General features: G+C 65.1%; 58 protein-coding genes and 1 tRNA gene (2 of these 59 running past the window's edge). 29 read left to right on the top strand and 30 right to left on the bottom strand.

Translation table 11 applies throughout. The annotated features are described in order from the left end of the window. Positions 1–369, bottom strand: the 5' portion of a protein-coding gene (locus WHZ77_RS27625; RefSeq protein WP_375310846.1) for a VOC family protein. The gene continues 267 nt to the left of window position 1, outside the view; 369 of the gene's 636 nt are visible here — the first part of the coding sequence; it begins with the start codon at positions 367–369; its stop codon lies beyond the left edge, outside the window. A 110-nt stretch (positions 370–479) separates the two neighbouring features. Between WHZ77_RS27625 and WHZ77_RS27620 the strand changes: the two genes are divergently transcribed. Next, positions 480–1607, top strand: a complete 1128-nt coding sequence (locus WHZ77_RS27620; RefSeq protein ID WP_375310845.1) for a pyridoxal-phosphate dependent enzyme — start codon at positions 480–482, stop codon at positions 1605–1607. 31 nt (positions 1608–1638) lie between these two features. On the opposite strand, the gene WHZ77_RS27615 is transcribed toward WHZ77_RS27620, so the two are convergent. Further along, complete coding sequence (locus WHZ77_RS27615; protein ID WP_375310844.1) at positions 1639–2475, bottom strand: DUF2927 domain-containing protein; 837 nt, start codon at positions 2473–2475, stop codon at positions 1639–1641. 69 nt (positions 2476–2544) lie between these two features. Continuing rightward, positions 2545–3123 (bottom strand): L,D-transpeptidase, encoded by a 579-nt coding sequence (locus tag WHZ77_RS27610; RefSeq protein ID WP_375310843.1) that lies wholly within the window; start codon positions 3121–3123, stop codon positions 2545–2547. A gap of 109 nt (positions 3124–3232) precedes the next feature. Here WHZ77_RS27610 and WHZ77_RS27605 point away from each other — a divergent pair, with 109 nt between their 5' ends. From WHZ77_RS27605 to WHZ77_RS27590, 4 genes are all read left to right on the top strand, one after another. Then, positions 3233–3358, top strand: a complete 126-nt coding sequence (locus WHZ77_RS27605) for a hypothetical protein (RefSeq protein WP_375310842.1) — start codon at positions 3233–3235, stop codon at positions 3356–3358. A 46-nt stretch (positions 3359–3404) separates the two neighbouring features. Further along, positions 3405–4952 (top strand): acetolactate synthase large subunit, encoded by a 1548-nt coding sequence (locus tag WHZ77_RS27600; RefSeq protein WP_375310841.1) that lies wholly within the window; start codon positions 3405–3407, stop codon positions 4950–4952. Between the two features lie 41 nt (positions 4953–4993). Then, complete coding sequence (locus WHZ77_RS27595; protein ID WP_375310840.1) at positions 4994–5512, top strand: hypothetical protein; 519 nt, start codon at positions 4994–4996, stop codon at positions 5510–5512. A gap of 126 nt (positions 5513–5638) precedes the next feature. Then, the gene (locus WHZ77_RS27590) at positions 5639–6523 is read left to right on the top strand and encodes a L,D-transpeptidase (protein WP_375310839.1); all 885 of its coding nucleotides are present in this window, start codon (positions 5639–5641) and stop codon (positions 6521–6523) included. A 60-nt stretch (positions 6524–6583) separates the two neighbouring features. On the opposite strand, the gene WHZ77_RS27585 is transcribed toward WHZ77_RS27590, so the two are convergent. The 3 genes from WHZ77_RS27585 to WHZ77_RS27575 all read right to left on the bottom strand — a co-directional run bounded on the left by WHZ77_RS27585 (position 6584) and on the right by WHZ77_RS27575 (position 8599). Continuing rightward, entirely contained in the window at positions 6584–7111 is a 528-nt protein-coding gene (locus WHZ77_RS27585; protein WP_375310838.1) for a hypothetical protein, read from the bottom strand. Between the two features lie 46 nt (positions 7112–7157). Further along, the gene (locus WHZ77_RS27580; protein WP_375310837.1) at positions 7158–7652 is read right to left on the bottom strand and encodes a DUF302 domain-containing protein; all 495 of its coding nucleotides are present in this window, start codon (positions 7650–7652) and stop codon (positions 7158–7160) included. Between the two features lie 176 nt (positions 7653–7828). Continuing rightward, positions 7829–8599, bottom strand: a complete 771-nt coding sequence (locus tag WHZ77_RS27575) for an alpha/beta fold hydrolase (protein WP_375310836.1) — start codon at positions 8597–8599, stop codon at positions 7829–7831. Between the two features lie 213 nt (positions 8600–8812). Between WHZ77_RS27575 and WHZ77_RS27570 the strand changes: the two genes are divergently transcribed. After that, positions 8813–9775, top strand: coding sequence for a cupin domain-containing protein (locus tag WHZ77_RS27570; RefSeq protein ID WP_375310835.1), 963 nt, complete (start codon positions 8813–8815; stop codon positions 9773–9775). A 99-nt stretch (positions 9776–9874) separates the two neighbouring features. Here WHZ77_RS27570 and WHZ77_RS27565 read toward each other — a convergent pair whose 3' ends face one another. Both WHZ77_RS27565 and WHZ77_RS27560 read right to left on the bottom strand, forming a co-directional pair. After that, complete coding sequence (locus WHZ77_RS27565; RefSeq protein WP_375310834.1) at positions 9875–11413, bottom strand: heme peroxidase family protein; 1539 nt, start codon at positions 11411–11413, stop codon at positions 9875–9877. 325 nt (positions 11414–11738) lie between these two features. Beyond that, positions 11739–11972 (bottom strand): DUF3551 domain-containing protein, encoded by a 234-nt coding sequence (locus tag WHZ77_RS27560; protein WP_375310833.1) that lies wholly within the window; start codon positions 11970–11972, stop codon positions 11739–11741. Positions 11973–12252: 280 nt separating this feature from the next. On the opposite strand from WHZ77_RS27560, the gene WHZ77_RS27555 reads away from it, so the two are divergent. The 4 genes from WHZ77_RS27555 (at position 12253) to WHZ77_RS27540 (ending at position 14489) form a co-directional block, all read left to right on the top strand. Then, positions 12253–12603, top strand: a complete 351-nt coding sequence (locus WHZ77_RS27555; protein ID WP_375310832.1) for a hypothetical protein — start codon at positions 12253–12255, stop codon at positions 12601–12603. Between the two features lie 150 nt (positions 12604–12753). After that, positions 12754–13266 (top strand): hypothetical protein, encoded by a 513-nt coding sequence (locus WHZ77_RS27550; RefSeq protein WP_375310831.1) that lies wholly within the window; start codon positions 12754–12756, stop codon positions 13264–13266. 36 nt (positions 13267–13302) lie between these two features. Further along, complete coding sequence (gene greA, locus WHZ77_RS27545; protein ID WP_375310830.1) at positions 13303–13815, top strand: transcription elongation factor GreA; 513 nt, start codon at positions 13303–13305, stop codon at positions 13813–13815. Continuing rightward, positions 13812–14489 (top strand): membrane protein, encoded by a 678-nt coding sequence (locus tag WHZ77_RS27540; RefSeq protein ID WP_015688298.1) that lies wholly within the window; start codon positions 13812–13814, stop codon positions 14487–14489. The genes greA and WHZ77_RS27540 overlap by 4 nt, the downstream gene beginning before the upstream one ends. 295 nt (positions 14490–14784) lie before the next feature. Here WHZ77_RS27540 and WHZ77_RS27535 read toward each other — a convergent pair whose 3' ends face one another. From WHZ77_RS27535 to WHZ77_RS27520, 4 genes are all read right to left on the bottom strand, one after another. Beyond that, positions 14785–15117: a hypothetical protein gene (locus WHZ77_RS27535; RefSeq protein ID WP_375310829.1), complete on the bottom strand. Its 333-nt coding sequence runs from the start codon at positions 15115–15117 to the stop codon at positions 14785–14787. Positions 15118–15387: 270 nt separating this feature from the next. Then, a tRNA-Val gene (locus WHZ77_RS27530) sits at positions 15388–15462 on the bottom strand. A 156-nt stretch (positions 15463–15618) separates the two neighbouring features. Further along, entirely contained in the window at positions 15619–16917 is a 1299-nt protein-coding gene (locus WHZ77_RS27525; RefSeq protein WP_375310828.1) for a hypothetical protein, read from the bottom strand. 118 nt (positions 16918–17035) lie between these two features. Further along, entirely contained in the window at positions 17036–17644 is a 609-nt protein-coding gene (locus WHZ77_RS27520) for a DUF1134 domain-containing protein (RefSeq protein WP_375310827.1), read from the bottom strand. Positions 17645–17782: 138 nt separating this feature from the next. Between WHZ77_RS27520 and WHZ77_RS27515 the strand changes: the two genes are divergently transcribed. Beyond that, positions 17783–18268 carry a YHS domain-containing (seleno)protein gene (locus WHZ77_RS27515; RefSeq protein WP_375310826.1) on the top strand — a complete coding sequence of 162 codons (486 nt, stop codon included), beginning with the start codon at positions 17783–17785 and terminating at the stop codon, positions 18266–18268. On the opposite strand, the gene WHZ77_RS27510 is transcribed toward WHZ77_RS27515, so the two are convergent. Then, the gene (locus WHZ77_RS27510) at positions 18262–19092 is read right to left on the bottom strand and encodes a 3'(2'),5'-bisphosphate nucleotidase CysQ (protein WP_375310825.1); all 831 of its coding nucleotides are present in this window, start codon (positions 19090–19092) and stop codon (positions 18262–18264) included. The genes WHZ77_RS27515 and WHZ77_RS27510 overlap by 7 nt on opposite strands. 172 nt (positions 19093–19264) lie before the next feature. Between WHZ77_RS27510 and chpT the strand changes: the two genes are divergently transcribed. From chpT to WHZ77_RS27480, 6 genes are all read left to right on the top strand, one after another. Continuing rightward, a complete protein-coding gene (gene chpT, locus WHZ77_RS27505) occupies positions 19265–19918 on the top strand; it encodes a histidine phosphotransferase ChpT (protein WP_375310824.1) in 654 nt (217 codons plus the stop codon). Between the two features lie 197 nt (positions 19919–20115). Beyond that, positions 20116–22989 (top strand): chemotaxis protein CheW, encoded by a 2874-nt coding sequence (locus tag WHZ77_RS27500; protein ID WP_375310823.1) that lies wholly within the window; start codon positions 20116–20118, stop codon positions 22987–22989. Positions 22990–23070: 81 nt separating this feature from the next. Further along, complete coding sequence (locus WHZ77_RS27495; protein ID WP_375310822.1) at positions 23071–23541, top strand: chemotaxis protein CheW; 471 nt, start codon at positions 23071–23073, stop codon at positions 23539–23541. A 71-nt stretch (positions 23542–23612) separates the two neighbouring features. Further along, positions 23613–23978, top strand: coding sequence for a PleD family two-component system response regulator (locus WHZ77_RS27490; RefSeq protein ID WP_007600538.1), 366 nt, complete (start codon positions 23613–23615; stop codon positions 23976–23978). A 75-nt stretch (positions 23979–24053) separates the two neighbouring features. Then, complete coding sequence (locus WHZ77_RS27485; protein WP_375310821.1) at positions 24054–25250, top strand: chemotaxis response regulator protein-glutamate methylesterase; 1197 nt, start codon at positions 24054–24056, stop codon at positions 25248–25250. Further along, positions 25247–26119: a CheR family methyltransferase gene (locus tag WHZ77_RS27480; RefSeq protein WP_375310820.1), complete on the top strand. Its 873-nt coding sequence runs from the start codon at positions 25247–25249 to the stop codon at positions 26117–26119. The genes WHZ77_RS27485 and WHZ77_RS27480 overlap by 4 nt, the downstream gene beginning before the upstream one ends. A gap of 56 nt (positions 26120–26175) precedes the next feature. Here the strand turns inward: WHZ77_RS27480 and WHZ77_RS27475 are convergent, their stop codons facing one another. Beyond that, the gene (locus WHZ77_RS27475; protein WP_375310819.1) at positions 26176–27336 is read right to left on the bottom strand and encodes a glutathionylspermidine synthase family protein; all 1161 of its coding nucleotides are present in this window, start codon (positions 27334–27336) and stop codon (positions 26176–26178) included. Positions 27337–27339: 3 nt separating this feature from the next. Further along, positions 27340–27507 carry a hypothetical protein gene (locus tag WHZ77_RS27470; RefSeq protein ID WP_375310818.1) on the bottom strand — a complete coding sequence of 56 codons (168 nt, stop codon included), beginning with the start codon at positions 27505–27507 and terminating at the stop codon, positions 27340–27342. Positions 27508–27821: 314 nt separating this feature from the next. Here WHZ77_RS27470 and WHZ77_RS27465 point away from each other — a divergent pair, with 314 nt between their 5' ends. Continuing rightward, positions 27822–30857: a hypothetical protein gene (locus tag WHZ77_RS27465; protein WP_375310817.1), complete on the top strand. Its 3036-nt coding sequence runs from the start codon at positions 27822–27824 to the stop codon at positions 30855–30857. A gap of 12 nt (positions 30858–30869) precedes the next feature. Next, the gene (locus tag WHZ77_RS27460) at positions 30870–31196 is read left to right on the top strand and encodes a hypothetical protein (protein WP_375310816.1); all 327 of its coding nucleotides are present in this window, start codon (positions 30870–30872) and stop codon (positions 31194–31196) included. Between the two features lie 193 nt (positions 31197–31389). Here the strand turns inward: WHZ77_RS27460 and WHZ77_RS27455 are convergent, their stop codons facing one another. From WHZ77_RS27455 to ctrA, 4 genes are all read right to left on the bottom strand, one after another. After that, positions 31390–31650 (bottom strand): hypothetical protein, encoded by a 261-nt coding sequence (locus tag WHZ77_RS27455; RefSeq protein ID WP_375310815.1) that lies wholly within the window; start codon positions 31648–31650, stop codon positions 31390–31392. A 98-nt stretch (positions 31651–31748) separates the two neighbouring features. Beyond that, positions 31749–32141, bottom strand: a complete 393-nt coding sequence (locus WHZ77_RS27450; RefSeq protein WP_375310814.1) for a hypothetical protein — start codon at positions 32139–32141, stop codon at positions 31749–31751. Positions 32142–32155: 14 nt separating this feature from the next. Then, complete coding sequence (locus WHZ77_RS27445; RefSeq protein ID WP_039146000.1) at positions 32156–32560, bottom strand: DUF350 domain-containing protein; 405 nt, start codon at positions 32558–32560, stop codon at positions 32156–32158. 170 nt (positions 32561–32730) lie between these two features. Then, the gene (gene ctrA / locus WHZ77_RS27440) at positions 32731–33432 is read right to left on the bottom strand and encodes a response regulator transcription factor CtrA (protein ID WP_015688285.1); all 702 of its coding nucleotides are present in this window, start codon (positions 33430–33432) and stop codon (positions 32731–32733) included. Between the two features lie 429 nt (positions 33433–33861). On the opposite strand from ctrA, the gene fliI reads away from it, so the two are divergent. The 4 genes from fliI to WHZ77_RS27420 all read left to right on the top strand — a co-directional run bounded on the left by fliI (position 33862) and on the right by WHZ77_RS27420 (position 37708). Further along, positions 33862–35187: a flagellar protein export ATPase FliI gene (fliI, locus tag WHZ77_RS27435; RefSeq protein WP_375310813.1), complete on the top strand. Its 1326-nt coding sequence runs from the start codon at positions 33862–33864 to the stop codon at positions 35185–35187. A 115-nt stretch (positions 35188–35302) separates the two neighbouring features. After that, positions 35303–35722 (top strand): flagellar export protein FliJ, encoded by a 420-nt coding sequence (gene fliJ / locus WHZ77_RS27430; protein WP_008138882.1) that lies wholly within the window; start codon positions 35303–35305, stop codon positions 35720–35722. Positions 35723–35900: 178 nt separating this feature from the next. After that, complete coding sequence (locus WHZ77_RS27425; RefSeq protein ID WP_375310812.1) at positions 35901–36446, top strand: sigma-70 family RNA polymerase sigma factor; 546 nt, start codon at positions 35901–35903, stop codon at positions 36444–36446. 206 nt (positions 36447–36652) lie between these two features. After that, complete coding sequence (locus tag WHZ77_RS27420) at positions 36653–37708, top strand: anti-sigma factor domain-containing protein (protein WP_375310811.1); 1056 nt, start codon at positions 36653–36655, stop codon at positions 37706–37708. 291 nt (positions 37709–37999) lie between these two features. Here the strand turns inward: WHZ77_RS27420 and WHZ77_RS27415 are convergent, their stop codons facing one another. Then, a complete protein-coding gene (locus WHZ77_RS27415) occupies positions 38000–39055 on the bottom strand; it encodes an IS110 family transposase (protein WP_375309069.1) in 1056 nt (351 codons plus the stop codon). A 318-nt stretch (positions 39056–39373) separates the two neighbouring features. Between WHZ77_RS27415 and WHZ77_RS27410 the strand changes: the two genes are divergently transcribed. Both WHZ77_RS27410 and WHZ77_RS27405 read left to right on the top strand, forming a co-directional pair. Further along, complete coding sequence (locus tag WHZ77_RS27410; RefSeq protein ID WP_375310810.1) at positions 39374–40333, top strand: AraC family transcriptional regulator; 960 nt, start codon at positions 39374–39376, stop codon at positions 40331–40333. Between the two features lie 117 nt (positions 40334–40450). Continuing rightward, positions 40451–41668 carry an NAD(P)/FAD-dependent oxidoreductase gene (locus tag WHZ77_RS27405; protein WP_375310809.1) on the top strand — a complete coding sequence of 406 codons (1218 nt, stop codon included), beginning with the start codon at positions 40451–40453 and terminating at the stop codon, positions 41666–41668. Between the two features lie 862 nt (positions 41669–42530). Here WHZ77_RS27405 and WHZ77_RS27400 read toward each other — a convergent pair. The 8 genes from WHZ77_RS27400 to WHZ77_RS27365 all read right to left on the bottom strand — a co-directional run bounded on the left by WHZ77_RS27400 (position 42531) and on the right by WHZ77_RS27365 (position 49792). After that, positions 42531–42731, bottom strand: coding sequence for a hypothetical protein (locus WHZ77_RS27400; protein WP_375310808.1), 201 nt, complete (start codon positions 42729–42731; stop codon positions 42531–42533). 294 nt (positions 42732–43025) lie between these two features. Next, the gene (flhA, locus tag WHZ77_RS27395) at positions 43026–45167 is read right to left on the bottom strand and encodes a flagellar biosynthesis protein FlhA (protein ID WP_375310807.1); all 2142 of its coding nucleotides are present in this window, start codon (positions 45165–45167) and stop codon (positions 43026–43028) included. A 242-nt stretch (positions 45168–45409) separates the two neighbouring features. Then, positions 45410–45712 (bottom strand): copper-binding protein, encoded by a 303-nt coding sequence (locus tag WHZ77_RS27390; protein WP_375310806.1) that lies wholly within the window; start codon positions 45710–45712, stop codon positions 45410–45412. A gap of 15 nt (positions 45713–45727) precedes the next feature. Then, positions 45728–46180 carry a cupredoxin domain-containing protein gene (locus WHZ77_RS27385; protein WP_375310805.1) on the bottom strand — a complete coding sequence of 151 codons (453 nt, stop codon included), beginning with the start codon at positions 46178–46180 and terminating at the stop codon, positions 45728–45730. Between the two features lie 32 nt (positions 46181–46212). Continuing rightward, on the bottom strand, positions 46213–47544 hold the full coding sequence (locus tag WHZ77_RS27380; RefSeq protein WP_375310804.1) for a copper oxidase: 1332 nt from the start codon (positions 47542–47544) through the stop codon (positions 46213–46215). 13 nt (positions 47545–47557) lie between these two features. Beyond that, positions 47558–48982, bottom strand: coding sequence for a TolC family protein (locus WHZ77_RS27375; RefSeq protein WP_375310803.1), 1425 nt, complete (start codon positions 48980–48982; stop codon positions 47558–47560). Between the two features lie 9 nt (positions 48983–48991). Then, entirely contained in the window at positions 48992–49273 is a 282-nt protein-coding gene (locus tag WHZ77_RS27370) for a hypothetical protein (protein WP_375310802.1), read from the bottom strand. Between the two features lie 75 nt (positions 49274–49348). Further along, positions 49349–49792, bottom strand: a complete 444-nt coding sequence (locus WHZ77_RS27365; RefSeq protein ID WP_375314823.1) for a hypothetical protein — start codon at positions 49790–49792, stop codon at positions 49349–49351. Positions 49793–49941: 149 nt separating this feature from the next. Here WHZ77_RS27365 and WHZ77_RS27360 point away from each other — a divergent pair, with 149 nt between their 5' ends. Continuing rightward, positions 49942–51207, top strand: coding sequence for an MFS transporter (locus tag WHZ77_RS27360; protein ID WP_375310801.1), 1266 nt, complete (start codon positions 49942–49944; stop codon positions 51205–51207). Here WHZ77_RS27360 and WHZ77_RS27355 read toward each other — a convergent pair. Continuing rightward, on the bottom strand, positions 51204–51611 hold the full coding sequence (locus WHZ77_RS27355; protein WP_375310800.1) for a DUF4864 domain-containing protein: 408 nt from the start codon (positions 51609–51611) through the stop codon (positions 51204–51206). The two genes, WHZ77_RS27360 and WHZ77_RS27355, sit on opposite strands and share 4 nt — an antisense overlap. A 66-nt stretch (positions 51612–51677) precedes the next feature. Further along, a complete protein-coding gene (locus WHZ77_RS27350) occupies positions 51678–52316 on the bottom strand; it encodes a TetR/AcrR family transcriptional regulator (protein ID WP_375314822.1) in 639 nt (212 codons plus the stop codon). Positions 52317–52555: 239 nt separating this feature from the next. On the opposite strand from WHZ77_RS27350, the gene WHZ77_RS27345 reads away from it, so the two are divergent. The 3 genes in view from WHZ77_RS27345 to WHZ77_RS27335 are tightly spaced (each overlapping or abutting the next) and all read left to right on the top strand, a layout consistent with a single transcriptional unit that may run on beyond the window. Further along, positions 52556–53053: a (2Fe-2S)-binding protein gene (locus WHZ77_RS27345; RefSeq protein WP_375310799.1), complete on the top strand. Its 498-nt coding sequence runs from the start codon at positions 52556–52558 to the stop codon at positions 53051–53053. Further along, positions 53050–54105, top strand: a complete 1056-nt coding sequence (locus tag WHZ77_RS27340) for an FAD binding domain-containing protein (protein WP_375310798.1) — start codon at positions 53050–53052, stop codon at positions 54103–54105. The genes WHZ77_RS27345 and WHZ77_RS27340 overlap by 4 nt, the downstream gene beginning before the upstream one ends. Beyond that, positions 54098–54276, top strand: partial view of a xanthine dehydrogenase family protein molybdopterin-binding subunit gene (locus tag WHZ77_RS27335; protein WP_375310797.1) — the start only. It continues 2083 nt past the right edge of the window; 179 of the gene's 2262 nt are visible here — the first part of the coding sequence; it begins with the start codon at positions 54098–54100; its stop codon lies off the right edge, out of view. Before WHZ77_RS27340 ends, WHZ77_RS27335 begins: the two co-directional genes overlap by 8 nt.

The following is a 54276-nucleotide window of genomic DNA, read 5'->3' as shown; positions in this document are numbered from 1 at the left end:
CAGCCATTCGAGATCGCCCCGCGTCACCGTGATCGCCGGTCTCGCGGCCTGCGGGGTTTTTGCAAGCGCCGATGTGATGTCGGACGTGCTCACGACCCAGGTCATGAGCTTCGGCGAGGATGCGAGCGCCGCATGCGTGTGCGCATCATCCAATGTGAACCAGCGCGGCCGTTTCGGCGTGGGGGCCTGTGGGTCCGGAGCGATGACTTCGAGGAAGCTCGTCTCGCTCAGCCGCAACAGATGATTGTGCGTCCCCATCAGCGGATGCGCGCCGCCGGCCGGCGGCGCAATGCCGAGCGCCTGTTCGACATAGGCGACGCCTTCGGCGAGGTTGTTCGCGGCGACGGTGATGTGGTCGAGATGAAGCATGGCCGGCATCTTGCACAAATTGGCCGCGTCCACACCCTCCAAACAGGTGACTGGATCAAACGTGCATATTCAGACATATCGACCGGATCGGCTCTGCCCCGGAGACCCCCATGCCCGCCGCCAGCTACATCGATCCCCGCAACGGACAGCTCTATCCGCTCGACCAGCCGCGCTGGTGCTCGGACCAGCGCACGCCGCTGCTGGTGACGCCGGGACCGGGCATCTCGCGCGAGGACATCGAGCCCCGCTCGCGCTCGCTCTGGCGCTACCGCGCGGCGCTGCCGGTCGAGATCGCAAAGCCGATCACGCTCGGCGAAGGCTGCACGCCGCTGGTCCAGCAGCAATGGGGTGACCTGCGGCCGTTGTTCAAGCTCGAATGGTTCAACCCGACCGGCAGCTTCAAGGACCGCGGCTCGGCGGTGATGCTGTCCTTCCTGCGGCAGATCGGCGTCGACGCCATTCTGGAGGACTCCTCCGGCAACGGCGGCTCGTCGATGGCCGGGTTAGGCGCCGCCGGCGGCCTCCGCGTGAAGATCCTGGCGCCGGCCTCGACGTCGCCGGCCAAGATCGCGCAGGTGCGCGCTTACGGCGCCGAGGTGCAGCTCGTCGAAGGCCCGCGCGAGGAGTCGGAAGCCGAGGCGATCCGCCAGTCGAGCCAGACCTTCTATGCCAGCCACAACTGGCAGCCTCTTTTTCTGGAGGGCACCAAGTCCCTCGCCTATGAAATCTGGGAAGACCTCGGTTTTCGCGCGCCCGACAATGTCATCATGCCCGTCGGCGCCGGTAGCAGCTTGCTCGGTTGTGCCTTCGGCTTCCGCGAGCTGTTGAAATCAGGCCAGATCGCGAAGCTGCCGCGCCTGTTCGCGGCGCAACCGCTGAACTGCTCGCCGATCGATGCGAGCTTTCAGGCTGGCGTCGACACGCCTGTCGCGCGCGAGGTGCAGAAGACCATCGCCGAAGGCACCGCCATCAAGGCTCCGCTGCGCCTGCGCGAGATCATCGCCGCTCTGCGCGAGAGCGGCGGCGGCACCGTTGCGCTCACCGAGGACGAGATCGTCGCCGCCTTGCGCCGCCTCGCGCGCCAGGGCCTGTTCGTCGAGCCGACCAGCGCCAGCGCTGCCGCCGCGCTGGAAAAGCTCTCCGCCACCGGTGCCATCAAGGCGAGCGAGACCACGGTCGCCGTCCTCACCGGCACCGGCCTGAAGGCCGCAACCACCGTCGCCGATCTGGTGCAGTAGGGCGCTGCTCTTACCCTCCAGGGGGGTAAGCTCACTCTCTCAAATCATTCACCCGCCTCACCCACGCCCGCACGTCCGCGAGCACCGGGGGCAGCACCGCCCTGACCTCGGCGACCGTCATGCCGGGCTTGATGCGGGGGTCGTAGAGCAGGTTCAGGATGTACTGGTCGTAGACGTCGAAATAACCCATCGAGACGTTGTCGTTGAACATCGTCCACGGCACGCTCGCGGTGTCGTTGATGGGCCCGAGCGATTGCAGCAGCTCCTCATAGGCGCAGTCGAGGAAGGTGAAGTCGCCGTTGTCGACGGTGAGGATGACGTCGGAATGCTCGATCTCGAAATTGTCGTTCTTGCGGAAGCCGGACAGGCATTGCGGATCGAGCGAGGTGCGGATCTCGCGCGCCTTCTCGGCGCCGTAGAAGCTCGAGATGGTGCGGAACAGGTCGCGGTCGCGCACCAGCTTCACCCGCACGTTCGCGGCCTCGTTGGTCTCGATCATGGCGATGTCGAGATGCTGCACGCGCTTGCCGATGTCGGCCACGACCTTGGCGAGCTGCGCCTTGCGGTCGGCGCGGTCGCTCTCGGCGAACACGCGCACCGGCGCGTCGAATTTGCGGATGCGGTCGACGCGGCCGGCGAGGTGGTATTCGGCGCCGAACGCGGTCTTCAGAAAACCTTCGACGATCTCGCCGTCGGTGAAGCTCTTCTTCTCGGACCGCTGGCGCGCGGCGATCGCGGCCACTTCGCCCGCGACAGCCACGGACGCGGTGTCAGGCACACATGTGAGGGTTGCGAGCGCCAGCAGGGCGGTGCGCAGGGAAGCCGAGGGCGAGTTCAATGCGCTCATCGTGTTGCGACGCTGCCGCATTCGCGCCTTGCGCACAAGTCCGCAAATTCACGCCCCGCGGGTTCCCACCCAACGGAAGCCTGCGTGGCTCTAGTTGTTCAGCACGACCACGGTGGTGCCGACCCCGACGCGGCTGTAGAGGTCGCTGACGTCTTCATTGGTCATGCGGAAGCAGCCCGAGGAGACGGCCTGGCCGATCGTCTCCGGCTCGTTGGAGCCGTGGATGCGGTAGAGCGTCGAGCCCAGATACATGGCGCGCGCGCCGAGCGGGTTTTCGACGCCGCCCTTCATGTGGCGCGGCAGGTCCGGCCGGCGGGCCAGCATCTGCGACGGCGGCGTCCAGTCCGGCCACTCCTTCTTGGCGGTGATCTTGTGCACCCCGCCCCAGCGGAAGCCGTCGCGGCCGACGCCGATGCCGTAGCGCAGCGCCTGGCCGTTCTGCAGCACCAGATAGAGCCGCCGTTCGGACGTGTTGACCACGATCGTTCCGGGCGCATAGGCGCCGCTGTAGTTGACGGTGGTGCGGGGAACCGGGTTGGCGCCGGAACGGAAGAAGTTCGGGCCGCCGCCCATGATGTCGCGCGAGTCGAACTCTTCGGCGAGCGCGCCGCCCGCAACGGCCGACAGCAATGCGATGGCGGCAATCGGCGCGGCAAAAAACCGGATCATTGTTTCCCCCAGCAAAAAATCGTTTCAACGACAGCCAGAGGCCATATTCGCGGGCTTTCCGCAAGCCACGGCCCCGTGAGGCAGGCCCTTTCCGAATGAGCCATCGTTAATGAATGCCGTTACCAAATCGGCAACCGCGCCAATTTGCCAAAAAGAATTAGCCAAAACGGCGCATCGCCGCGCGGGGCAGGGCGGCGATGCCTCCTATTGCTTTGACGGCACGAGCGAACAATGATTGATCGGACGGATCATTGGAAATTGCCGGTTGCAGGAGCTTTGGGATGAACGGTGCGGAAAGCCTGGTGCGGACGATGGTCAAGGGTGGGGTCGACATCTGCTTCTCCAACCCCGGCACCTCGGAGATGCATTTTGTCGCAGCGCTGGACCGGGTGCCGGGCATGCGCTGCGTGCTCGGCCTGTTCGAAGGCGTGGTGACCGGCGCCGCCGACGGCTATTACCGCATGAAGGGCACGCCGGCCTCGACCCTGCTGCATCTGGGCCCCGGCCTTGCCAATGGCCTCGCCAATCTGCACAACGCCAAGAAGGCGAATTCCGGCATCGTCAACATCGTCGGCCAGCATGCCGTCTACCACATCGGCTACAACGCCCCGCTCACCTCCGACATCGAGGGCCTTGCCCGGCCGATGTCGTCCTGGGTCCGTACCTCGCCGGATTCGAAATCGGTCGCCGCTGACGGTGCCGCGGCGATTGCTGCCGCGAAGAGTGCGCCCGGGCAGATCGCGACCCTGATCCTGCCCGCCGACACCGCCTGGAACGAGGCCGACGGCATCGCCGAGGTGCCCGCCGAGCAGCAGCGCGCGAGCTATTCGCCGCAGGCGGTCGAGCAGGCCGCAAAGATCCTGCACGGTGACGGCGAGGGTACGTTGCTGCTGATGACCGGCAGCGCGCTCTCCGAGCAGGGCCTGGCGCTGGCCGAGCGCATCGCAGCCAAGACCGGCTGCACGGTGATGGGCCCGACCTTCCGTCCCAGGATGGCGCGCGGCCGTGGCCGCTACGCGATCGACCGCATCCACTATGTCATCGATCAGGCGCTGCCGATGCTGGCGAAGTTCCGTCACATCGTACTGGTCGAGTCCGACGATCCCGTGGCGTTCTTCGCCTATCCGAACAAGCCGAGCGTGTTGCGGCCCGAAGGCTGCGACGTGCATCGCATGACGTCGTGGGGCGAGAATTCGGTCGCAGCGCTCGAAGCGCTCGCCGGCGCCGTGAAGGCCAGCGCCAAGGACGTCAAGCCGCAAGCGCTCGAGGCGCTGGTCAAGCCGACCGGCGCGCTGACCCATGCCTCGATTGCGCAGGCGATTGCTTACGCGATCCCCGAGAACGCGATCATGGTGGACGAATCCCTCACCACCGGCCGCGCCTTCTTCCCGCCGACCGCGGCCGCCGCGCCGCACGACTGGCTGCAGAACATGGGCGGCTCGATCGGCTTCTCCACGCCGCTGTCGATCGGCGCCGCGATCGCCTGTCCGGATCGCAAGGTGATCTGCATGGTCGGCGACGGCAGCGCGATGTACACGATCCAGTCGCTGTGGACGCAGGCGAGAGAAAACCTCAACATCGTCACCATCGTGTTCGCCAATCGCATCTACCAGATCCTGCGCGGCGAGTTCGACAATGTCGGCGCCGGCGAGCCCGGCCAGCGCGCCAACGACATGCTCCGCCTCGACCGTCCGACGCTGGATTTCGTCGCGCTGGCAAAGGGCATGGGCGTGCCAGGCCGCGCCGTCACCAATGCCGACGAGTTCAACAAGGCGCTGGCCGAAGCCGTCGCCGAGCCCGGTCCGCGGCTGATCGAAGTCCAGATGTAGGGCGCTCTTTCGAGGCGGAGCGCCAAAGGCCCGGAGGCGACATGCAGACCGAGCTGAACAAGGTGATCGCGGCGCTCCGGGAGTTCTACGCCCACGAAGGATTTTTGTTCGAGAAGGACATCGGCGAGCGCGCGATCACGCACCGTTTCGCCGTGCATCTCGAGCGGCAGTTTTCGGGCTGGGCGGTCGATTGCAATTACGACCGGCTCGGCGAGCGCACGCTGCATCTGCCGCACGGCACCATCATCTCGACCGACGATCATCTCGGCAAGTCGATCTACCCCGATGTCGTCGTGCATCAGCGCGAGATCCCGAACAATCTGCTCAGCGTCGAGATCCGCAAGGCGAGCAATCACACCTCGCTGGAGCACGACCAGCACAAGCTGCGGGCGCTGACTGACCCGAATGCCTGGTTCGCCTATTGGATCGGCGTGCTGCTGGTGCTGGACAAGCAGCATGTGACGACATCCGAAGTCTATGTCAGCGGCAGCCTCGATCAGCCGCTGTCGCTCTGGTTCGCGGCGCGGCTCGCGGAGAGCGGGCTCGCGGCCACGCGTTAGGGCGAAGCGGAAGTCGCCGCCACTTGGCGTTAACCATCGCCAACGGTTCCAGTCCGAACCCATTCGCTTCGAAGTTTCTTAAATGTTGCTGGTTACGTCTTCAGGCATGGTGACCTGGAGAAAGATATGAGCAAGCGGCCCAAGCGCGGAAAGGCAAAGGCAGAGACGTTCGCGCTCCCAATGGTCGCGAGAGTTGCGATCGGCGCCGTCGCCATCGCCGCATTGGGCTACGGTTTGCTGTCCGGACCGATGAACGTGCAAACGACACGAAAGCCGTCCGCGCGCGAAGCCCAGGCGTCGTCAACCCCGGTGTACGTGTCACCGCCTGTTCGTGTCGCAGCGCCAGTTCCGGCTTCGACTCCAGCCCCGGCTCCGGTTCCGGCCCCCGCGCCTCTGGTCGAACCGCCCAAAGCCGCTGATGGTCCCGGAGCATTGGTTCGGCAGGTGGTTGACTACGCCAGCCGCCAGACGCCGGGCACCGTGATCATCGATACCAAGAACACGTTTCTCTATTTCGTTCTGAACGACACGCAGGCCCTGCGCTACGGCATCGGTGTCGGCCGCGAAGGTTTCACATGGTCCGGCGAGCAGACCGTGGCCCGCAAGGCGGAATGGCCGGATTGGCATCCGCCCGTGGAGATGATCGGGCGTCAGCCTTATCTGCCGCGCTTCATGGCAGGTGGTCCCGGCAACCCGCTCGGCGCCCGGGCAATGTATCTCGGCGAGACCGAATATCGCATTCACGGCACCAACAACCCCGATACGATCGGGAAGAAGGTTTCGTCCGGCTGCATCCGGCTGACCAATGACGACGTCACGGACCTCTATGAGCGGGTGAAGGTCGGAGCCAAAGTGATCGTGCTTCCGGCAACTGCTGCCCGCCGGCCATTCCAGCCAGCGCCGGCCGATGCGGCTTTGCGATTGCCGGACCCGGCATCGCTGCCGAAACGGCTCTCTTCAGCTAACGCGCAGATGCCGTCATCCGGACCGAAGCTCGCCGAGGCGAGGTAACTCAGGCCTCCGTCCTCGGTGCAGCCGAGGCGTCGGTGCCGAACAGGTGAGGCCTCGCGCCTAGCCCTTCGCTGCGGGTACCGGCGGCACCGGCAGAATGATTTCGGAAGCGACCTTCCAGTCGTTCCCGACGCGAAGCCAGTTGATGATCATGAGAAACGGCCTCGCTGTTCCATCCTGCCCCGCATAAGAGACCGTGATGTTCATCGCGACGTAGGACTCGGCGACGTCGCGCGTCAGGCCGACAACCCTCAGCTTCGAATAATCCGGCTCGAGCACGACTGGACCGGAGCTGCCGATATCATGCAGCTTTTGATCGATCGCTTCGTTGCCCCAAAAGCCAGCCCAGTTTCCCTCGGACGGGATCGCGCTCTTGGCCACCAACAGGGCCGAGGGCGATTGCCAGAACATCTCATGCAGAGCCTTGAAATCGTGCTTGTTGGCCAATTCCATCAGCCTGCCGAACTTCGATTTGATCGCGCCGAGGGTCGCAGCATCCAGCGGCTCTTTGCCGGCGGCGGGAGCAGACGCCACAGACCCGGTGGAAAGAGCCGCAGCAGTCAGAGTGACAAGAAGTGTCTTGTACATGCAGGAATGTCCCTTCCGATGTCGGGCTCGCGTCATGGCAACGCTTTTAGCTTGCACATTCGCTCAGCAAGGTCGTGATTTTCGTGTCGAGATTTCGGGCGACGGCAAGCGCTTCCGGGCTGCCATAATGCAGCAGATAGCTCTCCATCTTGTCGTAGGAGACGTGCACGCCATCGGGACGCTCATCAATGAGCACCGTGACTGGAGCATAGGATCCAGCATCCGGCACGTGCTTGACCATCTCTTTCATGATGAGTGGATTGCCGACCACAAGCCGTATGATCCTGGGTGTCCTGGATCCTGTTTCGCGACGCAGAATGTCGCCCAGATCGAATTCCGCGAAGAGCATGAGGTCCGTCCGGCCAAGGCCGCGTCGTACGACGCGCTCCAAATCCGGGAAGGAACTCGTCGCCCGCGTCTCCTTGAAAAATTCGACCATGTTGGGTTGCCCGACCGCCGACTTCAACGCGGCGACAACAGCGTCGAATGGTTTCGAGCTCGTGAGGCTGAAACGCTCCACTTCGACTTTAGCGATTGTCATTTGTCCTCCGTAACAGCCGCCGGGCTCGCGATGTCGAGTTGAGTCATGTGATTCTCCGGATGCCTGGCATGAAATAATTGAGAGGGGAGACCGGTGTGGCGCAGCGACCGAGGCTTTGCTCTGCGCTCCTCTGCGAACGTACCGCTCCCGGCGCGAAGGCGGCGGGAGCGGTACCGTCACTTCGCGAGCGCTGCCCTCTCGATGACCTCGGCGACCTGCTTGGCATGGACGACGAGCGAGGCATGGCTGCCGGCGACTTCCGTCGTCTGAGCGTGGATCCTGGCTGCGAACGACTTCTGGGCCTCGGGCGCGAGGACCTTGTCCTTCGTGCTGATGACGTAGAACGTCGGCTTGTCATGCCAGGCCGCAATGTCGACCGGGGCTTCGAACGCAACGTGGTTCAGCGGAAGCTGCGAGTTGGCGAGGTGCGTGGCGATCTCCGGAGGAAGGTCAGCCGCGACGGCCGACGGAAATACCTTGGGGTCGATGTACAGATTGCCCTTCGCGTCGGGATGGATCGCGCTGCCGCCTTCGGTCGGCGGACCTGCCTTGGCCAGCGACGCCAGGGATTCTCCGACCTCCGGTGCGAAGGCGGAGACATAGACCAGCGCCGAAACCTTGGGATCGTTGCCGGCTTGCGTGATCACCACGCCGCCCCATGAATGGCCGACCAGCACCGTTTTGCCATCCTGCTTCGCGAGCGCCTGCTTGGTGGCATCGACGTCGGCGGCGAGCGAGGTGAGCGGATTTTCCACCAGCGTGACGCGGTAGCCTTTCTTCGTGAGAATATCGGCAACCGGCTGCCAGCTCGTCTGGTCCACGAAAGCGCCGTGCACGAGCACGATGTTGTGGGCTGCTCCCTTGGGCGGTTCGGCGGAATGAGCGGAGCCGACCAATGTCGTTCCGGCCAAGAGCACGCTGGCGGCTGAGAATAGGAGATTTCGCATTGATTGTTCCTGTGGCAGTCGGACGGAATAAGGTCCGGGGGAATGGACAGGCGTTTCCGGTCAGGTCGCGGTTTTTCCATCCGCCGTTGGCGAAATGGTTGCCGCACTGACGTCGGCCGGCCGCGACATCACCTAGTTCGCGGACTTTCCGGACGATAGGGATCGATCGTCCGGATGTTGTGTCCGATCGTCCACCGGATTAGCTTGGGCGGCATGGATATCCTCGCCCAAGTGCTCGATCGCGTTCGCCTCGGTGGGACCCTGCTTTTCCATTTCGAGCTCGGCCATCCCTGGAATCTGGCGCTGCCGGCGCGTCCCTATGCGCTGTTTCACTATCTCAGCCGGGGCTCCGCGACGCTCGCGCTCGAGCAGGGACAGGAAATCCAGATGACCGAGGGCGATTTTGTCGTGATCACACGCGGCGAGCCCCACGTGTTTTATTCGGATCGCCGGGCCAAGCCTTTGCAGATCATGGATATCGATCGATCGTCGCCACGTCTGGGCGTCGTTCGTCACGGCGGCCGTGCAAAGCCGCTCTCGACGATGATCTGCGGCAATTTCACGGTGTCACGGCCGCTGTTTGGCAGCGTGCTGGAGCTGCTTCCGCCCGTGCTCCTGCTGAGGCCGACGGCGGACAGTGGCTGGCTTGAAGCCATCCTGCGCCGCATGGTCAGCGAGTCAGCGCTCGAGCGTCCCGGCCAAAGCGTCGCGCTCTCACGACTGACGGAAGTGCTGTTTGTCGAGGTGCTCCGAAGCTGGATCGCGTCCCTCAGTCCCGGACAAGGCGGCTGGCTCGGGGCCATATCGGACCCGCATATCGGACCGGCGCTCAAGTTGATCCACGAAAACCCGGAACGGCCTTGGACTCTGAGCGACCTTGGCCACCGCGTGGGGCTTGGCCGCTCGGTATTTTCCGCCCGTTTTACAAGGCTCGTCGGCCAGTCCATGCATCGTTATGTGATCGAACGCCGGATGGCGGAAGCCGCGTTCCTGCTCGAAACCAGCGATGAGCCGATCGCACGGATTGCGAGCCAGGTCGGTTACGAGACGGCCGCGGCGTTTTCAAAACTGTTCCACCGGCATCACGGATTGTCGCCTGGCCGCTACCGGGCCGCGCGATACATTGATGCAAGCCACCTGCAACTGGACGGTTCGGCAGTAACAGTTTCCGATTGACCTCGACCCGGCGCGCTGCCGGCCCGCCGTCATGGCGAAGTGGGCCACAGGGCCGCTCGCACGACGCGAACGGCCCTTGTCTCATCTCACATTACCCGCTCAATGCAGCGGATCGCCCTGTCCCAGCGCGTAGGCCACAAGGTCCTTCAGCGCGAAGTTCGCCCCGGTCACCGGCGCCCATTGCGGGTCGAGCGACAGCACCGAGGAATTGTCGCCGAACATCATGCCGAGGAAGACTTCGGCGACGATGCGGCCGCCGACGGGGCCGAGCTGCGGTGTGTTGATTCCGCCGGCCGGCGCGCCGGTGGCCGGGATCGGCACCGCAACCTGGAACTGCCGCGCCTCCGCGAGGATGTAGGCCCAGAGCGGACAATTGCCGGCGAATACACCGTTCGCGATGGTTGCGACCTTGGTCTGCGGATCGCCCGCGCCGGGTTCGTCGACAGCCTTGCCGATGATGATCTGATCGTCGGTCAGCGGCGTCAGGTTCATCGCTCTCGCCACGGCCTGTCCGGACGGCAGGCCGAGCCGCCAGCTGCGTTCGAGGTTGCGCAGCGCCAGCGACGACGGATTGGACGCGACGTCCGGCGGCAGCTTGCGCAGCGGGTCGACCAGCGAGGCATCGATGCGATAGGCGAATTGCAGCCGCCGCTTGTTGTCGGGATTGGTGTCGTCGTCCTCGACGCCGTAGGCGCGCGTGTCGAGATCGATGAAGCGGCCCCAATCCATGGCGCGCCCCGGACCCATGGCGCGGAAGCCGGTCAGCGCGTTGTGATCGGGGTTGTTCGGATCGGGGAAGATCTGCAGCAGCATGTTGTCCGCATCGTTCAGCCGGTAGCCGGGGCGGATCATGGAGTGACCGAGCCGGTAGGCCGCGACCGAGAACTCGACCGGCATGAACGGAAAATTCTTCCAGTGGTAATAGGCGAGCTTGCCGCGGTCGTACTGGCCCGCGGTCTTCAACTCGTCCAGCACGCTGGCGTGGACGATGCGCGGCAGGAAGTCGTTCAGCACGACGTATTGATAGTGGAAGCGGACGCGCTGCTGCACCTCCTCGAACGACAGGCTGTCATTGTCGTCGACCATGCGATTGTGAAAGCGCAGCATCAGGGCCTGGAACTGCGACACGATGCTGTTCTCGTCGTTGCGGGGATCGCCGATCAGCGCGCGGCCCTTGAAGCGCGGTAGGTCGCTGGCATCGGGGACGCCCGCGCCGGTCAGCTTCTCGCCGAGCCGGAACTTGATGCCGTCATACATGTAGGGCTGGTCGTTCGGACCACGGCCGTAGAGATTGTCGAGGTCGAGCGACGGGGTGCGGAAGTCGACCAGCCCGTCGGGATCCTGCTGCTTGGTGAGCGAGCTGACCGGATCGAACGTGATGTCGTGGTCGATGAACTGGCCCAAATAAGTGTAGAGCGAAGGAATGCCGCTCTCCTCCGCGTCCGGTCCGTCCTTCGGCCCGTCGAAGCCGGCGACCATCTTGTCGGCCAGCGCCGAAAGGTTGGCGATGTTGTTGGCATCGTTCGAGCCGAATTTCGCCGGTGCGAGCTTGCGGAACATGCGGCCGAAGCGGCCTTGGGAAAGCGACGAACGCGTAGCGTTCAGACCGCGCGGAACAATGGCGTGGCGGCTGCTCATGAAAGAACCTCCCTGAAAAGTCGAGATGAAACAGATCGGGCCTGAGTTTCCTGCGCTGGAGTTTGCAGCCTAGGAGCGATCACGCCCGTCACGAGCGAGATGGATCACAATTGCCCGGGATCAACGACTTTTCGGAGGGAGGTGCTTGCAAACAAGCCACGGCGGCGCATCGTGAATTTGCTGCGCGGCGGCGACGGATAACATTCTCGTCATCGACGGACGCGGGCGGCCCGCGTGCCCGAGATGAGCCGATCGGACGGCGAAGCGCATCGTCCGAATGCAGAAGTTGTCGCGGCGCGCGCGTCGTGCGCGCGCCGCGACGTCGTCAGTAAACGCGCTGCTGCGAGAATGCGTAGCGCGGATTGACGCCGCAATAGGCCGACGTGCCCGAGGCCGTGGCCTGACACTGCTGGTAGCTCGCGAACTGGCAGTTGCCGGGATAACCCCACATGCGGCCTTGCAGGCAGTATTTGTCGTTGGCGGCGTGGGCCTGGGTTGCCGGGACGGTCGCGGCGATCAAGGCCGCGAACGATGCGAGGGTGAGGATGGTGCGACGCATGTCAATCTCCTTCGAGAACGAGTGCAAGAACGTTTGAATGTGGAACATCAGCTCAGTCGGCATGTTCCAGGGCGAGCCCGACACTTTGTCGTGCTTGTCTTGGTGTCCGCAGTGGGCGCGGCGTTCGACATGAGTCTATGATGGAGCAAGCCGCGGTGAGCTATGTGATCTCGGCCACAGTTCGCGGCCGGCTTCCGCCCTATCTTGCACGGACTTGAACAATTCGATCCCGGGGCTGACGTTTCGCCTCATTCGGGATCAGGTCATTTTGGAGGTTTTGATGCAAAAATCATACGTGCTGGCTGCGGCCGCAGCGCTGGCGCTTCTCATGCAAACACCGTTCGCGCTGGCGCAGACCGCCCCGGCCGCCGGAGCAACGGCAGCGCCCGCGGCGACAACCGCTGCGCCGGCCGCGACCTCCACGCCGACAAATGCGGCGCCGGCCGCAGCCACCGACACCTCGAGCCAGCCGACCGACTCCAAAAAGAGCGCGTCGAAGAAGCAGCCGAAGAAGAAGATGACCCGGCAGCAGGAGATCGATCATTCGGTCGACAGCGGCACCGTTCCGGCGCGCTACCGCAGCTCGGTGCCCAAGCAGTACCAGCAGTATATTCCGTTCGATAAGCAGTGACCGATCGCACGGCGGCGCGGCGTGACCAGGCGCCGCGCTGCCGATGCCATCGAGGACCTGAAGACGGCCTTGGCCAGGCGGGGCTTGGCCACACATCCGTTGTGGCGGCCCGCCAGAGGAGTGTAGAATAGCCCGAAGCCGGGGGGAGTAATGAGTGACGACGTGAAGGATGCTGGCCTTGTGGCCATGATCAGCAGCATCCTGGGTGGCAACAAGCGCGCAGATACCATTGCACCGCCGCCGCCGACCGTGGTTCCACCGACAGCGCCAACGGACGGATTTGAGCAGGTCGCGGCCGCCATCCCCGATGAGGCACGGGCCGAATCCGGGAATGCCCCCTCCGAGAACGCCCCCAGTGACACGCCGGCCGCCACGAGGCCGGTCGAGAAGCCGGTCGAGCCGCCGCCGAAAATCGCCACGACCCCGGATGGCAAGCAATTGCTGCCCGCGGACGCGATTGCCGATCTCGTGCTCGGCGAGCTGCGCAAGCTGGAGGATTTTCCGGCGACCGGCGCTTCCGTCACGGTCTACGGTTACCGGCACTGGAACGCGATGATCACCTTCGCGCCGTTCTCGACCAGTTTCTCCAACGCGACCCGGTTCCGTCAGGCCCTGCCGGATATCGTGTTCAAGCTGCGCCGCTTCGTCGAACTTGAGGTATAGTCCGCACCTCCGAAACTGTTCGACGGGATTTTCGAGTTGAGCGTCGCCTTTACCAAGGAAGAGAGCGCCGAGACTGCGTCCGAGACGCTGTTGCCGGACCGGCCGATCTCGCCGCATCCAAACCTCGTGACGGAAACGGGCCTGCAGGCATTGCAGGCGCAGCTCCAGGCGGCGCGCGAGGCTTATGAAGCCGCGCAAGCCATCGAGGACGTCAACGAAAAGCGCCGGCAGTCGGCCGTGCCGTTGCGCGACGCCCGCTATCTCACCGAGCGGCTGCGCACGGCGCAGCTCATGCCCACCCCAGCGTCGACCGATATCGTCGCCTTCGGCAGCATCGTCACCTTCAGCCGCGCCGACGGCCGCGTGCAGACCTATCGCATCGTCGGCGAGGATGAAGCCGATCCGAAGGAAGGATCGATCTCGTTCGTAGCGCCCGTCGCGAAGTCGCTGATGGGGAAGGCGGTCGGCGATGTCGTGGGGGCGGGCGCGCAGGAGATCGAGATTCTCTCGATCGGGCTGCCCGCGCAACAAAGCCCGATGGCTGAATGAGACGGTTTCTGTCGGGAGCGTTGCCGTTTTACGCGCTGGCCGGATTGGCCACCTGCATGTACCTCGTCCTGTACAGGACGAACCTGTTCGACCTGAACGCCATCGTCCAGGGTGCGACCGGGTCGTCGTGGTTTCTGGTCTTCATGTTCGTCTGCGTGCTGCTGGAGTCGGTCTTCCCGTATTTCGGCTATTTTCCCGGCACTGCCCTCATCCTGATGTCCGTGGCGCTCAATCCGAAGCCCGCGGATACCTCCGTTTTCATCGTGGCGTGGCTGGCCATCATCGCGGGAGCCATTCTCAGTTACGGACAGGCGCGTTTCTTCAGGCCGCTCCTGCAGCGGGTGGCCTCGAAAGCGGCACTGCACCGCTGCGAGTCTCTCCTCGACGCCTACGGTCGTTACGCGCGCGTCGCCCTGTTCGTTCATCCCAACGCCTGCGCGATGTATTTCACGGCACTCGGACTTCTCGGCCGCAGCCTGACGCGCGAGCTCGCCTATCTCAGCGTGGGCGCAGCGGCCGCCGTGGGCATCCTGTTCGTCGTCGTAACCAGACTGGTGTCGTCGGTCGGCACCACCGATGACGGCGAATTGCAGGTGCTGCTGGCAGCAGCGTTGGTCGCGATCGGAACGCTGGTCGGTCTCTACGCGGCCTTGCGGCCGCAGCGGGTTGGTTGAAGGTTTCGCCTCTTGCGTTGTCATTGCGAGCGCAGCGAAGCAATCCAGAATCCCTCTGCGGAAAGACTCTGGATTGCTTCGCTGCGCTTGCAATGACGAGGGGAGATCATCCGCAAAACAAAACGCGACTCCTTCAGTGGATCGCGTCTGAAGGCCCTTGCGGTGCGTCCCAACAGTTCGACAGGATTTTGCGGTAAGCTTCGCCTTTACCAGGAAGTGAGCGCTGAGATCGCCTTCGAGACGGTACAGGCTGAAGTTGTCCCACCGCGCACCAAAGTCGTCGGCACTTCTGACTTCAGTCTGAAAAGCGCTCGATAAGGCTCTTGCAATGGCCTTCGCCGAATCCGCGAGCCCAAGCTTCCTTTTGATCGATTTCCGGCTGAAGGGCGTCCAGCGCAGTCGCTTGCCAGTGCTTTCTCATCTCACCAAATGGAAGCGCGTCCGTCTCGGAAACAATGCCAACAAAAGGCAGTAGGTCGACGTCCCGCTCATCGATGCGTGCTTTCGTCCCGGCCGCCGTGATCTTCCGAGCGCCCTCGATGTACGAGAGCTTTCCAGCCAACATGCCTCGTGCGGTTTTGACGATCATGCGGCGAGCCGTAAGAATCTCAGCTTCGTTCCAGCTCATCGCTATCCCCACGAGCCGACTATGCGAGTTGAAACCTCGGATGCAGCCTGAATGTCTGTTGGCCAGCCTCTCCCCGACGATCCCATCATGCCCCTGTTTTGCCCGACGGCGCAAGCAAATTTCGGAAAATTAGTAACCTATTGATCCGACTGGAGTCGGCTACTGTGCATGGGGTTGTTTTCGACAAATGTTATTTGGACGGTCCCCGGCAGGCCTGGGTGAACGTTCGCAACCGGCAAGTGTTCAGGAGCAGGGGTTCAGGAGGATGGATGGTGGGCGCACAAGGGATCGAACCTTGGACCTCTCCCGTGTGAAGGGAACGCTCTCCCGCTGAGCTATGCGCCCGGGACCATCATGCAGGCGGCCGGACTTCGGCCCGGCCGGCGCATTGAGCCCGCGATTTAGAAGTGCGGGCCGAAGGTGTCAAGTTTCCAGGCCGTCCGAGGCCCGGAAAAGCTTCCGTCAATTGTGCAATCCGCGGGAAACCAGGTTTCGGCCGGCTCACGCGCCCTGCTGGCGGGCGCGGGAGGCATGGGCCTGTAGTGCGCGGATGCGGTCGGCCAGCGTTCCGCCGCCTTCGGGCAGGCTGGGGGTGGCCGCGCCATTCGTCGCGGTGCCGTTGGCCGGGCGGGCGGCCTGCTTCGGCGGCTGGCCGGCTTCGGCGGCGAGCAGCGCCTCGATCGGCGAGTTCGGGCCTTCGAGCTGCATCGCGAGCTTGGCCACTTCGGCGGCGATGTCGTTGATGCGCTCGCGCAGCAGCGCGTTCTCCATGCGCTCGGTCGCCCAGGAGCTTTCCGCCTGCTGCTGGATCGCATTGAGGTCGCGCTGAAGTTTTGCGCGCTCGTCGCGCGCGGTGCGGAGCTGTTCCTCCAGCGCGGCCTTTTCAGCGCGGAGCGTCTCGACGGCGGTCGAGGACCTGCCGCCGCTCAGGCCCGCGATCTCGACACGCAGCTCCTTGATGGTGCGCTCGGAGTTCTCGCCGGCCTGGCGGAGCTGGTTGTTCTCGTAGTCGCGCTCGGCGAGCAGCTTGCCCTGGGTGGCGAGGCGGCCCTCGAGGTCGGCGACGCGGCCCGACAGCATCTCCGCTTCCTTGACCTGCAGCATCAGCTGGCGGTCGAGCTCGGTGACGCGCTGGCTCAGATTCTCGACGCGGCCGCGGGCGTCGCCGAGCTCGCGCGAGGCGGTCTCGGATTCGGTCCGCTCCTGCGCGAGGCGCGCCTGCGTCGCGGTGAATTCCTTCTCGGCATCGCCGACGCGGTTCTTGAGCTCCTCGATCTGCGCGCGCACGGCGAGCAGCTCGACCTGGCGGGTCTCCGCCATCATCGAGCGGTCGGTCAGTTCGGAGTTGATCTTGGCGAGCTCGCTTTGCTTGTCGGTCAGCGCGATCTCGGCGGCGCGCAACGCTTCGGTCTTGGCGTTGAATTCTTCCTCGGTGGCGCGGAGCTGCTCCTTCACCGCCTTCTCGCGCGCCTCGAGCGCGAAGATCGTGGCGTTCTTCTCGCCGAGCTCGATCTTCATGCGGTTGATGGCGTCGCTCTTCTTGCCGAGCTCGGCAAGCTGGCTCGTGGTCTTGTTCTTGAGCTGGTCGACGCTCATCTCGAGCCGTCGCGCCGACATGGCGAATTCGGCGCGAAGCTGGTCCTTGTCGGCCTGGATCTCCGCCATCGACAGCGGCGTGGCGGCCTCGAGCCGCCGCGTGGTCAGGCGGACCGCGCGATTATGCACCAACGGCACGATGGCGAGCCCGCACAGCATCGAGAGCAGGAAACCGATCGCAAGGTACATGATCGGTTCGACCATGGGCCACAACTCCCAGACTTTAGGAAAAATTCACCAAGGACAATGCATGGCGGGCCGGCAAAAAGCCAGCCCCGCCCTGTTGTTAACGTGAATCCGGAACTTGAGCGGAGGAGGACGCCTAGAACGGGTTCCAGGTCGCGCGCGGGGTGAATTTCAAATAGCCGATATTGGCTCCCAGGCGCAGGCCGAGGCCCGAGCGGATCGGCACCAGCACGATGTTGTTGGCGGTGAGCGCCGTCATGCCGAAGCCGCCGATGATATAGGCGGAGCCGTCGAGGCCGGCGAAGCGCTGGTAGATCGCGTTGGTGGCGGGCAGGTTGTAGACCAGCGTCATGGTGCGCGCGCCGTCGCCGCCCCAGTCGAAGCCGAGCGAGGGGCCCTGCCAGTAGACGCGCAGGTCGCCGGCGTTCTTGGTGTAGAGCGTGCCTTCGCCGTAGCGCAGGCCGGCGACGAAGGCGCCGGAGCCTTCCTCACCCAGGATGTAGCCGTTCGGCAGGCCCCATTGGCTGACCGCCTTCTCGATGATCGAGGCGAGCCCGCGCGAGACGTTGCCGAAGAAGCGGTGGCCGGCGTTGACGAGTTCGTCCGGCCCGTAGGTGCTGGGCGTCGGGGTCCGCTGCGGCGGCGGCAGGTTGGGCGGCGGCTCGGCCGTCTGAGCGGAAGCCGGCACGATCCAGCCAGCCAGCGCTATGAGCGCCACTGCGGCAAGGCGTGATGCGAAAGTCATAAAAGAACCCCTGGTATCGAATCCCGTCGCTTCCTTAACCTGGCGCCAACAGGCACGCCCTAGGTTGCGTCGGATGTCCCCTCGACTCGGATGTTATCCGCAGCAACTATGACGGCACAACGGCAGGAAGATAGCCCTTTGCGCCCCGGAATTGCCTTGATCGGCTTCATGGTCTGCCTGCTGGCGGGCATTGGGCTCACCTGCGCGGGGTTGCCGGCTCAGGCCGCCACCACCGAACGGATCGTCGTCAACCGCTTCAGCGGCGTGGCCATCGAGGGCTTCGACCCGGTCGCCTATTTCGTCGACGGCGCGGCCGTGCAGGGGACGGCGGAGTTCGAGGCGAACCTCTGGGGCGCGGTCTGGCGCTTCCGGAACGAGGGCAACCGCGCCTCCTTCCTCGCCCATCCCGAGGTCTATGGGCCGCAGTTCGGCGGCTACGATCCGGCCGACATCGCCCGCGGCATCGCCATCGCGGCCAATCCCCGCTTCTACGTGATCTCGGCGCAGCGGCTCTATCTGTTTAGCCGGGAGGCCAATCGCGACGCCTTCGCCGCCGATCCGGAGCGCTTCCTCTATGAAGTGCGCAAGCGCTGGCCGGCGCTGCAGAAACAGCTCAGTCAGTAGCTGCCTGCCGCCTGCGGGTCGCCCCAGGCGATGAAGTCCGGGATGATGAAGCCGGTATCGCCGCGCTGGCCGAACCGGAGCTCGCCGCCCTTGCCGTCGGTGACCCGGCCGCCGGCGGCGGTGACCACCGCGCAGCCGGCCCCGACGTCCCATTCACAGGTGGGCCCGAAACGGGGGTAGATGTCCGCGCTGCCCTCCGCGATCCGTCCGAATTTCACGGCCGAGCCGACGGTCTTTCTGACCGCATTGGGCCGGCCATCGATGAACGCCTCGGTCTTCGGGTCGCCATGCGAGCGGCTCACCGCCGCGATCCAGGGCTGGCCCGGAATCGGCAGCCGGCGGGTATGGATCGGCTCGGCGGCACCGATGGTCGCGCCGTCGAACCTGACGCGCTCGGCGCCGCGGCCGACGATGCCGCGCCAGAGCAGCCCGAGCGCGGGCGCGCTGACGATACCGAGCAGCGGCACGCCCCGGGTGACGAGAGCGAGGTTGACCGTGAACTCGTCGCGGCCGGCGACGAACTCCTTGGTGCCGTCGAGCGGATCGATCAGGAAGAAGCTGTCCAGAAATGGCGGCGAGGCGAGGTGGGTTCGCTCTTCCGACAGCGTCGGCACGTCGCCCGCAAGCTGCGCCAGGCCGTCCGCGATGATGCGGTCGGCGGCAAGGTCGGCCTCGGTCACGGGCGAGCCATCCTGCTTGCCGTCGACCCGCATTGCGGAGCGGTTGACCGCGAGGATCGCTTCGCCCGCCTTCACCACCAGCGCGGTGAGCGGCTCCATCAGGCCGGATGCGGCTTGGCCGTCGATGATCCGTTTCACCTGCATGCCTCATTCATCGGCAATTCCATCCCCACGCAACCGATTCGCCCGCGGCTTTAGGGCCGCTTCGAACCGATCGCAAGCTAGCTGCCACGGGCTTGCGAATGTTAGAACCTGCGGCATTCGTCAAGCATGCGTGATTCGCCGCGTCCGCGCCGTGCAATTCCAGGAACCCTTTATGTCTGACGTTTCGTCACCCGCTACCGCTACCGCCCCAGATGCGCTCGAACTCGCGGCGCTGCTGTGCTCGCGGGTCTGCCACGATCTCATCAGCCCGGTTGGCGCCATCGTCAATGGGCTCGAAGTGCTCGACGACGATCCCAAGCCCGAGGATCGCGAGTTCGCGCTCGACCTGATTCGCAAGAGCGCCAAGACGGCGTCCGCCCGCCTCCAGTTCTGCCGCCTCGCCTTCGGCGCGGCCGGCTCGTCCGGCGCCCAGATCGACCTTGGCGATGCCCAGACCATGGCGCGCGGCCACATCGAGGACGGCAAGTGCACGATCACGTGGAATTTGCCGCGGCTGCTGCTGCCGAAGAATCGGGTCAAGCTGCTGCTCAACATGCTGGTCGTCTCCCAGCACACGATCCCGCGCGGCGGCATACTCAAGGTCGATCCGATCGGCGACGGCGAGACCATGAGCTTTCGCATCACCGCGACCGGACATAATGCGCGCCTGCCGCAGAACATCTCCGAGCTCCTGAGCGGCGAGCGTGGCCCGGCTGCGGATGCGCATGCGATCCAGCCTTATTATACGCGGCTGTTGGCACAGGCTTGCGGGGTCACCGTAAAGCTTGCGCATGAGGGCGAGGCCATCACCGTTACCGCTTCGTAAGCGCGCCCGTCGCGCGCAAATCGTTAACCCATCCTTTACAAGGCGCTGCGGCTTGTCCGGAGCGCCTTATCTCTTTGTTGGTTCCGTTCTTTTCCACATACTCAACCATTATTAAACGCTTTGCGGTGAAGCTGGCCTCATTCCGAAATGGCGCATCACAAATCGTGCGCGCCCTCCCTGTATGAAGGCCTGTTTTCATGGATGATCTGTTGCGGGAGTTTTTGACGGAGACCAGCGAGAGCCTGGACACCGTCGACAATCAACTGGTGAAGTTCGAACAGGAGCCGAACAACGCCAAGATCCTGGATAACATCTTCCGCCTGGTCCACACCATCAAGGGCACCTGCGGCTTCCTCGGACTGCCGCGGCTGGAAGCGCTGGCGCATGCCGGCGAGACCCTGATGAGCAAATTCCGCGACGGCATGCCGGTGACGGCGGACGCGGTGTCGCTGATTCTGGCTTCGATCGACCGCATCAAGGAGATCCTGGCCGGCCTCGAGGCGACCGAAGCCGAGCCCGAGGGCACCGACCGCGATCTCATCGACCAGCTGGAAGCGATGGTCGAGCAGGGCATGGCGGCGATGTCAGCGTCGGCTTCGCCGATCGCGTCAGGCTCGGCGCAGCCGATGCCGGCGGCTGCAGCCGCTGCTCCCGTGGCGGAAGCGCCGCCGCTGGTGCCGGAAGCGCCGGCCGCCGCTGCGCTTGCGCCCGCAAAGGAGATGACCTCGGGCGCGCTGATCGACCAGACGCTGGAGCGTCCGCTGCGTCCGGGCGAAGTGTCGCTCGACGAGCTCGAGCGCGCCTTCCGCGAGACCGCGATCGAAGCGCCCGTTGCCGAGGTCAGGGCCGAGCCCGCCGCTGAAGCGTCGGCGCCGGTTGCCAAGGAAGTCACCAAGGAAGTCGTCAAGGAAGTCAAGGCTTCCAACGAAAAGGGTTCCAACGAAAAGGCGCCCAAGGAAAAGGCCGCGAGGAAGCCGGCCGCCGACGAGGCCGCAGGCGAGGGCGACCGCGTCGCCAACCAGTCGATCCGCGTCAACGTGGATACGCTGGAGCATTTGATGACCATGGTCTCCGAGCTGGTATTGACCCGCAACCAGCTGCTGGAGATCTCCCGCCGCAACGAGGACACCGAGTTCAAGGTGCCGTTGCAGCGCCTGTCCAACGTCACCGCCGAGCTGCAGGAAGGCGTCATGAAGACGCGCATGCAGCCGATCGGCAATGCCTGGCAGAAGTTGCCCCGCATCGTCCGCGACCTCTCGAGCGAACTCGGCAAGCAGATCGATCTGGAGATGCACGGCGCCGACACCGAACTCGACCGCCAGGTGCTCGACCTGATCAAGGACCCGCTCACCCACATGGTGCGCAACTCCGCCGACCATGGCCTCGAGACCCCGGCCGAGCGGCTGGCGAGCGGCAAGGGCGAGCAGGGCACCATCCGCCTGTCCGCCTATCACGAGGGCGGCCACATCATCATCTGCATCGCCGACAACGGCCGCGGCCTCAACACCGACAAGATCAAGGCCAAGGCGATCTCTTCCGGTCTCGTCACCGAGGCCGAGCTCGAGAAGATGAGCGAAGCCCAGATCCACAAGTTCATCTTCGCGCCGGGCTTCTCGACCGCGGCCGCCATCACCTCGGTCTCCGGCCGCGGCGTCGGCATGGACGTGGTCCGCACCAATATCGACCAGATCGGCGGCACCATCGACATCAAGTCGGTGGCCGGCGAGGGCTCCTCGGTCACCATCAAGATCCCGCTGACGCTTGCCATCGTCTCCGCGCTGATCGTGGAAGCGGCCGGCGACCGCTTTGCGATCCCGCAGCTCTCGGTGGTCGAGCTCGTCCGTGCCCGCGCCAACAGCGAGCATCGCATCGAGCGCATCAAGGACACCGCGGTGCTTCGCCTGCGCAACAAGCTGCTGCCGCTGATCCACCTCAAGAAGCTGCTCAAGATCGACGACGGCGCGGCCAGCGATCCCGAGAACGGCTTCATCGTGGTGACGCAGGTCGGCAGCCAGACCTTCGGCATCGTCGTCGACGGCGTGTTCCACACCGAAGAAATCGTGGTCAAGCCGATGTCGACGAAACTGCGTCACATCGACATGTTCTCGGGCAACACCATTCTGGGCGACGGCGCCGTGATCATGATCATCGACCCCAACGGCATCGCCAAGGCGCTCGGCGCCGCCGGCTCCTCGGCTCACGAGATGGGCGACGACGCCTCGGCCCACCACGCCTCCTCGGGCGAGCAGACCACCTCGCTGCTGGTGTTCCGCGCCGGCTCCAGCCAGCCCAAGGCGGTCCCACTCGGGCTCGTCACCCGCCTGGAAGAGCTTCCCGCCGACAAGATCGAGTTCTCCAACGGCCGCTACATGGTGCAGTACCGCGACCAGCTGATGCCGCTCGTCGCCATGGAGAGCGTCACCATCGCCTCGCAGGGCGCCCAGCCGATCCTGGTGTTCTCCGATGACGGCCGCTCCATGGGCCTGGTCGTCGACGAGATCATCGACATCGTCGAGGAGCGGCTCAACATCGAGGTCGGCGGCGCCAGCCAGGGCATCCTGGGTTCGGCCGTGATCAAGGGCCAAGCGACCGAAGTGATCGACGTCGGCCACTTCCTGCCGATGGCGTTCTCCGACTGGTTCACCCGCAAGGAGATGAAGTCGTCGATGCACTCGCAGTCGGTGCTGCTGGTCGACGACAGCGCGTTCTTCCGCAACATGCTGGCACCGGTGCTCAAGGCCGCCGGCTACCGCGTCCGCACCGCGCCGACCGCGCAGGAGGGCTTAGCTGCGCTGCGTGCGCAGAGCTTCGACGTAGTCCTGACCGACATCGAGATGCCCGACATGAACGGGTTCGAGTTCGCCGAGACCATCCGCTCGGACAACAATCTGGGCTCGATGCCGATCATCGGCCTCTCCGCCCTGGTGTCGCCGGCGGCGATCGAGCGCGGCCGTCAGGCCGGCTTCCACGACTATGTCGCCAAGTTCGACCGTCCCGGTCTGATCGCGGCGCTGAAGGAACAGACCGCGGGCGCCGCCGGTGCCTCCGAGCTGAACCGGGCGGCGGCGTAACAGCATGATCCGGAAAAGTGTGAAGCGGTTTTCCGAAGAGATCATGCTCAAACAAGAGAGCCGGGATCAGGAGATACGCACATGACCAGCAAGACACAAATCGGCGAAGGCGCCATGGTCGAATACGTCACCGCGATGATCGGCGGGCAGCTGTTCGGGCTGCCGATCTCCCGCGTCCAGGACGTGTTCATGCCCGAGCGCGTCACCCGCGTTCCGTTGTCCTCGCGCGAGATCGCGGGCGTGCTGAACCTGCGCGGCCGCATCGTCACCGTGGTCGACATGCGCGCCCGGCTCGGCCTTCCCAAGCCGGAGGACGGCAAGACCCCGATGGCGGTCGGCGTCGACCTCCGTGGTGAATCCTATGGCCTGCTGATCGACCAGATCGGCGAAGTGCTGCGGCTCGCCGAAGACGGCAAGGAAGAGAACCCCGTCAACCTCGATCCCCGCATGGCGAAGCTTGCCGGCGGCGTCCACCGCCTCGACGGACAGCTCATGGTCGTCCTCGACGTCGATCGCGTCCTCGAGCTTGCACCCGAGATGATGGCGGCCTGATACGGCGGCGCCGCCGCCGACGTGCCAGTAATTGGAAGTGCCCCCGCAAAGGGGAGGAAGCAGAGGTTCACATGCGAACTTGTCTCGTCGTTGATGATTCCAGCGTCATCCGCAAGGTTGCGCGCCGGATTCTGGAGGGCCTCGACTTCCAGATCCTCGAAGCCGAGGACGGTGAGAAGGCGCTGGAGGCCTGCAAGCGGGGGCTTCCCGACGCGGTGCTGCTCGACTGGAACATGCCGGTCATGGACGGCTACGAATTCCTCGGCCATTTGCGCCGCATGCCGGGCGGTGACCAGCCCAAGGTGGTGTTCTGCACCACCGAGAACGACGTCGCGCATATCGCGCGTGCGCTGCATGCCGGCGCCAACGAATACATCATGAAGCCCTTCGACAAGGACATCGTGACGGCGAAATTTCAGGAAGTCGGACTAATCTGAGCGAACATCCGGAGGCTGAACGGATCCTTCGGCGATTGTTTTCAACTGACCCGTTTCAGTCTGAGTTGGTGAGTAATGAGTGTTTCGTTCGCAGGTAATTCGACCACGAGCCCGTCGCGCGAAGCGGGTCCGCTGCGGGTGATGATCGTCGACGACTCCGTCGTCATACGCGGCCTGATTTCGCGCTGGGTCGGCGCCGAGCACGACATGGAGGTCGCAGCTTCGCTGCGCACCGGGCTCGAGGCGGTCAACCAGATCGAACGCATCAACCCCGACGTCGCCGTGCTCGACATCGAAATGCCCGAGCTCGACGGCATCTCGGCGCTGCCGCAACTGCTGGCGAAGAAGCGCGATCTCGTCATCATCATGGCCTCGACGCTGACGCGCCGCAACGCGGAGATCAGCTTCAAGGCGCTGTCGCTCGGCGCGGCCGATTACATTCCGAAGCCGGAATCGACGCGCGAGGCGTCGGCCGCGGACATCTTTCATCACGACCTGATCCAGAAAATCCGTCACCTCGGTGCGCGGCTGCGCCGCAAGCCCGCGGTTGCGAGCCCGCCGCTGGCGCCCGCGAGCCCCAGCGCGGCTCCGGCCGTACGCGGACCAGTCGCGCGGCCCGCTGCGCCGGCTCCTGCCGTACCTGCGCCGTCGTCGGGGATACTGTCCACGCGCCCGTTCTCGAGCCAGGCACCGAAGGTGCTGCTGATCGGCTCCTCGACCGGCGGCCCGCAGGCGCTGATGGCGCTCGTCACCGAGCTCGGCCCGGTGATCGACCGCTTCCCGGTGCTGATCACGCAGCACATGCCGCCGACCTTCACCACCATTCTTGCCGAGCATCTGGCGCGCTCCAGCCGCAAGCCGGCAGCCGAGGCGGTCGACGGCGAGCTGGTCAAGCCGGGACGGATTTATCTGGCGCCCGGCGGCAAGCACATGCGCGTCGTACGCAACGGCGCGGACGCAGCGATCGCACTCGACGATGGCCCCGCCGTTAATTTCTGCAAGCCCGCGGTCGATCCGCTGTTCACTTCCGCCATCGACATCTGGCACGGCAACATCCTCTCCGTGATCCTGACGGGCATGGGCTCGGACGGCATGCGCGGCGGCAAGGATATCGTCGCAGCCGGCGGCAGCGTGATCGCGCAGGATGAAGCCTCCAGCGTCGTCTGGGGCATGCCGGGCGCGGCTGCCAATGCCGGCATCTGTTCGGCGATCCTGCCGCTCAACCAGATCGGTTCCAAGGTCAATCGCCTGTTCGCGGGGGACCGCACGTGACGCCTGCGGACTACGAATATCTGCGCAAGTTCCTGAAAGAGCGCTCCGGCCTCGATCTCTCCGCCGACAAGCAATATCTGGTCGAGAGCCGGCTCCTGCCGCTTGCCCGCAAGGCAAGCCTTCCCGGCATTCCCGATCTCGTGCTGAAGATCAGGAACGGCGATGGCCGGCTTGCGACCGACGTGGTCGAAGCGATGACCACCAACGAGACCTTCTTCTACCGCGACAAGATCCCGTTCGATCATATGCGCGAAACCATCCTGCCGGGCCTGCTCCAGGCCCGGGCGGCGCGCAAGTCGTTGCGGATCTGGTCGGCGGCGTCGTCGACGGGGCAGGAGCCTTATTCGATCGCAATGTGCGTGAAGGAGATGGGCGCTGCCTTCGCCGGCTGGCGCATCGAGATCGTCGCCACCGATCTGTCGCAGGAGGTGCTGGAGAAATCCAGGGCGGGCGTCTACAGCCAGTTCGAGGTGCAGCGCGGCCTGCCGATCCAGCACCTGGTGAAGTATTTCACGCAAGCTGGCGAAATCTGGCAGCTCAACGCCGATATCCGCGCGATGGTGCAGTTCCGCCAGCTCAATCTTCTGCAGGACTTCTCCCATCTCGGCACGTTCGACGTGATCTTCTGCCGCAACGTGCTGATCTATTTCGACCAGGACACCAAGGCGGTGATCTTCGAGCGCATGGCGAAGTGCATGGAGGCCGACGGCACGCTGCTGCTCGGGGCCGCCGAATCCGTCGTCGGTATCACCGATGCATTCCGTCCCATCTCCGACCGCCGCGGTCTCTATCAGCTCAACCCCGCGCGATCCGGCCGTCCCATGGGCGGATTGATGCCGCAATCGCTGAAGATTGCCGCCGCAAGGTGATCTCTATCTGTCATTCCGGGCTCCCTCGCTTTGCGAGCGCCCCGGAATGACAGGCCTCACAAAATCGCGTGCGGCAGAAACCGCGAGCGGTTGCCCGTGATCGGGCTCTCGTCTTCGCGGATCGACAGGCCGCACGGCTGGTGGTTCACCAGCCAGCTTCCCACCACGACATAGAAGCCAGAAAAATTCGGCAGCGGCGACAATGCCTGCCGCACGAACCCTTCTGCGCCATAGGGACCTTCCTGTTGTTCGAGCGGCATGCCGCCGGATACCAGCGTGACATTGGCGCCTTCGCGCGACAGCAGCGGCTTGCGCACGTAGGATGTCCCGAGTTCAGCGGCGCGCGGATCGTCCTCGAAGAAGGCCGGCAGCAGATTGGGATGGTTCGGAAACATCTCCCAGAGCAGTGGCAGGATGCCCTTGTTGGAGAGCACCGCCTTCCACGGTGGCTCGATCCAGCGCGTCGGCGCGCCCGCAAGCTTTGCGCCGAAGGCATCGTGGAACATCCATTCCCATGGATAGAGCTTGAAGGCGAACGCGATGTCGCGATCGACGAGATCGACGAAGCCGTCGGGCTCGTCGCGCCAGCCGATCGCCTCGATGTCGAGCAGCGTGGTCGAAAGCCCCGCCTGGCGCGCGGTGTCCTCGAGATAAGCGAGCGTACCGGCGTCCTCCTCGTTGCCGGTGGTGCCGGTGAGATGGACATGGCGGCCGGCGGCAATCTCCTTCCACGCCGCGATCAGCCGCTCGTGGATGGAGTTGAACTGGTCGGCTCGTGCCGGAATGATGCGGCGTTCGATCGCCTGCTCGAGCCAGGTCCATTGAAACACGGCGGCCTCGAAGATCGAGGTCGGTGTATCAGCATTGTATTCGAGCAGCTTAGCCGGTCCTTTGCCGTCGAACTTCAGGTCGAGCCGGCCGTAGAGGCTGCGGTCGTCGCGTTCCCAGCTTTCGGTGATCAAACTCCAGAACGCTTGCGGAATTTTCAAACGCCGCAGATGGCGCTCATCGCCGATCACGCGACCGGCGAGCTCAAGGCACATTGCGTCGATCTCGCCGGTCGGCGTCTCGACGCCGCGCTCGATCTCGTCGAGCGTGAAGCCGTAATAGGCGCTCTCATCCCAATAGCGCTCGCCGTCGATGGTATGGAAGGAGAAGCCGCATTGCGCGGCGGTCTGCCGCCAATCGTCGCGCTCGGGACAGACAATGCGCCGCATGGATCAGCCGCCGCCATGACCATGGCCGCGATGGCCATGACAGCGGTGCAACGCGCCGTCGAAGCCACGGTGGTGGACCGGGCGGCAATTGGCCTTGCGGTCGATGCCGGGGCCGGCGTGGATCGTGGCGCTCCCCGTCAAGGCGACTATGGCTCGTCGCGAACGTTTCATGAATCGTGGCCTCCGACTGGCTAGCTAGCGTACCCGGGTAGTTTCCAACACCTGCTGGTCCAAGGACAAGCGAAAGCCGCCAATTCGCGGCATTTTATTATTGCGAACTCCAAAGTCGGCGCGACCGCCGCTTTTGACGTGTGTCAACGTACTGATCTCTCTTCCCTGCCACTTTGATGCTTGGGTCATAGCCCGGCGTGAGGAAATGTCGGCCTGCCGCGGCTTCGTCTCGATCCCAAAAAAGTGGCGTCTGTTGATGCCGATAAAATCAATTCTGCTGGCCGGGTCTCATCGTGAGAATGAGGATAGTGCCCATGCAATCCGAGACGCTTCCTTCGACGTCGCGCAGGCAGAATGTTGATCGAGCTCATGGGACGCTGGGGCCCGGAGCGCTCAGGTTTGCGGTCGCGGCGTTCGTGCTGCTCGCCTTCTGCGGCCATCGCGATGCGGTCGTGGCACAGCCTGCCGGCATCCTTGCCAACGGCAATGCGGTTGTGACGGGATTTGCCGGCGCCCAGTTGCCGGCGACGATCGCGCCGGGTGTCGATCCGGCGGACAGGACCTTCATCGATCTCAACGGACCTTCCGCGCGCGTGGTCGACCTTCAGGCGCCGGGCGCACCGCCGCAGGCACAGTTGCTGACGACGCCCAAACCGTTTACCGCGACGGCGGGGCAAACGGGCCAGCTGTTTGGCGTCGCGCTCGACAATGCGACGCCGCCGAACGTGTTCGTCGCGGCGACATCGGTCTATGGCTTGCCTATCGTCACTCCTGGCAGTGGAGGCCAGCTCAATCGTGCCAAGCAAGGCGCGGCCAATGCGGCCTTCATGCCGGGGCTGTTCGGACCGGCGCAGCTTGGCGGCGGGCCCGGTTCGATCTGGCGCATTGACGGCGTCACCGGTGAAGTCCGGCTGTTCGCCAACGTCGCGCTCGCAGGTGCAACCAATCCCGGTCCGGCGCTCGGAGGCCTTGCCTTTGATGCCGCCTCGAAGACGCTGTTTGTTGCCGACCGCGCCACCGGTATGATCCATGCGCTTGACCCGGCCGGAAACGAGCGCGGCCGTTACGATCACGGCGTGCAGGGACGCGACGCGGCCGGCCTGCAGCCGGTTCCCTATGATCCCGCGGGGCGTCTCGACATTGCGAGTCCGAAATTTCGAACCGGCGATGCCGCGACCTGGGGCTATGCGAACCGGCAGCGCCTGATCTTCGGTCTCGGCGTCCGCAACGGACGCCTCTATTACGCGGTCGCTAAGGATCTGCAGATCTGGTCGGTGGCAATCGGTCCGACATTCGGGGCCGATCCGCGATTGGAGGTCAGCGTCGCGGCCGGTCCGGGCCCGAGCGAGATCTCCAAGATCGCTTTCGATGATCAGGGCCGCATGCTGCTCGCCGAGCGCGCTGCGCCGAGCGGAGCCTATGATTTCAACGTGCTGACGTCGGAGGCGACTGGCCGCGTGTTGCGCTATTTGCCGGTGCCGCCGGGGACCGCCGGGCCGCAATGGCAGTCGCAGGCCGACGAATATGCGATCGGTTTTGCGCGCCAGATGCGCAACGGCAATGGCGGCGTGGCGATCGGCTTCAATTACGACGAGCAGGGCCGCGTCGATCGTGCCTCCTGCGGCCAGTTCCTGTGGTCGACCGGCGAGCAGTTGCGCAGCGCGATCGATCCCGCCATCGCCGCGATGCTCGCAGCGGGCGGGCCGGCGGAAGTGAATGGCGTGCAGGGCAACGACACCACCGCCGTGGTGCCGGCCAACGCGCCGCCGTGGCAGAGCTACTTCATCGACTACGACGACCAGTTCCAGGATCCGGCCGCGCGCGGCCATCTCGGCGACATCGCGATCTTGCGCGTCTGCGGCCAGGCTGGATTCAATCTTCCGGGCTGGTACCGGCCACGCGTCGAACTATTCCCGGGATATCTCTGGTATCGCCTGCACGGCAAGAAGCCGCCTCTGCTCGATTGCCCGCCCGGTTCCGGCAATCAATGCGCCTGTCCGCCCGGCACCACGCAACAGCCTGGTTTCCAGTGCTGTCCGATCGGAACCTATGCGGGCCCCAACGGGCAGTGCATATCGCCGTGTCCGGATGGATCGACCGATCCCGGCAAGCTGGAGGCCTGCCTGCAAGGCTTTGATCCGAACTCGTTCGACCCCAATGATCTGTCGAAGCTGACATGCCTCGACGGCTCGAAGGCGGTGTATGACGGCAACGGCTATCACTGTCCCACGTTCAAGTCGCCGGTCTGTCCGGTGGGCTTCGAGCCCGATCCGTTGGGCAATTTCTTCGGCTGCAAGCCGACGGCTCAGGGAAAGGCGTGTCCGCCGACGCAATGGCCGACCATCCCTCAGCCCGGCCTCGACGGCAGTTGCCAGCAGCTGTGCCCGAGCGGGTCGTGGGCGTATGCGGCCTATCAGTGCTGCCCCAACGGCATGCTGCCCGGACCCGACGGCAAATGCGGCCAGCCGCTGCAGCCAGGCTGCCCGCCAGGCCAGTTGTCCTCGAAAGGCATCTGTTGTCCCGTCGGCAGCAAGCCGCAGCCGGACGGAAGCTGCTACCCGATGAAGAAGCCGTGTCCGCCCGAGCAATTGTCGTCGAGCGGTCAGTGCTGCCCGCCCGGCTCCAAGCCGCAACCGGATGGCAGCTGCGGTACGCAGCAGAACGCATGCCCCCCGGGTCAGCTCTCCTCCACGGGGCAATGCTGTCCGCTTGGGTCCAAGCCGCAACCCGACGGCGGCTGCAAACCGCAGCTCGACAAGGGCTGCAAGGTCGAGCAGCTGACGCCAAATGGCACCTGCTGTCCGGCCGGCACCAAGCCGCAGAACGACAACACGTGCGGCTCGTTGGCCGGCTGCCCGCCGGGAACGACCACCGATCCGTTGACCGGCGAGTGCTGTCCGGGTGCCAGTGCAGTGGCCGGCGTCAAGGCGGCATGCACTTGTCCGACTGGCCAATCGTTGGTCGAAGGAAAGTGCGTCGTGAATGCAGCGCCGAGCACGGGCGCCTGCTTCGCCGGCTATGTGCAGTTGCCGAACGGCTCGTGCTGTCGCGCAGGCCAGGCGACGGCCGGCGGCCAGTGCTGTCCGGCCGGCCAGAAGCCCGATGCCGAGAAGCGCAAATGCGTCCCCGCGGGAGGCACGACCTTCGTACCCGCCACGCCGCATCTGCCGGCGCCGATCATCGTTCCCGGCAAGCGCGGCAGGATCGTCACACCGCCGCCGCGGCGTCCGCCGGTCGTCGTCGTTCCGGCGCCGCCGAAGCGTGTCGTGCCACCGAAGCGCTTCACGCCGAGACCGGTCATCCGGCCGGCTCCGGTCCCGCCGCGCATCCGCCGGCAGATCGAACAATAGGAGAGACCTCTCATGATGCGTGGAAAGTTCATATTGGCGACACTCGCGATCGCAGGCTTCACCTGCGTTGCCGCCTTGAACGTCGCGAGCGCGGCGAGCCCTGCCGACGTCACGGCGCCGGCCGGCGCGCAGCAGCCGGTCAGGTTGGCGCAAGCGACGGTGACAACGCCGAAGCCTGCGAAGAAGACCAAGCGTTTGAAGGTCGAGCACCCCAGGACGAATTGGCTCAATCCGCAGCCCGAACCGCCGATGGCGGGCAAGAAGCCCGTGCAGGGCAACAACTGGCTGAATCCGCAGCCGGAGCCGCCGCGGCCCGACACGACGAAGAAACTGCAGTAGAGACGATGCGCGCGCGTCGTGAGGCGCGCCCGCCGCGATCGTGCAATCAAGAAATCGAGCGCGATGGCATCCCTGCCGTCGCGCTCCGGGAAAATTGGTGCGTTCGCGTCAGTCGCCCGGTCTTGCGGCCGGTCTTGCAGCCGGTCCTGGCGATTTGCCTTGGTTCACCGACGGCTTGTGCCCTGCTCCGCGCTCAATTGTTGGGGCCGGGCGATTTGTTCGGCTTCACAGTCGGCACGTTCTTCTTGTGAATCTCGGCCTTGCCGCCGCCACCCATGTTCCCACTGCCCGGCGCATTTTCACAACGGCACCGCTCCGGCGTGGCCGGCGGGCGGTTGCGCGCGCCCGGTTCGCAGACCTGCACCATGCCAGGCGGACAGGGCGCCGCTTGCACCGCGGCAGTCAGCGATGTCAGCGCGAGGAGAGCGAGTGCCGTCGTCACGATCGTACGCATCTTTGCACCTCGACTTTGCCGCCCATGCCGGGCGTCAACAAAGCCCAGGATACAGAGCCGCCACGTCTGCGATTTGACGTGTCTCAATCCCGCGCGGTTTAACTGTGCCCTGAAAATCCGAACGCATGCGCAAACGAGCCGAAGCCGCCGCGGGTGACGCTGCTATGGCCAGAATCGGACGACGTTCCCGACGAGGAGTGGCTCGAAGAGTCGCTGCTGAAGAAGCTCGATCGCGACGAGCCGCCGCCGCTCGATGAACTGCGGCTGCTGCTGCTGTTGCAAGCGGTGCTCGTCTGCACCGTTGCATCCGTTCCGGCAGGAGAGGGCTCGCAAGTCTGCCGCGGCATCAGCGTGTAGGCGGTGGTGCCGACCGCGATCGTGCCCATCACCAGCAGCGCGACATGGCCGGAGCGCTTCGCCGGAGGGCGCGGCGGCGGCTCGGCTGGCGGCCGGCGTTTGCCGAACTGTTTGCTGGAGGGTTTGTTCGCCATGTCAGTTGATCACGTCAGTAGATCATGCAGGCGGCGTTCAACAGGCCGGCGGCGAGCGAGGACAGTCCGAGCCAGATCGCCGGGGCAAGCTCGCCGGCGGCGATCCGCGCCGACAGGTTCGGCACCGGCACCTTCACCAGGAACAGGACGATGATCTGCACGATCAGGGCGATCACGGCCCAGATCAGGCAGTCCAGCACATTGGCCGAATGCGCGATCGCGCTGACCAGCGGCGCCACGAAGCCGAGCAGGCTGAGGCCGAGCGCGATCGCCGCGGCCGGCTCGTTGTCGCGGATGAGCTGAAACTCGTCGTGCGGGGTGATGCGGGTGTAGACGAACAGATACGCCACGATCGCGATCAGGCCGGTGCAGAAATAGACCAGGAAGGCGGGCAGGCCGGCGAGTGATTGCAGGATCATCGTTCCCCCATCGTGCAGCGACCATTCGTCGGCGGGAGGAGGATAGCGGTTCAATTCCGGGAGGACGACGGAGCCGCGCGCGCGTCCCCCAAAAAACAAAACCCCGCCATTTGCGGCGGGGTCCAGGCTGGGAGGAGCGAGCCCCGAGGGGCTCGCGGGTAAACCCAGGATCAGGCGGGAATGCGCTCTTCCTGCTCGTGCGGCTCGCGCAGCACGTAGCCGCGGCCCCACACGGTCTCGATGAAGTTGCGGCCTTCGGAGGCGTTGGCGAGCTTCTTGCGGAGCTTGCAGATGAAGACGTCGATGATCTTCAGCTCGGGCTCGTCCATGCCGCCATAGAGATGGTTGAGGAACATTTCCTTGGTGAGGGTCGTGCCCTTGCGGAGCGAGAGCAGCTCCAGCATCTGGTATTCCTTGCCGGTCAGGTGCACGCGCTGGCCGCCGACTTCGACCGTCTTGGTGTCGAGGTTGACGACCAGGTCGCCGGTCTGGATGACCGACTGGGCGTGACCCTTGGAACGGCGCACGATCGCGTGGATGCGGGCAACCAGCTCGTCCTTGTGGAAGGGCTTGGTCATGTAGTCGTCGGCGCCGACGCCGAGACCCTTGACCTTGTCCTCGATGCCGGCGAGGCCGGAGAGGATCAGAATCGGTGTCTTGATCTTGGAGACCCGAAGCTGCTTGAGCACGTCGTAGCCGGACATGTCGGGCAGATTGAGGTCGAGAAGAATAATGTCGTAATCGTATAACTTACCGAGATCGACGCCTTCTTCCCCCAAATCGGTCGTGTAGACGTTGAAGCTCTCAGACTTCAGCATCAGCTCGATCGACTGCGCGACGGCGCTGTCATCTTCAATCAGCAAAACGCGCATGCCAGTTCCCCATAGTCGCCGCTCCTGGGCGTCAGGTCGGCCGCATTCGCGGCACTCACAAAACGCCTTTGAACAACTGATTCGGATCCTGACAACAGATGGTTAACAAATCCTGATTCTGGAACGCAAGTCCCCCCGGTGCAATTTTTATCGAATCGCCCTAAGGTCTTGCGTGTGAAGCAGCTTTCGTCACCCGGTTCCGTTCAAGTTCCACTTTAAGAGACGGGCCTAACCGACTCCCGCGACTCAGCCTTCTTCTGAAGGGGAGCCACGCTCAGTCACAAAGACAGTGACGCAATGATTAACGATGCGGGTAAACACGAAGTTAAGCGCCGTTCAGAAATATGGCGAAACTTAAGGTTTCCGCCTCAAAGGCCCTTGGGATGAAGGCGCGCACCTTAATGAAGACCCTCTCATGAAGGCGGTCCGATGAAGGCTCTTGCCGAACAGATCGGCGATATCGACGGCATCAACATTTACGGCCGCGTGGTCGGCGTTCGCGGCCTGATGGTCGAGGTGGCCGGCCCGATCCACGCGATGTCGGTCGGTGCGCGGCTGGTGATCGAGACCGGCGCCGGCCGCGACATTCCCTGCGAGGTGATCGGCTTCTCCGGCAACAACGCCGTCGTGATGCCGTTCGCCGGCCTCGATGGCGTGCGCCGCGGCTGCAAGGCGGTGATCGCCAACGCCGCCAACCAGGTGCGGCCCTGCGCGGCCTGGCTCGGCCGCGTCGTCAACGCGCTGGGCGAACCGATCGACGGCAAGGGGCCGTTGCCGCAGGGTCCGGCGCCGATGCCGTACCGCAATTCGCCGCCGCCGGCGCATTCGCGCAAGCGCGTCGGCGCGCCGCTCGATCTCGGCGTGCGCGCGATGAACACCTTCCTCACCTGCTGCCGCGGCCAGCGCATGGGCATCTTCGCAGGGTCCGGCGTCGGCAAATCGGTGCTGCTGTCGATGCTGGCGCGCAACGTCGATGCCGCGGTCAGCGTGATCGGGCTGATCGGCGAACGCGGTCGCGAGGTGCAGGAGTTCCTGCAGGACGACCTCGGCGACGAGGGCCTGGCGCGCTCCGTCGTCGTCGTCGCGACCTCGGACGAGCCGGCGCTGATGCGCCGCCAGGCCGCGTATCTCACGCTCGCGATCGCCGAGTATTTCCGCGACGAGGAGAAGGACGTCCTCTGCCTGATGGACTCGGTGACGCGCTTTGCCATGGCGCAGCGCGAGATCGGCCTGTCCGCTGGCGAGCCGCCGACGGCCAAGGGCTATACGCCGACCGTCTTCACCGAACTGCCGAAGCTGCTGGAGCGTGCCGGGCCGGGTCTGGGGGAGGGCGCGATCACCGCGATCTTCACCGTGCTGGTCGACGGCGACGATCACAACGAGCCGATCGCGGACGCGGTCCGCGGCATCCTCGACGGCCATATCGTGATGCAGCGCTCGATCGCCGAGCGCGGCCGCTACCCCGCCATCAACATCCTCAAATCCGTCTCCCGCACCATGCCGAAATCGGCCGATCCGCAGTTCTGGCCGGTCATCCAGCGGGCTCGCCAGGTGATGGCGACCTATGCCGACATGGAGGAATTGATCCGGCTCGGTGCCTACCGCGCCGGCTCCAGCGCCGAGGTCGACGAGGCGATCCGCCTGCATGAGCCGCTCGAGGCCTTCCTGCGCCAGCGCAAGGACGAAAATGCCTCGCTCGCGGACGGCTACCGGCAATTGGCGCAAATCCTGGGCAATTTGGAAACGGAACGCTAACTTTGTCAGGTCATCATCCCCAGAGTAGCAGAGCCGGTCTTGGCCCTATCGGGGCCTGTGGGGAGACCGGTGACGTCCCACGTGCAGCCAAGGGACTTCTGGGGAGTATGAGTCGATGAAGTCACGTGATACCCTCATCCGCCTGAAGAAATTTCAGGTCGACGAGAAGCGCCGCCGGGTCACTCAGATCGAGACCATGATCGCGGACTTCCAGCGGATGTCGACCGATCTTGAACGCGAGATCACGACCGAGCAGGAGCGCGCCGGGATCAACGATCCCTCGCATTTCGCCTATCCGACCTATGCCAAGGCCGCGATCCAGCGCCGCGAGAACCTGACCCGCTCGGCCGACGAGCTGAAGGGCCAGCTCGATGAAGCCAAGGCCGCGCTGGCCGAGGCCTTCGAGGAGTTGAAGAAGGTCGAGCTCCTCGACGAGCGCGACCAGGCCCGCGAACGCGCCGAGGAGAACGCCCGCGAGCAGGCCGACCTCGACAGCATCGGCCTGATGCGCGCCCGGATCGGCGCCGTCGCCTGAGGTGCTGGCCGCCTGAACCTGCAAGAATCTGCAAAACCCGGACCCGCAAGGTCCGGGTTTTCGCATCTGCTATCCACAGCGTGGCGCCCGGCCGCTTGGTGACGGGCTTTGCCGCGCGCTATGGTAGCGAAGTGCCAGGGTCTGCGCGGAACGCGACGGGCCGTGCGTGGGGGGCTGAATGCTGACGCCAGCAGAGCTGGTCGGGCTGATAGAGTCGGTGGCGAAGGGCGATCAGGCCGCGTTCGAGCGCCTTTACGTCGCCACGCGCGCGAAACTCTATGGCGTCGTGCTCCGTATCTTGCGCCGGCAGGATCTCTCGGAGGAGGTCATTCAGGAGACCTACGTCAAGATCTGGAACAGCGCCGGCCAGTTCAATCCGGCTTTGTCGTCGCCGATCACATGGATGGCGTCGATCGCGCGCAACCGCGCCATCGACATCGTCCGCAAGAAGACGGAAGTCTCCATCGAGGAGGAGCCGCAGGCGATGGATGTCGCAAGCGACAGCCCCGATCCGCTGGCGCGAAGAGAGATGACCGAGGAGTTGAAGCGGCTGCTGGAATGCATCGGCCGGCTCGAGCCGGACCGTCAGAGGCTGGTGCTTCTCGCCTATTACAACGGCTGGAGCCGCGAGCAACTGGCGGAGAAATTTTCAGCGCCCGTCAACACGGTGAAGACGTGGCTGCGGCGCAGCATGTTGGATATTCGCGAGTGCCTTGGACTCTAGAGGATGACGAGAGTGTCGATGCTGGCGCAGCGTTCTCGCTTCACCTCTCCCGTAGGGAGAGGTCGGATTGCATCGCAAGATGCAATCCGGGTGAGGGGCTGTGCTCTCTCATGGGACCTGGACCCCTCACCCGATTTGGTCTCGACGATGCTACGCATCGCGAGGTGCAAATCGACCTCTCCCTATGGGAGAGGTGAAGGACACTGATGGCCTACACGGAGGACCATATCGCGCTCGCCGCGGAATATGCGCTCGGTACGCTCGACGCCGGCGAGCGCGCGCAGGTCGAGACCATGATGGCGGTGGACAAGGCGTTCGCCGACATCGTGCAGGGGTGGGCCTACCGGCTCAGCGTCCTCAACCAGATGGTCGGCTCGATCGAGCCGCGTCCGATCGTGTGGGAGAACATCAAGCTGGAGCTTGCGCGGACGGCCTTCGCGCAGGAGCCGCCTGCGCTGTCGGAAGCATCGCCATCGCCGCCACCCGCACCGGAGTTTTCCTCGCTCGAAGCTGCGCCGCCGCAATCGTCATCGGACGGCACGCAGCAACCGGAGCCGCAGCCTCCCGAACCGGATCAGATAACGCGACCGGCGTCCGACGCGCTTTCCGACGTCACGCCGATATTCATGCCGCAGGTCCACGCGCCTGATCCTGAAGTCGTGCGTACGCCGCAGGCGCCGGCCGCCGACAACACCAACGTGATCTATCTCGAGAGCCGGGTGAAGCGCTGGCGAACGATCGCATCCGCCGTCGGTGCGCTCGCGGCCGCGCTGCTGGTGACGCTGTCGCTTCAGATCTTCCAGCCCGACGCGCTGCCGGGCGGCTTGCGGCCTGCGCCGCGCGTCCAGAGGGTCGAGGTGAAGACGCCGGCGCCGCTCACGGCGTCGTCGCAATATGTCGCGCTGTTGCAGGGCCAGGGCGGCGGCCCCGCCTTCATTCTCACCATCGACGGCACGACCAGGAACTTTACCGTGCGCAAGGTCGGCGCGACGCCGGAGCCCGGCAAGAGCTTCGAGCTCTGGCTGATCTCCGACAAGCTGGCGCGTCCGCGTTCGCTCGGCGTGATCGGGTCGGGCGATTTCACCGCGCGTCCGGTGCTCGGCTCCTACGATGCCGACGTCGTCAACGGCGCAACCTACGCCGTCACCGTCGAGCAGGCCGGCGGCTCGCCCAATGGCCAGCCGACCTCGGCGCCGGTGTTTTCCGGCAAGCTGATCGAGACCGTGCCGCCGTCTCAGCCGCAGGCGCCCGCTAAAAAATAGGTGTCCTGATGTCGTAGCCCGGTGCTCCATCCGGGCTTCTGTAACGGGCCCTGGTTAGTCAATCCCTTTTTGCGCGATCCTGTTGCCGGGCACTTGCTTCTGTACGGGATCGGCGCGAAGGCCGTCGCCTGATGGGGTGCATTTGAGGAGCCGGCCGGCCAATCTACGGAAGCGTGGTTATGACCCACTTCCCGGATGGCGGCCTGACCGGATCCATCGTCCCGGCTAGGGACCTCGCTCAGGGAGAGCCTGATGTCGTGACTCCCCCAGAACCGATTGATGCTTCCTTGTTTAAGTTGCGGCCATGGCGATGACCTTGGCCTTGTTTTTGACCTCGGGGTTGAAGGGTTTGGCATCGGCGAGCATGCGATGCAGGATGACGGCAAGCTTGCGTGCCAGGGCGACCTTGGCCTTGCGCATGCCGGCCCGATTGGCGATCCGCATGGCCCAGCTCTTGAGCGCCGAACAATTCTTCAGCGGCTTGGTCAGCATGACGTGAGCCGCCTGGTAGAGCGCCTCGCGTACGGAGGCGTCGCCGATCTTGCTGATGCGGCCGGTATAGTCGGTTTCTCCTGATTGGTATTTCCTTGGGGTCAGACCAAAGTGTGCGCCAGTGGCCTTCGAGGAACGGAAGCGCTTCGGATCGTCGATCGCCGCAGCATAGGTGAGCGCCACGATCGGACCGACGGAAGGCGTCGTCATCAGGAGCTTGGCGGAGGGCTGCGCTCTGGCGAGCTTCTGGGTGTGCCTGTCCAGGCTCTTGAACTCCTGGAGTAGCACGGCATGGGCCTGGAGGAGCGCCTTGGCGACCAGCTCAAGTCCGGGGTGACCGGCGACGAGTTCCCGGATACGTTCGGCGAAGGTGCGCTCGGTGGTCTTACCGACCTTCAGGCCGAAGCCCCGCAGCACGCCGCGCAGACTGTTCTCGACATCCTGCAGCTTCGACTGCAGCAGCTTGCGGGCCGTCAGAATGGCCCGCGTCTCCTGCGATGCAACGGATTTGCAGTGCACCGGCCGGAACCAGCCCAGCCGCATCAGCTGGGCGATCCCGCGCGCATCGTTGCGGTCTGACTTCACCGGCATTGCCTTGAAGGCATCGCGCACGTGCCGCGTCTCCAAGAGCTCGACCGCAAGTCCTGCATCCCGCATCGCCGCGTACAGCCATTGCGACAACGGACCTGCCTCCAGACCGATCCGCTCGCACGTCAGCCCCAGCGACCCGAACCACCCGATCAGAGCCTCCGGCTCGCTCAAAACCTTCGTCTCGCGCAAAATCTTGCCCGCTCCATCCACCAGGCAAACGCTCGAGCATTCCAAAGACACGTCAATTCCTGCATAGTGGTACACGGTCGTCCCTCATGATGCTTGGAGCGGGCTTGCCCGACTCCGTTAAACACCATCAATTTGAGGGACGACCGCCTTCCATCCAACAGGCCGCTCGCGAGCGCGCTTCCAAATCGCGCCGTAGCGAGCGGGCGGCCGGCCCGTTACCCCATCTACTACGAGCGCGCAAAGCTGTCGCCACGGTCCATCTCGCCGTCGCATCCCGACAAGCCTCACTGAATCCGCCCCGGATTTGAACCTCCATCCATTTCGCGGCGTCAAATGCCCGGAATTTGCAGTCGGTGCCGACGATCATGGTGCCGGAGAGGGGCTAGAACTCAGATGGATGCAGCAAGGACGCCGGGCATCTTCGTCCACCAATATGCGGGCCTGCCGAACGGTCCGGCCTTCGAACATTGGCGCGAGCGGGCCTTCGGGTCCTGCGGCCTCGACATCGGGCCGAGCCACGGCGACAGCATCGATTGCCGGCTTCAGGTCAGCGTGGTCGACAACATCGCGCTGGCGATTCCGGAAGGCGCCTCGGCGCAATATTCGCGCACGCAAGGCGGGCTGGCCGACGGCAGCGACGATCTCGTCCTGATCGCGGCCCATGCCGGCCTCGTCTGTGTCGCGCAGAACGGCCATACCGTGGAGCTTGCGCCCGCGCAGATGGTGCTCGTCGACATGGGCGTCACCGGTACCGTCGGCCACACCGAGGAAGACCGCTTCACCACCATCCGCATGCCGCGCCGCGCGCTGCTCGACATCAATCCGCGTGCCGAGGACAAGCTGTCGCAGCCGCTCTCCGACGGGGCGCTCGCCGAGACGATCTTCCGCTACCATGCGCTCGCTGCCAATCACGCGCCGCATCTGGACGCCGTCGGCCAGCGCCTGACCGCGCAGCACATGGTCGATCTCATCGGTCTCCTGCTCGGCACCGATGCCGAACATGCCAGCCTCGCACGCGGGCGCGGACACGCGGCGGCACGTCTCGATCTCATGCGCGCCGACGTGATGGCCGCGCTCGGGCGCAACGATCTCTGCCTCTCCGAGGTCGCGACGCGTTCGGGGCTCAGCCCGCGCCAGGCCCAGCGCCTGTTCGAGCAGGCCGGCACGACCTTCACCGAATTCGTGCTCGAGCAGCGCCTTCTCCTGGCGCGAAAACTGCTCGGCGATCCCCGCGCGCGGGCGCGCAAGATCAGCGACATCGCGCATTCCTCCGGCTTCTCCGACCTGTCCTATTTCAATCGCGCCTTCCGCAAGCGCTTCGGCGCGACGCCGTCGGAACTGCGCGAGGCCTGAGCGGCGATTTTGTGCAGCGGAGCGGTCCCGCCGCATTTGGTCGATCCGGACGAATGGGGTATATCTGTCTGCGCGGAGCAGACCGCTGGGTTCCTTCGGATAGTGCAGCAGGCGGACATGGCGCGTATCGTCGTGCTCGGTGCGGGGTTTGCAGGCTTGTGGGCGGCCATCGGCGCCGCGCGCAAGCGCGACGAGATCGGTGCTGACACCGACATCGAGATCCGCCTCATCGATCGCAATCCATATCACAACATCCGGGTGCGCAATTACGAAGCCGATCTCAGCGAGGTCGTGCTTCCGCTCGAGCGACTGCTCGATCCGATTGGCGTCACGCACGGCATCGGCGAGGTCGAAGCCATTGATCCGGCGAGGCGCGAGATTTCGCTGGTCACCAGCCGGGGCGAGGAGGCGCTCGCCTATGATCGGCTCGTGCTGGCGCTCGGCAGCGAAGTCATGCGTCCCGACATTCCGGGTCTTGCCGATCATGGCTTCGACGTCGACACCTATGCCGCGGCGCTTCGCCTAGAGGACCATCTCGCCTCGCTTGGGCGCGGCGCGCCGTCGCCGGGGCGTTCCACGGTCGTGGTGGTCGGGGCCGGCTTCACCGGCATCGAAGTCGCGGCCGAGATGCCGGACAGGCTGGCGCGCGCCGGCATCAATGGCAGCCGCCGCATCATCCTGGTCGATCCCAATCCGGCGGTCGGCGCCACCATCGGCGCGCATGCGCGTCCCGTGATCGAGACGGCCTTGGCCGCGCTCGAGGTCGAGACACGCCTCGGCGTGCGTGTGATGTCGATCGAGGCCGCCGGCTTGCGCCTGAGCTCGGGCGAGTTCATCCCGGCCCAGACGGTGATCTGGTGCGCCGGCATGCGGGCGAGCCGGCTGGCGGCGAGCTTTCCGGGCGCGCGCGATCGGCTCGGGCGCCTTCTGGTCGATCCCTTCATGCACGTTGCGGATCTGCCCGGCGTGTTCGCGGCCGGCGACGTCGCCTCCAGCGTGGTCGACGGACTGCATCCGACCGTGATGTCCTGCCAGTTCGCCCGCCCGATGGGCCGCTTCGCCGGCCACAATGTGGTGGCCGATCTCGTGGGCCAACCGATGCTGCCGCTGCGGATCGACTGGTATGTGACAGTGCTCGATCTCGGCGGTTGGGGTGCGCTCTACACTGAAGGGTGGGATCGCGAGGTCCGCGCCACCGGCGCGGCCGCAAAGGCGACCAAACAGACCATCAATCGCAAGCGCATCTATCCGCCGCTTGCCGGCAGCAGGGTCGATCTCTTCGCCGCCGCAGCCCCGACAGTGCAGGCGCCGCCCCCGACCTATGGGGCGCGGTAGTCGTAGGCGGCGTCGCCCGCGCGCGTGCTTGCTGGAATACAAGCCCTTGCGTTGCCGACGGGCAAAACACGCCAGTAGTGGGGCAACGCGTGCAACGTAAAATATTCCACTTTACCGAAATTCGGAAACGGCGTATATAACCGCCACTCCGGCCCAAGGAAGAGGGGCGTATCGCGATCGTCACGAACGCGGGCCGGACGGCGGTGGACGTGGGCCACACTGGTGCGACGGTGATCGCAGGGCGGGAAACCGTGAGCGACGCACATCGCACGCACGACCGGTGTGATCTCGCGTACGGCAAAATCGTGTGGTCCTGGCGCCCGGGGTCTGTGCGCCAAGTGTTGCGGTGATGGGTGGGGTCCAACCGGACCCGCGCATCAGCCATCTGCAAGGCGACGGGGGCAATAGTGCATCGCTCCCCGACGAGAGCGCGACATAAGCCGTAAAACCACTGCGCAGGGAAGGCCGGATGTTTGGCTTCACCTGTATGCCGCTGTGCAAATTCTGTTGCCACCTTTCGCACAGTGGACCGTGGGTGCCCGGCCGGCACCCGGTCTTCCCTGCGCCCTCTTTCATTCGAGGGTGAGACGACCAGGCAAAGCTCGGGCGAAACACGCCGCGAGGATGCGAAGCTGTGTCTGCGATGACGGTGCGAATTGAAAGAGCGGCGCCATGCCCCCGTCATTGCCGAATTTGCGGCGGCGTCTGCGCCCGACCGAAACGTCACCCCAGAGATGAGAAAGCGCCCGTGGGGGGCGGGCGCTTTCTGTAGTCGACTTGGGGTTGGGGTCGTCTACATATCCACGTGGCGACTTTGGGGGGCTGGTAAAGAGCCGCGTGAATTCCTGAAACTCATGTCTCCTTAGCGAACGAGCGAAACGTTCGAGCTGGTGATGGCCATCGGCTTGCCGGCCTTCATGACGCGAGCGGTCTGGGTCAATCCTTCGTCTGAACTCGTACGCGCGGTGATGCCGAAGCCCGCCACCGTGATGCCGGCAACGAGCGCAACAATCACGATCTTCAGGTGGGTCGAGCGATCTGCGCTGTAAATCGAGTGGTTCATGGAAGGCTCCTGCCGCCATCTACCCGAAGTAGTCCCCGCCTTGTTGAGGCAGGTTCATACTTCCGATGCCCAACAACCTAGTATTGCGGGGATTCGTTCCCAAGGGGCGATCACAAGAGCGTGACACAGCGTGAAGAGCCGCGATCAAAAACTATCCTTATTCGTGTAATTTCGTAATTATTTCAAAGATGTAATGTACGTCTCAGGCGCCTTGTCGGCATTTGGTCGACAAGGCGCCAGGAACTCAAAAACCATTTGCCTGTGGCTGAAAAACACACGGCTTCTTAAGGCAAATCAGATGCTTCCGACCGTTTTCAACCGCGCCCGCGGATGGATTTCGGCCTGCGACAGCACCGTCGTCTGGGCCCGGAACCGCTCGACCAGGGAGCGGACGAAGGGACGAATTGCCGCAGAGGTCACCAGCACCGGCGACTCGCCTTCGCGGGCGGCGCGCTCGAACGCCTCGCGCACGCCGGTCATGAACTCCGACAGCTTCGAGGGCTGCATCGCGAGGCTGCGTTCCTCGCCCTGGCCGATAATGGATTCGGCAAAGGCTTGTTCCCAGCGCGCCGACAGCGCGATCAGCGGCAGGTAGCCGCTGTAGGAGGTGTTCTGTGCGCAGATCTGGCGGGCCAGGCGGGCGCGGACGTGCTCGACCATGGTGGCGGGATTGCGCGAGAAGGCGAGCGAGTCGGCGATGCCTTCGAGGATGGTCGAGAGGTCGCGGATCGAGATGCGCTCGGCGAGCAGCAGCTGCAGCACGCGCTGGATGCCGGAGACCGTGACCTGTCCCGGCACGATGTCCTTGACCAGCTCGCCCTGCTCCTTCGGCAGTTCCTTGAGCAGCTTCTGCACCTCGCCATAGGAGAGCAGGTCCGACATGTTGGCCTTGAGCAGCTCGGTGAGATGGGTCGAGAGCACGGTCGCGGCGTCGACGACGGTGTAGCCCTTGAGCGATGCCTCCTCCTTGAGACTGGCGTCGACCCAGGTCGCGGGCAGGCCGAAGGTCGGCTCGGTGGTGTGGATGCCGGGCACCTGCACCTGGCTGCCGCCGGGGTCCATGACCATGAACTGGTTCGGCCAGATCTTGCCGGTGCCGGCGTCGACCTCCTTGATCTTGATGATGTAGGTGTTGGCTTCGAGCTGGACGTTGTCGAGGATGCGCACGGCGGGCATCACGAAGCCCATCTCGATCGCGAGCGAGCGCCGCAGCGCCTTGATCTGCTCGGTGAGACGGTCGGTGCCGTCGGGGCCGTTGACCAGCGGCAGCAGCGCGTAGCCGAGCTCGATCTTGAGGTCGTCGATCTTGAGCGCCGCGGAGATCGGCTCCTCGGCCGCGGCGGAGCCAGGCGCACCCGGCATTCCCGCAGCGGGCGCGGTCTTCGCGACTTCGGCAGCCCTGGCGGTCGCCCGGTTGCGGTTGCGTGCGTGCCAGGCGAGCGCGCCGGCGCCGCCGCCGAGCGCGAGGAAGGGGAGGGTCGGAATGCCCGGCAGGGCCGCCAGCACCAGCATCACCGCGGCGGACATCGCAAGTGCCTGCGGATAGCCGGAGAACTGCTTCATCAGCGCCTTGTCGGCGGCGCCGGACACGCCGGCCTTGGAGACGAGCAGGCCGGCCGCGGTCGAGACGATCAGCGCCGGCACCTGGGTGACGAGGCCGTCACCGACGGTCAGCAGCGTGTAGCTGCGACCGGCGTCGGCGAAGGAGAGACCCTGCTGCGCCACGCCGATGATCATGCCGCCGACGACGTTGATGAAGACGATCAGCAGGCCGGCGATGGCGTCGCCGCGGACGAACTTCGAGGCACCGTCCATGGCGCCGAAGAAGCCGCTCTCGTCCTCCAGGTCCTTGCGCCGCTGCTTGGCAACCGCTTCGTCGATCAGGCCGGCGGAGAGGTCGGCGTCGATCGCCATCTGCTTGCCGGGCATGGCGTCGAGGTGGAAGCGGGCGGCGACTTCGGCGATACGGCCCGAACCCTTGGTGATGACGACGAAGTTGACGATGATCAGGATGGCGAAGACGATGATGCCGATGACGAAATTGCCGCCCATCACGAAGCTGCCGAAGGCTTCGATGACGTGACCGGCGGCATCCGTGCCTTCATGCCCGTGCGACAGGATCAGGCGGGTCGAGGCCATGTTCAGCGACAGGCGCAGCATGGTCGAGATCAGCAGGACGGTCGGGAAAGCGGAAAATTCCAGCGGCGCCTGGATGAACAGCGACGTCATCAGGATCAGGATCGAGAGCGTGATCGAGATCGCCAGGAACAGATCCAGCACGATCGCGGGCAGCGGCAGGATCAGCACCACCAGGATGGTGAGGACGCCGAGCGCCAGCGCGATATCGCCGCGCTTGAGGATGTTCCCGACCTCGGCAAGGGTGGGGAAGCCGGCGTTCGTGCTGCCTACGCCCTGTCCGGCGGTGACGTCGACCATGGTAGCTGCTCCCCCGCGCGACTGCCGTCCGCGCGCCCCAATTGTCTGCGCGGCGGCCGAGGGGCCGCCGTTCCGAAAGTGAGGCACCGCACTGGCGTCCACGGGGGACCTCCCGTTCTACGCGGCTGACGACACTCGACTTCACCCGGCAATTCTTGCCGGGTGTATGGTTAGCAAAGGGTTAACGGCGGGTGCGGCAGGAGTGCGGGGAGGTGGGGGACGCCCCGGATGACCGGGCGTCCCTACCTGGCCTTCTCCATTTTCGTCACCGTATATCCCGAAGCCGCCTCCTCGGCCTCGAAGGTGACCTTGTCGCCGACCTTCACCTGCTTGAGCAGAGCGGGATCCTTGACGCGGTAGACCATGGTCATGGGCTCCTCCATGCCGAGACTCTTGGCCGGGCCATGCTTGAGCGTGATCTTGCCGGTGCTCTCGTCGATTTTCCTGACCTCGCCGCTGATCGCGGCGCCTCCGGCCGCCAGGGCTCCAGCGGTAAGGCTCACCGTCAGCGCCAGTGCGGCTGCGAGGCGAATGATGCGGATCATGGGAAGCTCCATCGCTTACTTCACGGTGACGTGGCCGACCATGCCGTAGTCGCGATGGTCGGGGATCAGGCAGGAAAATTCGAAGGTGCCGGCCTTGGTGAATTTCCAGAGGATCTCGGCTGTCTTGCTGGGTGCGAGCCTGACTCCGTTGGGATCGTCGTGCTCCATGTGCGGATGCTTTTTCATCACCTCCGCATGCGCCAGATTTTCCTTGGGTGTCGCGAGCAGGAATTCATGATCCTCCTTGCCGACATTGCGCAGCACGAAGCGGATCTGCTCGCCGCGTTTGACCTCGATCCGCGACGGTGTGTAGTCCATCTCGTTCATTGCGATCTCGATGGTGCGGGCGGGCCTATTGGGATTACCGGGCTCGCCCGCCGAAAAGGTCTCGTGCGCATGATTTTCATGGGCGAGCGCGGGCGCGAGCGACAACGCCACCAGCGCCAAAGCGAGTTTGATCGTCTTCATCCTAGTCTCCAGTTCGTGGTTCATCAAAACGTTCACATCCTCATTTTTTGCGAGGTCTTGCCCGGCTCCCGTGCCGGCGCCGCATCGGGCGCCTCGACCTCGTAGGCGACGGTGCCTTGCGGAAATTGATAGGGGCCGGGATCGCGATAATCGTCGCGCGCGAGGCCCTCGCGGATCTTCATCACCGTGAACATGCCGCCCATCTCGATCGGGCCGAACTGCCCGGTGCCGCTCATCATGGGCAGCGTGTTGTCGGGCGCGGGCATCTCCATGTTGCCCATTGACATGCCTGTCGAGCCCATCGCCATGCCATCGGGGGCGAGCTTGCCGACGGCCTTGGCGAGATCTTTGCGCGATACCCCGATCAGATTGCGCATGTCGTGACCCATCGCATTCATGGTGTGGTGCGACTTGTGGCAGTGAAATGCCCAGTCGCCGGGATTGTCGGCGAGCACGTCGAACACGCGCACTGCGCCGACCGGCACGTCGGTCGTCGTCTCCGGATATTGCGCGCTTTCGGGAATCCAGCCGCCATCGGTGCAGGTCACCGCAAAGCTGTGACCGTGCAGATGAATCGGATGGTTGGTCATGCTGAGATTGCCGATGCGCACGCGCACCTTGTCGCCGAGCCGGACCGGCAGCGGATCGATGCCGGGAAACACCCGCGCGTTCCAGGTCCACATGTTGAAATCGGTCATCTCGTTGACCTTCGGCAAGTATGCGCCGGGATCGACGCGGTAGGTGCTCATCACGAAGACGAAGTCGCGATCGACAGGGCGGAAATTGGGATCGCGCGGGTGCACCACGACCATGCCCATCATGCCCATCGCCATCTGCACCATCTCGTCGGAATGCGGGTGGTACATGAAGGTCCCGCTCCTCTTCATCTCGAATTCGTAGACGAAGGTCTTGCCGGGCTGGATGTGCGGCTGGGTCAGTCCGCCGACGCCGTCCATGCCGCTCGGAATGATCATGCCGTGCCAGTGCACGGTGGTGTATTCGGGCAGCTTGTTGGTGACGAAAATGCGGACCTTGTCGCCCTCCACCGCCTCGATGGTCGGGCCGGGCGACTGGCCGTTATAGCCCCACAGATTGACCTTCATGCCCTCGGCGAACTCACGCACCACCGGTTCGGCGACGAGATGGAATTCCTTCCAGTCGCCGTTCATGCGGAACGGCAGCGACCAGCCGTTCAGCGTGACGACCGGGCGATAGTCGGGCCCGCTGATGGGGTGCAGCGGCGGCTGCATCACCACCTTGTCCATAACAGGCGCCTCCGGAATCGAAGCGGCCTGCACGCGGCCGCTGACGGCGGACGCACCGGCAAGCGCGGCGGTGCCCAAAAATCCTCGGCGGGAAAACATCGTGGCCTCCATGTCAGTGACCGCCGTCGGCAGGTGCTGCCGTGGCGATAGTGGTCGAATTGTCGCCCCCGGACGCAGGCGCGCCGCCGCCATTGACCGCGGTTTCCAGGTCGGACTGGGCGAAAAAGAATTTCTGCTTGGCGTCAATCGCGCCGCGCAGCGACGCGAGCCGCTGCCGCGCCTCGGTGAGCAGCGCGAAGATGTCGACCTGCATGCTGGAGAAGCGGAGCTGCATCTCCTCGGTGATGACCTTGCGTAGCGGCAGGATCTCGCGCTGGTAGTGACTGGCGATGTCGTAGCTGGACCGGTACGTGCGGTAGGCATCGCGCGCCTCGGACCGCACATTGACGGCGCGCTCGGTCAGGCGGTTGAAGGCGAGATTGTAGGTCTCGGCCGCCTGCCGTACCCGCACCTCGCCGCCGTCGAAGATCGGAATCTGGAACTGTACGTCGAAGCCGCGTTCGCGGAACGGAGCGCCTTCCGGATCCTGGGTGCGACGGGATATTCCGGCGAGATCGAGCAGCGTCACGAAGCGCGTCGCCTCGGTGAGATTCAACGACTTCGCCAGCGCCGTCAGCTCCAGCCGCGCGATCTGCAAGTCGATGCGATGAGCAACCGCGTCGGCCTCGATCGAAGGCAATGCCTGCGGCCGGCGCGGCAATGGCGGCAACTGGTTGGGCAGACGGAAGTCCAGGCCGTCGTCCCACAGCCCCATCAGGCGCGCGAGCCTCTCGCGGGCGCTCGCCGCGGTCTGCCGTGCGGCTGCGAGGTCGGCGGTGGTCTCGGCGTAGAACACCTGCTCGCGGGCCTGGTCGAGCTTGTTGAGCGCGCCGGTCTCGCCGAGCTTGACCGCAAGCTGGGCGGTCGATTCCGCCGTCGCCTTCGCGTCCGTGAGCAGCACCACCATCTCGTTGGCGGCAACGCTGCGAACGTAGGCGCGGCGCACATCGGCGGCGAGTCGCAGCGTTGCCAGCGCCGCGCGCAATTGCGCCTGGCGGAAGCGCTCGCGGGCGATGTCGGATCGGAATGGCAGTGTCGCCAGCGCGAGAATGTCACCGACGACCTGACGCTCGATCTCGCTGGCGCCATTGCCTGAAATCCGGGAGATCGAGAAGAGGGGATTGGGCGGCAGGCTCTGCTCGACGAGATCGGTCTCGGCGAGCGCGAGTTCGTTGTAGGCGGCTTGCAGCCCCTTGTTGTTGAGCAGCGCGATCTGGACGGCCGTCTCCGCGTTCAATGTCCGCGAGAGCAACTGGCGAACGCGCGCGTTGACCGCGCCGGCGCCCTCGGGCGTTCGCACGAAGGCGACGTCCTGATTGATGGTCTGGCTCGTCAGGTCGGAGATCGCATTCATGCCGCTATCGGGCGAGAAGGCGGCGCAGCCAGAGAGGCCGAACGTCGCAACGAGGAGAAGGTTGCGCACAAGATGGTGTGCCATGGCGCGCTGCTACCGGTCTTGCTTCGGCTGCGGCGCAACGGCGTCGTTGCGGTCGCGCCATGGCGCCGGCGCCGCAGGCCGCAGGCCGGTGTAGGGCGCGATCGTCGACCGATAGCCGGCAGCCGCGACCTTTGCCGCGGGATCGGCAGGATCAGCGCCGGCCACGTACGTCGTTGCCGGCATGCAGCCGGTGAGCGCCAGCGCGGCCGAGGCCAGCAGGCAACAAGATAGGAAGTGTCGTCCACGCGCTGTCGATGCAGCGGCGAACTCCGCCCCGAGAAGCGTAAGCATGATTCATCCCTGATCTGTCCGAAGACCAAAGGCGCACGCGCGCGGACGCGCGGAGCCTCAATTCGTCTTGTCAGGTCAGGCGATGGGGGGGCGGTAGAGCAGGGGCGGCGCCTCGCTGTGCAGACTCACAACGATATCCGGCGCGCAGGCGGAGATGGGCAGGACCGGCTTGGCGACGGCAGGCAGATCGGCCGGCAGCGCGCTGACGCACATCATCGCGCAGCACGGGCCGGCTTTGCCCTTGCCGTCACGATGATGCTGGACCGGTGCGTCCTGCGCGGCGGTCTGGTGATGCGCGTGCGGTCCCGAATGGTCATGCGACGCAACGCCAGGCATGTGGTCGGCCTGGATCTGATGACGCGCCGGTACCAGGTCGGCGAGGATTGCGCCGTCGAGGCATGGCGCCGCACCGGCGCCCCAGGCGAGGCTTGCTGCCGGCGCGAGCACGCAGAACAGATAGGCGAGGGCGATGATCCGCCCGACCCTGATCCGCATCGATCGTGTCAATTGCAGCAACATACCGTCGATTGGCCCAATGCGCGGCAATGTTGCACACGCAGATTGCAAACTAATGGCAAAACGCCATTTCGCCAAGCTCTTCTTACCGCAGTGCACCGCGCATGCCCAATATCGCGGCACAATGCTTGACCGCAGGGCGATCAGCGAACATGGTCCGCGTCGTGCACGCACCAAATCACCCTGGACAAATGCCTGAAACATTCACCCCTGATTCGCGTCAGGCCTGGGTGCGCCTTGTCATTGCGCTTCTGATCGGCTCGATCGGCGGCGTCGGCATGTGGGCGGTCGTGGTCGTGATTCCAGTGGTGCAGACCGAATTCGCCGCCACGCGCGGCGCGGTGTCGCTGGCGTTCACGCTGATGATGTTCGGCTTCGGGCTCGGCGGCGTGATCGCGGGCAAGATCACCGACAAGTTCGGCATCGTGCCGGCGATGGCGATCAGCATCGCGTTTCTCGGCGTCGCCAATGTGCTGGCAGGGCTCTCGACCCAGCTCTGGCAGTTCGTCGCGGCGTATTTCCTGATCGGGCTCGGCACGTCGGCGACCTTCGCGCCGTTGATGGCGGAGGCCTCGCACTGGTTCGAGCGCTATCGCGGGCTCGCCGTGACCATCGTCGCGAGCGGCAATTACGTCGCCGGCACGATGTGGCCGCCGCTCATCAGCACGGGCATCCAGACGATCGGCTGGCGCTACACCCATGTCGGGATCGCCCTCGTCTGCGTCAGCCTGATGACCATCATGGTGCTGGTCCTGCGCGCGCAGATCGGTGACGACAAGGTCCGCAACCACGCCAATGCGCCGCCGCCGCGGGTCGATCTCAAGCTTTCCACCAACACGCTGACGGTACTGCTCTCGATCGCCAGCATCTCCTGCTGCGTCGCGATGGCGATGCCGCAGGTGCATATCGTCGCCTATTGCGGCGATCTCGGTTATGGCGTGGCGCGCGGCGCCGAGATGCTGTCGCTGATGATGGCCTGCGGCATCGTCAGCCGGATCGGCTCGGGCTATCTCGCCGACAAGATCGGCGGTATTCCCACGCTGCTGGTCGGGGCGTTGGCGCAGGGCTTTGCGCTGGTATTCTACCTGTTCTTCGACAGCCTCACGTCGCTCTACATCATTTCCGCGATGTTCGGCCTGTTCCAGGGCGGCATCGTGCCGAGCTACGCCATCATCGTGCGCGAGGCGATGCCGGCGAGCGAGGCCGCGACCCGCGTCGGCATCGTGATCTTCGCGTCCGTGTTCGGCATGTCGTTCGGCGGCTGGGTCTCCGGCATCATATTCGATGCCACCGGCTCGTATGCTGCAGCCTTCGCCAACGGCGTGGCGTGGAACGCGCTCAACATCGGCATCGTCGTGACGCTGCTGATCCGGTCGCGGATGAACGCGGTCAAGGCCGGACCGGGTTTTGCGACCTAGACTTCCCGTCCCACCTTTAATAGCGAGCAGCCGGTGATCTTGTAGCTGCCGTCCGGCTGCAGCTCGAGCGTATAGAGCGCCTCCCAGGCCTCGCCATTGGCATCGACGATGTGGACGTTCTGCGAGATCGAGCTGCCTTCGCTGTTGCCGTCGCCGAACTCGAAGCTCTTGTGCCGGTAGACCGGCGCGTAGCCGTTCTGCACCATCGACATGAAGATGTCGGGCGCGGGGAAGATCTCCCGGATTGCCGGTGCGGCATGGGAATAGGCTCCGGCCGCATCATCGCGCGCAAAAGCCTGTTCCTGGGCGCGGATGACCCCTTGGGCCGCGGTGACGTCGCCGGCGTAGGCGGCGACGGAGCTGAAGATGACGCTGATAGCGACGAGCAAGGCGGCGATGCGCATGACAGGCTCCGCGTTGAGATCCCGGCGATGCTGATCCTAGCATGGCTTTAGTGAAATACGGGCGCGCTATCGCTTGCGTTTCATCGCTGGCTTCGCGGACTTGGCGGTGCGCGGCCTGGCCTTGGCGACGGGTCGCACCCGCAGCCCGTCCACGAACACGTCGAGCATGCGCAGCACCGACGATTGCCAGCCGGGCTGGTCGTGCATGTAGCACATGCCGACGAGCGCCCGCAGCAGGTCCTCCGGGCTGACGTCGCCGCGCATCTGGCCGGCCGCGACCGCGCGGTCGAGCAGCGAGCCGATCGCCTTGGTCAGCCGGTCCATCGAGAACGCCGCGAGTTCCGAGGAACTCTGGAACGTCAGCGCCAGAGCCGCCGACATGCCTTTTTTCGTGGCGACGAATTCGACGTTGGAGCGCAGCCAGCGCCGCAGCGCGTCGACCGGATCCCTGGCATTCTTCAACTGCTCGGCGAGCTCGCTGAGTTGCTCGACCTCGCGCCGGTACACCGCCTCGAACAGATCCTCGCGCGTCGGAAAATGCCGGTATAGCGTGCCGATGCCGACCCCGGCGCGCTTTGCCACGGCTTCCAGGCTCGCCTCGGGACCGCCGGCGTTGAACACGGCCTTGGCCGCTTCGAGCACGCGCTCGCGGTTGCGCACGGCGTCGGCGCGGGGCTTCCGGGTCTGGTCGGTGTGGTCGTCCATGCCGGCAATGTAGATCACGAATTGGTTAGATTGAACCCTTGCAGGGCTCCATCGCGTTGGTGGCGCACGGGCTTTTGACGAATTCCAAATATTTCGCGGCGGCCCTTGTTAAGCGGAGGGTGCCTCCGTATTTTGGCTGGGATGTTGGCCGGGCTCCGCCTAGCCGACACATGTCGACGGCGGCCACGGAGGTGGCGCGCCGGCCGATGACTCATGTCCATATCTGATCGGAGCCTTGTATGAACCACTCCATCAGCCTCACCGTGAACGGTGCGCGGCGCGACTTCGTCCTCGACGATCCGCGCGTCACGCTGCTCGATCTCCTGCGTGAGCGCCTCGATCTGACCGGAACCAAGAAGGGATGCGACCGCGGCCAGTGCGGCGCCTGCACCATTCTCGTCGACGGCAGGCGCATCAACTCCTGCCTCGCACTCGCCGTCAGCCACGACGGCGCCGACATCCTGACCATCGAAGGTGTTGCGCGCGGCGACCAGCTTCATCCGGTGCAGGCAGCCTTCATCGCCCATGACGGATTCCAGTGCGGCTTCTGCACGCCCGGCCAGATCATGAGCGCGATCGGCATGATGCAGGAGGCCCAGGCCGGCAACGATCCCGAGCGCATCCGCGAATGCATGAGCGGCAATCTCTGCCGCTGCGGCGCCTATGCCGGCATCGTCGATGCCGTGCTCGAAGCGCAGGCCGGCGCGGATGAATCCAACCAGAGGCGCTCCGCATGAAACAGTTCGACTATGTCAGGCCCGCCACGGTTGCCGAAGCCGTCGCCGCCGCCACCCAGCCGGGCGCTGTCTATCTTGCCGCCGGCACCAATCTGCTCGATCTGATGAAGGGCGGCGTGAGCCGGCCGGATCGTCTGGTCGATGTCACGTATCTCGACGGGCTCGATCAGATCGAAACGCTCTCCGACGGGTCATTGCGCATCGGCGCACTCGTGAGCAATGCCGATCTCGCGCATGATGCCGGCTTTGCAAGGTCTTATCCGGCCGTCGCCGAAGCGCTGCTCTCCGGCGCCTCCGCGCAATTGCGCAATGCCGCCACCGTCGCCGGCAATCTCCTGCAACGGACGCGCTGCGCGTATTTCTACGACACCGCCAGCCGCTGCAACAAGCGCGAGGCCGGCTCTGGCTGCGACGCCCGCGACGGCGAGAACCGCACCCACGCCGTGCTCGGCTGGAGTGAGAGCTGCATCGCGACCAATCCGTCCGACTTCTGCGTGCCGCTGCTCGCGCTCGACGCCATCGTCGAGATCGAGGGGAGGAACGGCCGCCGGGAGATCGCCCTCGATGCGTTGCATCGCCTGCCGGGCGATACGCCCGAACGCGACTCGGCGCTCGAGCCCGGCGATCTCGTCGTCGCGGTGCGCCTGCCGCCGGCCGCGCGCGGTTTCGCGGGGCATGCGCGCTATCTGAAGGTTCGCGAGCGCACGTCCTATGCTTTCGCAATCGTCTCGGCTGCGGCCGCGTTGCGCATCGAGAACGGCAGGATCGCCGAGGCGCGGCTTTCGCTCGGCGGCGTCGCCGCAAAGCCCTGGCGCGCCCGCGCCGCGGAGGACGTGCTCAGGGGTGTCGCGCCCACGGCCGATGCCTTCCAGGAGGCCGCCTGGCGTGCGCTCACCGACGCAAAGCCGTCCGGCGATAACGCCTTCAAGATCGAGCTCGCGCGCCGCATCGTGGTGCGCGCGCTGACCCTCGCCGCCGCCGGCACGCCCGCGCGCATTCCCGCGCTGCCGGCGTCTCCCTTTGCCTCGACCTCCGGAGCCATCCATGCCTGAGCTCAACCTCACCAGCGCTCCCGCCCATCTGCGCCACGGCTCGAGCATCGGCCAGCCGCTGACCCGCCGAGACGGCGTCCTCAAGGTCAGGGGGCAGGCGACCTATGCCGCCGACAATCACCCGCCCGGGATGCTGTTCGCCGTGATCGCAGCCGCCAGCATCGCGCACGG

The organism is Bradyrhizobium sp. A5, assembly GCF_042076515.1.
Classification (GTDB): domain Bacteria; phylum Pseudomonadota; class Alphaproteobacteria; order Rhizobiales; family Xanthobacteraceae; genus Bradyrhizobium; species Bradyrhizobium cosmicum.
This window is presented reverse-complemented; position numbering and strand designations above follow the sequence as displayed.

Bases quoted from the DNA above. Each gene is read 5' to 3' on its own strand.
- flhA (WP_375310807.1), bottom strand. From the start codon at position 45,167: ATGGTCGACGTCACCGCCGGACAGGGCGTAGGCAGCACGAACGCCGGC.
- fliI (WP_375310813.1), top strand. From the start codon at position 33,862: ATGAAGGCTCTTGCCGAACAGATCGGCGATATCGACGGCATCAACATT.
- WHZ77_RS27520 (WP_375310827.1), bottom strand. From the start codon at position 17,644: ATGACTTTCGCATCACGCCTTGCCGCAGTGGCGCTCATAGCGCTGGCT.
- WHZ77_RS27465 (WP_375310817.1), top strand. From the start codon at position 27,822: ATGCAATCCGAGACGCTTCCTTCGACGTCGCGCAGGCAGAATGTTGAT.
- WHZ77_RS27405 (WP_375310809.1), top strand. From the start codon at position 40,451: ATGGCGCGTATCGTCGTGCTCGGTGCGGGGTTTGCAGGCTTGTGGGCG.
- WHZ77_RS27420 (WP_375310811.1), top strand. From the start codon at position 36,653: ATGGCCTACACGGAGGACCATATCGCGCTCGCCGCGGAATATGCGCTC.
- WHZ77_RS27355 (WP_375310800.1), bottom strand. From the start codon at position 51,611: ATGCGCATCGCCGCCTTGCTCGTCGCTATCAGCGTCATCTTCAGCTCC.
- WHZ77_RS27565 (WP_375310834.1), bottom strand. From the start codon at position 11,413: ATGAGCAGCCGCCACGCCATTGTTCCGCGCGGTCTGAACGCTACGCGT.
- WHZ77_RS27510 (WP_375310825.1), bottom strand. From the start codon at position 19,092: ATGCAGGTGAAACGGATCATCGACGGCCAAGCCGCATCCGGCCTGATG.
- WHZ77_RS27570 (WP_375310835.1), top strand. From the start codon at position 8,813: ATGGATATCCTCGCCCAAGTGCTCGATCGCGTTCGCCTCGGTGGGACC.
- WHZ77_RS27390 (WP_375310806.1), bottom strand. From the start codon at position 45,712: ATGATCCGCATCATTCGCCTCGCAGCCGCACTGGCGCTGACGGTGAGC.
- WHZ77_RS27585 (WP_375310838.1), bottom strand. From the start codon at position 7,111: ATGTACAAGACACTTCTTGTCACTCTGACTGCTGCGGCTCTTTCCACC.
- WHZ77_RS27400 (WP_375310808.1), bottom strand. From the start codon at position 42,731: ATGAACCACTCGATTTACAGCGCAGATCGCTCGACCCACCTGAAGATC.
- WHZ77_RS27600 (WP_375310841.1), top strand. From the start codon at position 3,405: ATGAACGGTGCGGAAAGCCTGGTGCGGACGATGGTCAAGGGTGGGGTC.
- WHZ77_RS27380 (WP_375310804.1), bottom strand. From the start codon at position 47,544: ATGTTTTCCCGCCGAGGATTTTTGGGCACCGCCGCGCTTGCCGGTGCG.
- WHZ77_RS27425 (WP_375310812.1), top strand. From the start codon at position 35,901: ATGCTGACGCCAGCAGAGCTGGTCGGGCTGATAGAGTCGGTGGCGAAG.
- chpT (WP_375310824.1), top strand. From the start codon at position 19,265: ATGTCTGACGTTTCGTCACCCGCTACCGCTACCGCCCCAGATGCGCTC.
- WHZ77_RS27550 (WP_375310831.1), top strand. From the start codon at position 12,754: ATGAGTGACGACGTGAAGGATGCTGGCCTTGTGGCCATGATCAGCAGC.
- WHZ77_RS27460 (WP_375310816.1), top strand. From the start codon at position 30,870: ATGATGCGTGGAAAGTTCATATTGGCGACACTCGCGATCGCAGGCTTC.
- WHZ77_RS27490 (WP_007600538.1), top strand. From the start codon at position 23,613: ATGCGAACTTGTCTCGTCGTTGATGATTCCAGCGTCATCCGCAAGGTT.
- WHZ77_RS27610 (WP_375310843.1), bottom strand. From the start codon at position 3,123: ATGATCCGGTTTTTTGCCGCGCCGATTGCCGCCATCGCATTGCTGTCG.
- WHZ77_RS27450 (WP_375310814.1), bottom strand. From the start codon at position 32,141: ATGGCGAACAAACCCTCCAGCAAACAGTTCGGCAAACGCCGGCCGCCA.
- WHZ77_RS27540 (WP_015688298.1), top strand. From the start codon at position 13,812: ATGAGACGGTTTCTGTCGGGAGCGTTGCCGTTTTACGCGCTGGCCGGA.
- fliJ (WP_008138882.1), top strand. From the start codon at position 35,303: ATGAAGTCACGTGATACCCTCATCCGCCTGAAGAAATTTCAGGTCGAC.
- WHZ77_RS27485 (WP_375310821.1), top strand. From the start codon at position 24,054: ATGAGTGTTTCGTTCGCAGGTAATTCGACCACGAGCCCGTCGCGCGAA.
- WHZ77_RS27580 (WP_375310837.1), bottom strand. From the start codon at position 7,652: ATGACAATCGCTAAAGTCGAAGTGGAGCGTTTCAGCCTCACGAGCTCG.
- WHZ77_RS27495 (WP_375310822.1), top strand. From the start codon at position 23,071: ATGACCAGCAAGACACAAATCGGCGAAGGCGCCATGGTCGAATACGTC.
- WHZ77_RS27350 (WP_375314822.1), bottom strand. From the start codon at position 52,316: ATGGACGACCACACCGACCAGACCCGGAAGCCCCGCGCCGACGCCGTG.
- WHZ77_RS27500 (WP_375310823.1), top strand. From the start codon at position 20,116: ATGGATGATCTGTTGCGGGAGTTTTTGACGGAGACCAGCGAGAGCCTG.
- WHZ77_RS27445 (WP_039146000.1), bottom strand. From the start codon at position 32,560: ATGATCCTGCAATCACTCGCCGGCCTGCCCGCCTTCCTGGTCTATTTC.
- WHZ77_RS27535 (WP_375310829.1), bottom strand. From the start codon at position 15,117: ATGAGCTGGAACGAAGCTGAGATTCTTACGGCTCGCCGCATGATCGTC.
- WHZ77_RS27455 (WP_375310815.1), bottom strand. From the start codon at position 31,650: ATGCGTACGATCGTGACGACGGCACTCGCTCTCCTCGCGCTGACATCG.
- WHZ77_RS27370 (WP_375310802.1), bottom strand. From the start codon at position 49,273: ATGCTTACGCTTCTCGGGGCGGAGTTCGCCGCTGCATCGACAGCGCGT.
- WHZ77_RS27525 (WP_375310828.1), bottom strand. From the start codon at position 16,917: ATGGTCGAACCGATCATGTACCTTGCGATCGGTTTCCTGCTCTCGATG.
- WHZ77_RS27620 (WP_375310845.1), top strand. From the start codon at position 480: ATGCCCGCCGCCAGCTACATCGATCCCCGCAACGGACAGCTCTATCCG.
- WHZ77_RS27575 (WP_375310836.1), bottom strand. From the start codon at position 8,599: ATGCGAAATCTCCTATTCTCAGCCGCCAGCGTGCTCTTGGCCGGAACG.
- WHZ77_RS27615 (WP_375310844.1), bottom strand. From the start codon at position 2,475: ATGCGGCAGCGTCGCAACACGATGAGCGCATTGAACTCGCCCTCGGCT.
- WHZ77_RS27595 (WP_375310840.1), top strand. From the start codon at position 4,994: ATGCAGACCGAGCTGAACAAGGTGATCGCGGCGCTCCGGGAGTTCTAC.
- ctrA (WP_015688285.1), bottom strand. From the start codon at position 33,432: ATGCGCGTTTTGCTGATTGAAGATGACAGCGCCGTCGCGCAGTCGATC.
- WHZ77_RS27470 (WP_375310818.1), bottom strand. From the start codon at position 27,507: ATGAAACGTTCGCGACGAGCCATAGTCGCCTTGACGGGGAGCGCCACG.
- WHZ77_RS27590 (WP_375310839.1), top strand. From the start codon at position 5,639: ATGAGCAAGCGGCCCAAGCGCGGAAAGGCAAAGGCAGAGACGTTCGCG.
- WHZ77_RS27560 (WP_375310833.1), bottom strand. From the start codon at position 11,972: ATGCGTCGCACCATCCTCACCCTCGCATCGTTCGCGGCCTTGATCGCC.
- WHZ77_RS27555 (WP_375310832.1), top strand. From the start codon at position 12,253: ATGCAAAAATCATACGTGCTGGCTGCGGCCGCAGCGCTGGCGCTTCTC.
- WHZ77_RS27385 (WP_375310805.1), bottom strand. From the start codon at position 46,180: ATGAAGACGATCAAACTCGCTTTGGCGCTGGTGGCGTTGTCGCTCGCG.
- WHZ77_RS27360 (WP_375310801.1), top strand. From the start codon at position 49,942: ATGGTCCGCGTCGTGCACGCACCAAATCACCCTGGACAAATGCCTGAA.
- WHZ77_RS27375 (WP_375310803.1), bottom strand. From the start codon at position 48,982: ATGGCACACCATCTTGTGCGCAACCTTCTCCTCGTTGCGACGTTCGGC.
- WHZ77_RS27345 (WP_375310799.1), top strand. From the start codon at position 52,556: ATGAACCACTCCATCAGCCTCACCGTGAACGGTGCGCGGCGCGACTTC.
- WHZ77_RS27340 (WP_375310798.1), top strand. From the start codon at position 53,050: ATGAAACAGTTCGACTATGTCAGGCCCGCCACGGTTGCCGAAGCCGTC.
- WHZ77_RS27475 (WP_375310819.1), bottom strand. From the start codon at position 27,336: ATGCGGCGCATTGTCTGTCCCGAGCGCGACGATTGGCGGCAGACCGCC.
- WHZ77_RS27605 (WP_375310842.1), top strand. From the start codon at position 3,233: ATGAATGCCGTTACCAAATCGGCAACCGCGCCAATTTGCCAAAAAGAA.
- WHZ77_RS27410 (WP_375310810.1), top strand. From the start codon at position 39,374: ATGGATGCAGCAAGGACGCCGGGCATCTTCGTCCACCAATATGCGGGC.
- WHZ77_RS27365 (WP_375314823.1), bottom strand. From the start codon at position 49,792: ATGTTGCTGCAATTGACACGATCGATGCGGATCAGGGTCGGGCGGATC.